Here is a 45,442-nt window from a genome sequence, read left to right as displayed (position 1 = left end):
GCCGCCGGCGCCGGGGTGCGGGCGTCGGCTTCCGCCTCGGCCGACGAAGGAGTCAGGGTTCCCGCACAGACGGCCGCCGACAGCGAGGCCGAGACCAGGCCCGTAGTGCGAATCCGCCGGCGCAGATAGGCCGCCACCGTGTCGAGGTCGCGCACGAGCCCGGAGGCGACCGCCTCCTCGACACCGCCGGAATGCACATGCCCGCCGATGGGCAGCCGCGAATCGGCGAGCGACATCACCATCGCGAGACTCATGGGCATCTCCTGCGGCCGGGCACGATCTCCGATCCTAGAACCGCGCGGTCAGCCGGCCGCCGCGAAGTCCGCGGCGGCGCTCACCGCGGCCCACTTCTCGGTTTCGTCGGCCCGGGCCTGCCCGGCCGCCCGCGCCGCGGCCAGCGCGTCACTGCCCAGCAGCAGCCGGCGAGGCGGCTCCTCGGAGTCGGCCACCTCGACGATGATGCGGGCGGCGCGCGCGGGGTCGCCCGGCTGGGATCCGTCGTTGTCGCGGCGGAAGCGGTGGACGGCGCCCACCGTCGCCTCGTAGTCGGCACCCACCGGATGGATGGTCATCGAGGCGCCCTGCCAGTCGGTGCGGAAGGCGCCCGGCTCGACGATCACGACCCGCACCCCGAACGGGGCGACCTCGCTCGCGAGCACTTCGGAGAATCCCTCGACCGCGAATTTCGCCGTCTGATAGGCACCCAGCCCGGGCGAACCACCGACTCGGCCGCCGATCGAGGAGATCTGGACGAAGGTACCCGACCGCTGAGTCCGCAGCACCGGTAGCGCCGCGCGGGTGACGTGCACGACGCCGAACAGGTTGGTCTCGACCTGCGCCCGGAAATCGTCGGCGGCCATCTCCTCGATCGGTGCGCTGCCGGCGTATCCGGCGTTGTTGACCACGACGTCGAGCGAACCGAAAGTCTCCACGGCCGCGCGTACGGCCGCCTCGGCCGCCTCCGGGTCGGTGACGTCCAGCGGCACCGGCAGGATGTGCGAACCGTAGCGCCGCACCACATCGTCGAGCTGTTCGGGGCGTCGCGCACCGGCGACGACCCGGTGCCCGGCGGCCAGCGCCGCCTCCGTCAGCTCCCGTCCCAGACCCCGCGACGCACCGGTGATCAGCCATGTTCCGGCCATAGTCGTTCCTCCGTCCCACGTCCGGTCGCACTCGAAGCGACCCGACTTCATCAAAGGCCACATCAATGTAGCACTTAATTCTGTTTCGGCTACTACATTGCAGCGATTATTCTGCTATCTGCTGCTCGAGTGGGTACATTGAACCGGTGAGAGCTGACGCCGCCCGCAATATCGAACTGGTGCTGACCACCGGAGCCCGGCTGCTCGCCGACGATCCGTCGGCGAGCCTGTCCGCCATCGCCGCTGCCGCCGGCGTCGACAGGCGCACCGTCTACCGCCGCTTCGCCTCCCGCGACGACCTCCTCGGGGCCGTGTATCAGGCCCGATACGACGCGGTCGAGGAAGCCATCGCGAGCGCACGGCTCCGGGAGGCGCCGGTCGCGGTCGCCCTGCACCGGTATGTCGAAGCGATCATCGGCGTCAACCGCCGCTGGCCGGTGGAGCCGGCGAGACTGGTGGCCGACGAGACCATCCGCGGTCGGCGCGAACCGCTGATCGCCGAGGTCGAGACTTTTCTGCGCCGAGCCACCGACGAAGGCCTGCTCCGGCCCGGCCTCCCCGCGGGCTGGGTGTCGACGCTGCTGGCACAGCTGATGGTCGACGCCGCCGAGAACCTCCCCCAGTTCGATCCCGCCCGCGCGGCCGACATCGTGGTCGACACCCTCCTGCACGGCGTCGGCTCCGGACCGGACAGTTCCGCGCGCACTTGACCTCAACAATGGTCGAGGTTGCAGGCTGGGCTCATGAAAGCGATACGCCTGCACGAATTCGGCCCGGCCGAGAACCTGCGCTACGAGACCGTCCCCGATCCGCGGCCGGCGGCCGGACAGGTTCGAATCGTCATGGCCGCGGCGGGAATTCACCTGGTCGACACGCATTTGCGCCGAGGCCTGCCGGGCCCCTATCCGCTGCCGACGTTGCCGACGATCCCCGGCCGGGAGGTCGCGGGCGTCGTCGACTCGGTGGGCTCAGGTGTCGACGCGGATCTGCTGGGCGCTCGGGTCGTCACCCACCTGGGCGCAGCGCCGGGCGGTTATGCCGAACTGGCGGTCGCGGATGCCCAACGGCTGCACCGGATTCCGGACGCACTGGATCCGGGCGCGGCGGTGGCGATGATCGGCACGGGGCGAACCACCCTGGGCATTCTGGGATTCGCCGAGCTCGAGCCGGGACAGCTCGCGGTGGTGCCGGCCGCGGCGGGCGGGATCGGCACGCTGCTCGTGCAATATCTGCGCGGCGCCGGGCTCACCGTCGTCGGACTGGCCGGTGGTCCGGCCAAGGTCGCCACAGTGGCGGCCAACGGCGCCGAGCTCGCCCTCGACTACACCGACCCGAGCTGGCCCGACGCGGTGCGCGCACGCTTCGGCGAACGGCCCGCGCACTGGGTCTTCGACGGAGTCGGCGGCGCAGCGGGCCGCGCGGCGGTCGAACTGCTCGCACCCGGCGGCGCCCGTCTCGTCTTCGGCTGGAGCGATAGCGCGCTGGAAATCGACCACGATGAACTCGCCGCCCGCGGCATCACCTCACGGTCGGTTCTGGGCCCGGACATGCTCGCACGCGGCGGCGGAATCGCGGCCCTGGAGACGCGCGCGCTGGCCGCGGCCGGATCCGGGCGGCTGCGCCCGGCGGTGCACCGTTTCGCCCTCGGCGACGCCGCGGCCGCACACCGGGCCCTCGAGGACCGCGCGACCGTCGGCAAGGTCGTCCTCGAGCCGTGAGCAGTCGATAGCTGATCAATTGCTGACGTAACCGATTCGTAGCCCCTCACCTCGGTCGCGGACCCTACGCTGGAGGTCGCGTCTCGTTCTCACGGCCCGCGACCGAGGCCGGCGGGCGCACGCGGAGGAGGTTCGTCCATGCCTGTGTGCACAACGCGTGACGAGGTCGACATCTACTACAAGGACTGGGGTTCGGGCCGCCCCGTGGTCTTCATCCACGGCTGGCCGCTCAACGCCGACGCCTGGGACGATCAGTTGAAACACGTGGCGGACAACGGCTTTCGCGGCATCGCACACGACCGCCGCGGTCACGGACGCTCGGCACAGCCGTGGGGCGGATACGACTTCGACACCTTCGCCGACGATCTGAACGATCTGCTCACCCGGCTCGACCTGCGCGATGTCACGCTGGTGGCACATTCCATGGGCGGTGGCGAACTGGCTCGCTACATCGGCCGCCACGGCACCGGGCGGGTGCGCTCGGCGGTGTTGCTGTCGGCTATCCCGCCGCTGATGGTGCGCACCGAGGGCAACCCGGAAGGCGTGCCCGACGAGGTGTTCGATCAGATCAAGAAGGGCATTCTGACCGAACGCTCGCAGTTCTGGCGCGACACCTCCGAGGGCTTCTTCGGCGCCAACCGGCCGGGCACCAAGGCCACCCAGGGCAATCGCGACGCGTTCTGGTTCATGGCGATGCACGAGTCGATCGAGGCCGGGGTGCGCTGTGTCGACGCCTTCGGATACACCGACTTCACCGCCGACCTGGAGAAATTCGACGTGCCGACACTCATCGTGCACGGCGACGACGATCAGATCGTGCCGATCGACGCGACGGCCCGCAAGGCGGCGAAGATCATCCCGAACGCCACGCTCACCGTCTACGCGGGCGGTTCGCACGGGATCGCGCTGGTCCCCGGCGACAAGGAACGTTTCAACGCCGATCTGCTGGCGTTCCTGCAGAGCTGACACAATCCCGAGTGCTCGCGCGAATCCGGTTGTCGCGCACGGCCGTCGGCCACTGTTCACGCACGCGGTTCAGGTGAATCGGATGCTGCGGGCCATCAGCCGCTGCATCGGGCCGCGGGTCAGATCCGTCCACGCCTGCAGGGGACCGCTCCACCACGGTGAGATCTCCACCGGTTTCGCGACGACGGCATGACACACCAGATCGGCGGCCTCCGCGGCGGTCAGCCCCGGCATGGAACCGAAATCGGTGGGCGCGCTCATACGGGTGTGCACCAGCGGCATGTAGATCGAGGTGGTGGTGACGCCGTCGGCCGCCACCTCGGTCGCCACCGTGCGCAACCACTGGTCGAACGCCGCCTTCGACGCACCGTAAGCGGCCCATCGCGGCGCCGGCGGCATGCGCAGCCCCCAGGTGGAGATGTTGACGATATGTCCGCGACCGCGCTCCCGCATCGCCGGGAGCAGGGCCAGCAGCAATCGCACGGGGCCGAGGTAGTTGATATCGATGGTCCGGGTGAAATCGTGAAAGCGATCGTAGGACTCGTCGATCGAGCGGCGAATCGATCGGCCCGCGTTGTTGATCACCACATCCACCCGCCCGTGCGTGGCGAGGATGTCGCGGGCCAATGCGTCCACCGCCTCCATATCGGTCAGGTCGGTGCTGTACGTGTGCGCGATGCCGCCGGCCGCGGTGATGTCGTCGGCCGCGGCGTCGAGTTCCACCGCCGAGCGTGCGACCATGATCACGACGGCTCCGGCGGCGGCGAATTTGGCGGCGGTGACCTTTCCGATGCCGTGCGAGGCGCCGGTCACGAGCACGACCCGGCCCGAGACGGCCTCGCGCAGCGCAGCGTCCTGGGGCCGCGACGTGGGATACAACAAACGCGTCGCGACCCGTTCGGCCAGCGGGCGGCCCGGTGAAGCGGTATCTGTCACAGCCGAAACTGTATTGGGCCGCCTCCACCGGCGGGCCGGAATCGTCACCGTCGACCGGGAACCGGTCAGCGCGTTCCCGCCGCCGCGGACGCGGCATCCACCGCGGTCACGCGCCGACGCCGGCGACCCGAGGTCGCCGCGGCCGCCACCGCCATCATGATCAGCAGTGCCGCACCGACCACCAGCGCGGTGTGCATGCCGGTGACGAACGAGCTCTGCGCGGCATGGACCACGGCCGCATCGCCGCGATGGAGCACGAGCGTCTCGCCGAGCGTGTCGGCGAAATCCCCACCGGACCGGAACACCAGCGCCGCCAGCGAACCCAGCAGCGACAACCCCAGTGCGTTACCCAGTTCGAAACTCGTCTCGGAGATCCCGACCGCTGATCCCGCCCGCTCGGCCGGAACCGAGGAGACCGCGACCTCCGACACCAGGGTGAACACGATGCCGTAGCCAAGGCCCGCGATGGTGGAACCCGCGATGTACCAGCCGATTCCGCCGTCGACGCCGATTCCGAGCAGCAGCAGATTGCCGACCGCGGCGGCGCTCAGCGCCAGCACGAACGATCCGCGGGTGCCGAGCCGGCGCGCCACCCGGGCACCACCCATCGAGCAGATGAACACCGCGATCGCCGCCGGAATACCCAGCAGCGCCGCGCCCAGGACGTCGCGCCCGGCCACCGACTGCAGATACATGCTGGTCAGATAGCTCATGCCGGCCAGCGACATCATGCCCACGGTGGACGACCCGATCGCCACCCGGAACAGGCCGCGCCGGAACAGACTCAGATCCAGCAGCGGTTCGGCCAGGGTGCGCTGGCGCCGCACGAATGCCACCAGCACCGCGACACCGGCGAGGCCGAGCACCACCGAGATCGCGTCGATGCCCTCGGCCGCGGCCCGTTTCACCGCGTACACCAGCGGCAGGATGCCGCCGATGGACATGATCACGCTCACCGGATCCAGCGGTCCGCGACCGGCGGAGCGGTGTTCGGGCAGCAGCAGCGGTCCCAGCGCCAGCAGCACCAGCAATACCGGCGTGTTGATCAGGAAGATCGAACCCCACCAGAACTTGTGCAGCAGCAAGCCGCCGATCACCGGCCCCACCGCGGAACCACCCGCGAAGAACGCCGTCCAGACGCCGATGGCGGTGCCGCGGGCCCGGGCGTCGGGGAACAGACTCGAGATCAGCGCCAGGCTCGACGGCAGCAGCGTCGCACCGCCGACACCCATCAGCGCGCGCGCCGCGATCAGTACGCCGGCGCTGGGCGCGAAGGCCGCCAGCAGCGAGGCGATGCCGAAAACCGTTGCGCCGGCGAGCAATATGTTGCGCCGGCCGATGCGGTCACCGAGATTGCCCATGGTGATCAGCAGTCCGGCGATCATGAATCCGTAGATGTCGAGAATCCACAGCTGCTGTTCGGCCGAGGGGTCCAGATGCTCGGTCAGCGTCGGCATCGCCAGATACAGCACCGACATATCCATCGACACCAGCAGCACCGGCAGGATCAACACCGCCAGACCCAGCCACGCCCGCCGGGGGGTTGCGCTCGGCGCGGTATGGGCCGCCGCCGAGGTCTCAATGCCGACCATCACCTATCCTTCATCTCGTGCGTACGTCGTACGCGACCGGGGTACAGCGTACGCATCCGGCCGCAGAAAGGAAAGCGAGTTTCGATGCCGACACCTTCCCACCCACCCTCACCTGCGACGTCAGGCTCTCCGAGCCGGTCGCAGCCCGAGCGGCTGACGCGAGCGGCGATCGTCGACACCGCCATCGCGCTGGCGGACGCGGACGGCATCGACGGATTGTCCATGCGCCGCATCGCCGAGCGGATGGGCGTGGGCGCGATGTCGCTGTATCGGCACGTACCGAACAAGGACGCACTGCTGGCCGATATGACCGACGAGGTCGCGCGGCGCTATCCGTATCCGGCGCCGGAGGCGGACTGGTCCTGGCGCGACCGGGTGCGCGCGGCCGCCGATATCGACTGGCAGCTCTACCGGCTGCATCCATGGGTGCTGTTCACCTTCGCGGTGCCGCGCTACAACTTCGGCCCGCACAGTCTGGCGTGCCTGGGCTGGCTGACCGAAGGTTTCCTCGAGCTGACCGATGATCGCCGCGAGGCCACCGCGATGGCGCTCGAGGTCTGGAGTTACATCGCCGGCATCGCCCTCCAGCAGGTCAGCGCCACCATCCTGGCCGCCCGCGAGGACGAGCACGACGAATCCTCCGGGCTGACAGCACTTCTGGAGGGCACCCCGCGCTGGCCGAGCCCGCCCGCGCTGGCGCCCCTCGAAGGCACCGGACTCGGCGATCTGCTCGATCCGGTGCGGCAATTGCATTCGGGCCTGTCGGCGCTGTGCGACGGTTTCGCCGCACGCCACGGCTGACCGGCAGTCAGTAGTACGAACGGCCCTGCGCGCCACCGGAGACCGACCACACCTCCACGATCAACCCCTCCTCGACGCGCAGGATATCGGTGCCGCTCACCGCGATCTCGCCGCCCGCCACCGGACGACGTGAACCGTAGGGCCGCGCCACGATCCCGGTACGGCGGTCGTCGATCTCGACGACCGCCTCGCCCTGGGTTTCGAATCGCTGCCCGGGCGCGGCCGCGCGGAAGGTCGCGATCTGCCGCGCGAACGTCTCGGGGTCGTGAATGCTGTCGTAGGCCTCGGCGCCCGGCTGGGCGTAGCGAAGTGTGAAGTGCGGAGCCATGATTCGGTTCGCGAGTTCCAGCTCCCCGTTCCACATCGCCGTCCATCGGTCGAACAGTTCGAGTCCGTATGCGCGCATGCCCACTCCAATAGTCTCATTGATACGGTATGACGGATATGAAGCTATAGTCTCAGTGAGACCGTGTCAAATGCCGTGCCGAATCGAGACGTGCCGAACCGAAAGCTGACGACCATGCCGGATCTGGGAGCGCAGGACCATATCGTGCTCGGGCTCATCGCCCGGCACGGCCCGCTCACCCCCTACGAACTCAAAGCGCGCATGGAGGAGAGCGTCGACTACTTCTGGCCGGTGCCGCATGCGCAGCTCTACCGCATTCCCGCCCGGCTGGCCGAGCGCGGCCTGCTGCACGAGGACGCCGAGGAGACGGGCCGCCGGCGCCGGGTATTCCAGCTCACCGACGCCGGACGCGAGGCCTTACGCGCGTGGCTGGCCGACCCGCGGTGCGCGCCGCCGGAGACGCGCGATCCGGCGCAGGTGAAATTGTTCTTCGCCGACCTCGGCGCACCCGAGGACGTGGTCGCCCTCGCGCGGCGCCAGGCAGCCGAGCACCGCCGCTGGCTCGACCGCTACCGCGCCATGCACGCCGAGATCGATCCGGCCGATACCGTGCGCGCCCAATCCCGTTCCCGCATTTTGGAACTCGGTATCGGCCACGAACAGGCGTACGTGGACTTCTGGACCGAACTCGCCGACCACCCCGACCGGATCGGGCACGGCGATTCGGCACCGGTCAACCGGTGACCACGGCGTAGGCGAATCCGTCCCAGCCTTTGCTGCCCACGGTCTGCAGCACGGTGGCCTCGAGCCGCGGCTCGTCGGCGAGCAGTCGCAGCGCTTCCCGGGCCCCGCGGACCGCGGGGTCGCCGGGGTCGCCGTCGGCCAGGGCGCCGCGGCGCACGACGTTGTCGACGATGATCACCGAACCGGGGTGGGTCAGCCGCAGCGCCCACTGCACATAGTTGGCGTTGTTGACCTTGTCGGCGTCGATGAAGACAAGGTCGAAGGGCTCACCGTGGTCCTCGGCCACTCCGGGCAGGATGTCCAGCGCCGCGCCGACCCGGATCTCCACCCGTTCCCCCACCCCTTTGCGATCGAGGTTGGCGCGGGCCACCTCGGCGTGGTGCGGATCGTATTCCAGCGTCACGACGCGCCCCTGAGAGCCCACCGCGCGCGCCAGCCACAGCGTGCTGAACCCGCCGAGCGTCCCGATCTCGAGCACCCGCCGCGCCCCGGCCGACAGCGCGAGCAGATACAAGAATTTGCCCTGCGCCGGCGAGACGTCGATGGGCGGCAGGCCCGCCTCGGAATTCGCCTGCGCCACATCGGAATCGGCGTCTCCGATCAACGTGTCCACGACGTAGCGGTCGACCTCGCCCCATGCGGCATTCGTCATATCGGCCAGTGTGCCACCGCGATCGCACCGGCGCGGCGCCGGCCACGGGCCCGGCGGCGGGGCGAGGTTCAGAACAGGAAGTAGCGCTGTGCCATCGGCAACTCGGTGGCGGGCTGCTGGTCCCAGACCTCGCCATCGATGCGCACGGTGAAGGTGTCGGGTTCCACCTCGATACGCGGCATCGCGTCGTTGAGCGGCAGATCGCTCTTGGTGCGGCGGCGTACATCGGCCACCGGCACCAGTTTCCGCCGCACTTGCAGCCGCTCGGCCAGTCCGTCCTCGACCGCCTGCGGGGAGACGAAATGCAGCGACGTGCCGGCCGCCACCACGGGTGCGGCGCCGAACATCGGCCGCGGCAGCACCGGCTGCGGTGTCGGAATCGAGGCGTTGGCATCGCCCATCGCCGCCCAGGCGATCGCGCCGCCCTTGAGCACCGCGTACGGGCGCACACCGAAGAAGGCCGGCTCCCACAGCACCAGATCGGCCAGTTTGCCGACTTCCACCGACCCGATCTCGTGGTCCAGGCCGTGCGTCACCGCCGGGCAGATCGTGTATTTCGCGATGTAGCGGCGCACCCGGTGGTTGTCGGCGGCCCCGTCACCGGGAAGCGCGCCGCGGCGGCGCTTCATCATGTGCGCGGTCTGCCAGGTCCGCATCACCACCTCCCCGATGCGGCCCATCGCCTGCGAATCCGAGCCGATCATGGAGATCGCGCCCAGATCGTGCAGCAGATCCTCGGCGGCGATCGTCGAGGGCCGGATCCGGCTCTCCGCGAAGGCGAGATCCTCGGGCACGGCCGGATTGAGGTGGTGGCACACCATCAACATGTCCACGTGCTCGTCGAGGGTGTTGACCGTATGCGGGCGAGTCGGATTGGTGGAGCTGGGCATCACATTCGGGTGCGAGGCGACGGTGATGATGTCCGGCGCGTGCCCGCCGCCGGCGCCCTCGGTGTGATACGAGTGGATGGCCCGCCCGGCGATCGCGGCGAGGGTGTCCTCGACGAATCCGGCCTCGTTGAGCGTATCCGAATGCAGCGCGACCTGAACCCCGGCGGCGTCGGCCACCCGCAGGCAGGCGTCGATCGCCGCCGGAGTGGTCCCCCAGTCCTCGTGCAGCTTGAATCCGCCCGCGCCACCGCGCAATTGCTCCCACATCGCCTCGGGACGCACGGTGTTGCCCTTGCCCAGCAGCAGGATGTTGACCGGCCAGCCGTCGGTGGCCTCGAGCATGCGGCCCAGATGCCAGGCGCCGGGAGTGACGGTGGTGGCCTTGGAGCCCTCGGCCGGTCCGGTTCCGCCGCCGATCAGGGTGGTGATACCGCCGCCGAGCGCCTCGTCGAGCAACTGCGGGCAGATGAAGTGCACGTGGCAGTCGATCGCGCCGGCGGTGAGGATGCGGCCGTTGCCGGCGATGATCTCCGTCGACGGGCCCACCACCAGATCCGGATGCACGCCGTCCATGGTCTCCGGATTGCCGGCCTTGCCGATCGCGCAGATGCGGCCGTCGCGAATGCCGATGTCGGCCTTGACGATTCCCCAGTAGTCGACGATCACGGCCCCGGTGATCACGGTGTCCGGGGTGCCCTCGGCACGGGTGGCGCGGGCCTGGCCCATCGACTCGCGCAGCACCTTGCCGCCACCGAAGACGGCCTCGTCACCGGCCAGACCGGGTCCGCCGCAGCGGTCTTCGGTGATCTCGATCAGAAGTTCGGTGTCGGCGAGGCGAATTCGATCGCCGACCGTGGGGCCGAACAGCGTGGCATAGCGGGCGCGGGACAGTTCCGCCATCAGTCGACCGGCCTTCCGTCTGTCTCGTCGGACCGGTTCGCCACCGGGCCGAGCGATCCCGGCGCATCCGGGCCGATCCCGTACACCTCGCGGCTACCGCCCAGCGGCACCAGCGAAACACGCTGCGCCAGGCCGGGTTCGAAGCGCACCGCGGTACCGGCGGGAATGTCGAGGCGGCGGCCGTGCGCCGCGCCCCGGTCGAAGTCGAGAGCCGTGTTGGCCTGCGGGAAGTGCACGTGACTGCCCACCTGCACCGGCCGGTCGCCGGTATTGACCACCTCGAGTTCGATCCGGTCGGCGCCGGCATTGATCTCGATCGGGCCGCCGGCGAGCAGATACTCGCCCGGCACCGGGCCGGAGCCGCTCTCGGCGGATATCGCGCTCATCGGTGCCCCTCAGCCGATCGGGTGATGCACGGTCACCAGCTTCGTGCCGTCGGGAAAGGTCGCCTCGACCTGCACGTCGGCGATCATCTCGGGAACACCCGCCATGACGTCGTCGCGGGTGAGCACGGTACGGCCCGAGGACATCAGCTCGGCGACGGTGCGGCCGTCCCGGGCGCCCTCCAGGACGTGGTCGGTGATGATCGCGACCGCCTCGGGATGGTTGAGTTTCAGCCCCCGCGCCTGCCGCCGGCGCGCCAGTTCGGCCGCGTAGCTGAGCATCAGCCGTTCCTGCTCGTGCGGTGACAGACGCACATCGACTCCTCGGCTGCTCGGGCGTACGGTGCTCGATATCTTGGCACGGCCGTACCGGGTGCGCTCGCCGGGACGGGCGCTCGCCTCGCCGGCGGTCAGGCCTTGGCCGCCCCGTCCGCGGTGAGGTTCTGCAGCCGTACCTGGCCGCGAGCGACCACCCGGTCCTGCTCGTCGGTGATCTGCACCTGCCACAGCTGCTGCGAGCGGCCCTGGTGAATCGGGGTGGCGACACCGCGCAGGCTGCCCTCGCGGACCGCGCGCAGGAAGTCGGTGTTGTTGTTGACGCCGACCACATGACCGCGGTCACCGAACCACACGCCGCCGCCGACACTGGCCAGGGTTTCGATGATCGTGCAGTACACCCCGCCGTTGACGATGCCCGCGGGCTGATGCAGCTGCGGCGAGACCACCCACTCCCCGACCACACGATCGGGCCCGACCTCGGTGTACTTCAGACCGATGAGGTCGGTGAAGGTCCCCTCGCTGTAGCGGGTCATCTGCTCGGGCGTGACATCCGCCAGGGAGCGAGCCTCGAATCGGTCGTGCTGTGTCATAGAAAAACACTTACACCACCTGAGTACCGGCCGGTACGGCGGTGCCGCGCGCTCGGCCGCGCAGGTGACGGGTAATCGAGCAGCACACCGGCGGCACAATGTGAAAATCGTTGTACCGCAGCGGCATACGCACTCACGGCGATCCGGCTACGGTTGCGATCACGGCGAGCGCAACCCTCGCTCCGGCCCCCGCGCGGCCCTACCGTGGCGGCCATGACAGCCGCATCGGACACTCCGCTCAACGACATCGTCGACGCCACCGCACAGGCCGTGGCCGGCGATCCGGCGAAGGCGCAGGTCCTGTTTTCCGCTGCCGGAGTCGCGGAGGGCGCCGTCGGCAGCGCCGTCACGGCCGGCACGTATACGGTCCGGGTGGACGAGCCGGCAGCGCTGGGCGGCGCGGGCACCGCGCCGAATCCGGTCGAGTTCTATCTGGCGGCGTTGATCTCGTGTCAGGTGGTGACCTACCGGTTCTGGGCGCAACGACTCGGCATCGTCGTCGACGATCTGCGCATCGAGGCCGAGGGCGACCTCGACGTGCGCGGCTTCTTCGGACTCGACGACAGCGTGCGCGCCGGGTTCCAGCAGGTGCGGGTGAATGTGCACATTCGTGGCCCGGAGCCGACGCAGCGCTACGCTGAACTGCAGGCCGCCGTGGACGCCCACTGCCCGGTTCTCGATATCTCCACCGGGCCGACGCCCGTGCTGACCACACTGATCACACCGGAGTTGGAAAACTCCGCAGTTCCCGCCTGATTCTTCACGAATCGGGCATTCTGGGGCGGCGCACCGCCGCCTCGTGCGCGACGATCCATCCCACCTACATATTTTGGAGCTGAAACCCATGACCGACTCCGTCGAGCCGAACGATCCGGCGCAGAACTGGAGCTTCGAGACCAAGCAGGTCCACGTCGGCCAGATTCCCGACGGCACCACCAACGCTCGCGCGCTGCCGATCTACCAGACCACCTCCTACACCTTCCGCGATACCGATCACGCGGCGGCGCTGTTCGGTCTGGCCGAGCCCGGCAACATCTACACCCGCATCATGAACCCCACCCAGGACGCGGTCGAGCAGCGCATCGCCGCCCTCGAGGGTGGTGTGGCGGCGCTGCTGCTCTCCTCGGGCCAGGCCGCCGAAACCTTCGCGATCCTCAACATCGCGGGCGCCGGTGACCACATCGTGTCGAGTCCGCGCCTCTACGGCGGCACCTACAACCTGTTCCACTACACGCTGCCGAAGCTGGGCATCGAGGTGTCGTTCGTCGAAGATCCCGACGATCTGGACCAGTGGCGCGCCGCGATCCGCCCGAACACCAAGGCGCTCTACGGCGAGACGGTGTCCAACCCGCAGAACCACATCCTGGACCTGCCGGGCCTGGCCGAGGTGGCCCACACCGCCGGTGTGCCGTTCATCGTGGACAACACGGTGCCGACCCCGTACCTGATCCAGCCGCTGAAGCACGGCGCCGACATCGTCGTGCACTCGGCGACGAAGTACCTCGGCGGCCACGGCGCCGCGATCGCCGGCGTGATCGTCGACGGCGGCACCTTCGACTGGACGGTGACCGACGAGCAGGGCAACTCGCGCTTCCCCGGCTTCACCACCCCGGATCCCAGCTACCACGGCGCGGTGTTCGCCGATCTGGGTGCGCCGGCCTACGCGCTGAAGGCACGAGTGCAGTTGCTGCGTGACCTCGGCTCCGCGGTGGCCCCGTTCAACGCGTTCCTGATCGCCCAAGGTCTCGAGACGCTGAGCCTGCGGGTGGAACGGCACGTCGCCAACGCGCAAGCGGTCGCGGAGTTCCTCACCGAGCGGCCCGAGGTGACCAGCGTCTTCTACGCGGGCCTGCCGTCGTCGCCGTGGTACGAGCGCGGCCGCGAATTGGCCCCGAAGGGCACCAGCGCGATCGTCGGCTTCGAGCTGGCGGGCGGCGTGGACGCGGGTAAGCGGTTCGTCGACGCGCTGACCCTGCACAGCCATGTCGCCAACATCGGCGATGTGCGTTCGCTGGTCATTCACCCGGCCTCGACCACGCATTCGCAGCTGACGCCCGAGGAGCAGCTGAACGCGGGTGTGACGCCGGGCCTGGTCCGGCTCGCGGTGGGCATCGAGGGGATCGAGGACATCCTCGCCGACCTGCGGACCGGCTTCGCCGCCACGCACTAGTTCTCGCCGATGCCCGGTTCGCCGCCACCCGGCGGTGGACCGGGCATCGTCGTGTCCGCGAAACACGCACCAGCACTTGGGGATTCGCGCACGGGAGCTCGAAAACGACGCGGCGGGCCCTTCGTGACGAAGGGCCCGCCGCGGGCAGTGGACCGGGGAGTCGACCGCAGCCCTCGGGACTCTCACTCGATCCGGACGCCGAGTCAAGTGTAGGTCAGGCTTACCTAACTAAGCAAGAGCGACGCACCGGCAACCCGCGATCGGCCAATGCCAGCAGCAACGCCTGCCCCCGCTCGGTCCCGGCATCCGCGCCGGTCCGCGCCAGTTCCGGAACATAGGTGGCCGCGCCCACGACGGTTTCGCCCACGAGATTCCAGAATCGCGCCCGGCTCAGCCCCGCGCAGCGCTGCAGGCTCTCGCACACCAAGGTCAGCGCCGCCTCGCAGCGATGCGCCAGCCACACCGACAGCGCCCGATCACACGGCACCGTCACCACACCCGGCCGCCCCGTCAGCGGATCACCCGCCACCACGCGAATCGTCGTGTCCGACAGGCCCGCCCAGTCCAGCCCGCCGTCGTTGTCGCTGTGCACCCACAGATTCTCGAGCCCCGGATCCCAGGCCCGGTTGTCGCAGACCATCAGCGCGACCACCCGGCCGACCACGGCATGGATCAGCGCGGTGGCGACCACCTCGGCGGCGATCTCGGCGCTGACCATCTCCGCCGCATGCCGGCGGTACATCAACTCGATGCGACCTTCACACACCCCGTCGGCCAGTCGCCACCACCGCCGGCGGCCCTGTTCGGCCATCGCCGCCATGGCGTAGACCCGCGGGTGCCCGGGCTGCAACGCGCGCAGCCGGACGCAGATCTGTTCGAACGCCGGCTCCGGACGGCGAGCCGGGAAAATCGTCACTGGTTCGGACATCGAACCCCCTCAACGTTCGGCATTACGGTCGGCAACGGAAGATAGGTTAGGCTTACCAGAGTCGTACGGCGACAGGTCGCTGCGCAAGTGTTCGATCGCCATGAAACGCGTCACCCAGGAGTCGTTCGCCGCCGTGTCCGCCGCAGTCACCACCCCCCGTCGCCGTGCGACCGGCCTGGCACTCCTGACCGGGGTGCTGCTGCTCGCCGTAGTCGCCGGACTCGCCGTCGGCGCGAAATCCCTGTCCCCAGCCGAGATCTGGCACGCCGTCTCCTGTCCGGACGGCGTGCCGTTCACCTGCCCCGCGGACGGGCAGGCCGACCGGATCGTGCGCGAATTGCGCCTGCCCCGAACGGTTCTCGCGCTGCTCACCGGCGCCGCACTCGGTGTCGCGGGCGCGCTGATCCAGGGCTACACGCGCAATCCGCTCGCCGATGCGGGATTGCTGGGACTCAACGCGGGTGCGGCTTTTTTGGCCGCACTCGGCATCCATCTGTTCGCGCTCACCCAGCCGAGCCAGTACATCTGGTTCGCCTTCGCCGGAGCACTGGCGGCCGGTGTGGTGGTGTTCGGCGCGTCGGCGAGCGGCGGCGGCCGATCCACCCCGTTGACGCTGGTCCTCGCCGGTGCGGCGGTCACCGCGCTGCTGCAGGCGCTGACCAACGCGGTGATCCTGCTCGATCCGGCCGCGCTGGACACCTACCGCTTCTGGGTGGTCGGCACTCCCGCCGGACACGAACCCGCGGTGGCGGCCCAGGTGGTGCCGTTCATCCTCGCGGGAACGGTGCTGGCGATCCTGGTCGCGCCCGGGCTCAACGCGATCGGGCTCGGCGAGGATGTCGCGCGCGGGCTCGGGGTGAACATCGCGCGCAACCGCGCCATCGGACTCACCGCGGTGGTGCTGCTGACCGGCGCCGCGACGGCCGCGGTCGGCCCGATCGCCTTTCTCGGATTGGTCGTTCCGCACCTGGGCCGCATGATCACCGGTCCGGATCACCGCTGGCTGATTCCGTATTCGGCACTGCTCGGGGCAATCGTGCTGCTGCTGGCCGATGTCGTCGGCCGGGTGATCGCCCCGCCCGGCGAGTTGCAGGCCGGTATCGTGCTGGCCGCGATCGGCGCACCCTGTTTCATCGCCCTGGTGCGCCGGCGGAAGGTGGCCGAACTGTGAACGCGCGCAGCGATATCCGCACTTCCGACGTCGGCACGGAATCGGGTACCGAACCAGGGAACGGAGACCGACGGGCCGGGGGCGCCGACAGCGAAGCGGCGGCCGGGTTGGTCGGCGATTCGACGAGCGCTCCCGGCGCGGACCGATCCGGCGTGGCGCCGGCACGAGTCCGGCCGGCCGTCCGGGTCGCCGGAATGTCTGCGGTCCTTCGTCTTTCGATGCTGCTGACGTTGCTGGCCCTCGCCGCCGCGATCGTGGTGCTGTTCGTCGTGGACATCTCCGTCGGCGACTATCACATCGCCCTCGCGCGGGTGCTGGACGTGCTGACCGGCGGCGGCACCCGCTCCCAACGCTACGTCGTCATGGAATCGCGTCTGCCACGCGCTGTGACCGCGCTGGTGGCCGGAGCGGCGCTCGGCATCGCGGGCGCGATCACGCAGTCGATCCTGCACAATCCGCTCGCGAGCCCCGACGTCCTCGGCATCACCTCCGGGGCGAGCTTCGCCGCGGTCGCCGTGCTGGCCGGTGCGGGCGGCACCGCCACCGGCATCGTCGCGTCGCTGGGTGTTCCGCTCGCGGCACTCGCGGGTGGACTGGCCACGGCCGCACTGATCGGCCTCCTGGCGCTGGGCCGCAACAGCGGCGGCGACACCGGGCTGAGCGGAATGCGGTTCATCCTCATCGGGATCGGGGTCAACGCGCTGTTGCTGGCCGGTATCAACTGGCTCGTCACGCGGGCGAGCCTCGACGACGCCGCCCGGGCGCAACTGTGGCTCACCGGCTCGCTCAACGGCGCGGACTGGAACCGGACGAGTGCGGCGGCGGCTGGACTCGTCGTCGTGGTTCTCATCGCGGCGGGTTCGGCGCGCACCCTGGCCGCACTGCGCTTCGGATCCGACACCACTCACGCGCTCGGTGTGCGCGTACGGACCCAGCAGTTGGTGCTGATCGGCGCCGCGGTGGCGGCGGCGGCACTGGCCACCGCGGCGGTCGGCCCGCTGGCCTTCGTCGGGCTGGCCGCGCCGCAGATCGCCCGCCGGCTGCTGCACACCCCCGGGGAGCCGGTCATCGGCTCGGCGCTGACCGGGGCGCTGATCGTGATCACCGCCGATGTCGCGGCCCGAACCGTCGTACCGGTCGACTTGCCGGTCGGCCTGGTCACCGCCGCGTTCGGCGGACCGTTCCTGCTGTTGCTGCTGATACGCGTGAACCGGAAGGCGACATTGTGAGCACCCGAACCCCGCACCGGAACACCGGCAACGACGACGCCCACCGCCTCGCCGCGGAGAACATCACCCTCGGCTACGGCGGCCGTGTCATCGTCGACGGCCTCAGCGTCGATATCGAACCCGGCCTCATCACCACGGTGATCGGGCCGAACGGCTGCGGCAAATCCACGCTGCTGCGCGGACTGGGCCGGCTACTGCGGCCGAACGCGGGCCGAGTTCTGTTGGACGGCAAGGCGATCGCCACCATGAAAACCCGCGACGTCGCCCGCATCGTCGGCATGCTGCCGCAGACACCGGTCGCGCCGGAGGGGCTGACGGTGGCCGATCTGGTCGCGCGCGGCCGCCACCCGCATCAGTCCTGGCTGCGCCAATGGTCGGCCGACGACGAAACAGAGGTCGCGCACGCCCTCGCCCAGACCGGCGTGTCGGAACTGGCCGACCGCACCCTCGACGAACTGTCGGGCGGGCAGCGCCAGCGGGCATGGATTTCCATGGCACTGGCCCAGGGCACCGACATTCTGCTGCTCGACGAGCCCACCACCTATCTCGATCTGGCCCACTCGCTGGAAGTGCTCGACCTCGTGGACCGGCTGCACGACGATCTGGGCCGGACCGTGGTCATGGTGTTGCACGATCTGAATCTGGCCATCCGCTACAGCGACCGGCTGATCGTCATGCGCGAGGGCCGCATCGTCGCCCAGGGCGCGCCGAGCGAGGTGATCGACACCGAACTGTTGCGGACGGTCTTCGGCCTGCGTGCCGAGGTGCACACCGATCCGGTGTCGGAGCGCCCGATGATCGTGCCCATCGGCGCGCGGCACGTCGTCGGCGCCGTCGGCGGACCGCGCCTGGACGATGCCGAAACGAGTTCCCCGACCGGGTTATGAAAAATCCCACACAGCTACCGACGGGTTACGACGAACTGTAGTACGCATTTGTGTCGTTGCCTCCGTAAGCTGGAGGGATGGCAGGTCTTGGTGAACTCGAGAAAGCGGTCATGGACCAGTTGTGGTCGGCCGATGAGCCGCAGACGGTACGGCAGGTCCATGAAGCCCTCGCCGCACGCCGCGAGCTCGCGTACACCACGGTGATGACGGTGCTACAGCGGCTGGCGAAGAAGAATCTGGTCGTGCAACAGCGCGACGACCGGGCACATCGGTACGCGCCCGTGCACACGCGCGACGAACTCGTGGCCAGTCTGATGGTCGACGCGCTGCAGCAGGCCGACGAAGTCGGGTCCCGGCGCGCCGCGCTCGTGCACTTCGTCGAACAGGTCGGAAAGGATGAGGCTGCCGCACTCCGCGATGCACTCGCTAAGCTCGAAGCAACCGAGACCGCGCGCAACCCGTCCGAGGACGAGAACACCGCATCCGACGACAACGGAGTCGCCCCGCCGCAGTAGCTGCGTGGTGCTCTCCGGCACCGCGATCTCGGGCCCCTGGCCCCACAACGCAGTGAGCTGAGTATGAACGCAACAGCGCCGGTCTTCGCCGGTCTCGCCTTGCTTCTCGCGGGACCGGTCCCGGCTCTGCTCAGCCGAGCCACCTGGCCGTACCGGACTCCCCGCGCGGCGCTGGTGTTGTGGCAGGCGGTCGCGCTGGCAGCGGTGTTGTCGGCGTTCGGATCCGGGCTGGCCATCGCCAGTCTGCTGCTGGTCCCGGGCCCCGACGGTCGCCCCACCACCTCCCCGACCAAGGAGATCGACGCGCTCGGCCTGGGCCTCTGGCTGATCTACGTCGTCGTCTTCGCGCTCACCCTGCTGGTCGGCGCGCGCCTGATCTACGCCGCGATCCGGGTCGGCGTGCACACCCGCCGCCGCCGGGCCCGGCACCGGATGCTGGTCGACCTGCTCGACCAGGGCGGCGACATCGGGCACGGCGATCTGATCGCGGCCTCGCCGCTGGCCGGGACCCGTGCCGCGGATATCCGCGTCCTCGCCGCCGCCGAGCCCATCGCCTATTGCCTGCCCGGTCTGCGCCAGCGCGTGGTGCTGAGCCAGGGAACGTTCGCGAACCTGTCGAAATCCGAGCTGACCGCGATCGTCAGCCATGAGCGTTCGCATCTGCGGGCGCGCCACGACCTGGTGCTGGAGGCGTTCACCGCCGCGCACGAGGCATTCCCCCGGGTGGTGCGCAGCAAATCCGCGCTGGATTCGGTGAAGCTGCTGATCGAACTGCTCGCCGACGATTCCGCCGTCAAGGTCACCGGCCCCACCCCGCTGGCCCGCGCCCTGGTGACCTGCTCGAATTCCACCGCCCCGCAGGGAGCCATGGCCGCCGGCGGGCCCACCACACTCATCCGCATCCAGCGCCTGGCCGGTCCGCTCGGCGATCTGCGCATCGCGACCGCGGCCTACGCGACGGCCGCTGCGATCCTGGTGGTGCCGACCCTCGCGGTGGCGATTCCGTGGCTGGTCGAATTGAACCGGTTGCTGAGTGCCTGAGCGACGGCGTTCCCCGGGAGCTCGCGGCCGGCACGCGAACGATCGCGGGGACAAGCCTTTCGGACGCGGCGGCCCCCGGGGCGCGCGATCCTCGGAAGGTTCCGGGCGGGCCGGGTCCGGCCGGCCGACGGGCGAGCGCACGGGACGATCGGACCGCACACCGGATGCCGGAGACCGGGCACCGAAGGACCGTCGCCGAGCCGGGCGCTCCGAACCCTCGACCTCATCGCCGGGCGGCGAAGCTTCTCGCGGTCCGGCCGCAGGGCCCGGATTCGCGACACTCGGCCTGCCGGTCGAACTGGTGCAGGCGTTGCGGCGGGAGCGCCTCGAGACCGCATTTCCCATTCAGGCGGCGGCGATTCCGGATGTGCTCGCCGGTCGCGATGTGCTGGGACGCGCGGCCACCGGTTCCGGCAAGACCCTGGCCTTCGGCCTGCCGATGCTGGTCCGGCTGCGGCGCGGCGCGTCCGCACCGCGCCGCCCCCGTGCGCTCGTCCTCGCCCCCACCCGCGAGTTGGCCCTGCAGATCGAGACGGCCCTCGACCAGGCGGCGCTGTCGCTGGGCCTGCGGGTGGCGACGGCCGTCGGCGGTGTGCCGATCAAACGGCAAGCCGATCGCCTGAACCGCGGCGTGGACCTGCTGGTAGCGACCCCCGGCCGGCTCACCGACCTCATCGACCAGGACAAAGTCGCCCTGGACGCGATCCGCGTGGTCGCGATCGACGAGGCCGACCACATGGCCGAACTGGGCTTCGTCGACCAGATCCGCACGATCCTCGACCGCTTGCCCGCCGGCACTCAGCACCTGCTTTTCTCCGCGACCTTGGATGCCGCCGTCGACACGCTGGTGCACACCTATCTGAACGACCCAGTCCATCACGACGTCACGACCACCGCGGGAACGCGGGCTCCTTCTTCCGGGCACGCCGCGGCCCGCCCGGGAGAAACCGAGTCGGCCGATGCTCCAGCTGCCATCGCAGCCGGGACGTCTCCCACCCGCAAAACCGCTGAAAGACAAGAGAATTCACCGCCCCCGGCTGCCGGGACCGGCCGAGAAGCCCGGCCGCAGGTGCCGAGCTCGCCGACGACGTCGACTGTCGAACCCACTCCCGCCGATGCGATCGGCAGGCCGCCCACCGGAAATGATTTCAGCGGGCTCCCCCCTTCCGGCACGGCGAAGGTCTCCCACTACCTCCTCCAGATGCGAGCGACCGACAAGCGCGCAGTGGTCGCGGAGATCGCCGCGCGCGACGGGCGCACCCTGCTGTTCGTGCGCACCCAGTACGGTGCGGACAAACTCGCCGGGCGGCTGCGGGAAGCGGGCATCGGCGCCGTCGCGCTGCACGGCGGGCTGAGCCAAGCGCAGCGCACGCGCACCTTGGCCGCGTTCTCCTCCGGCGTGGCACCGGTTCTCGTCGCCACCGACGTGGCCGCACGCGGGATCCACGTCGACGACGTCACGCTGGTGGTCCACGTCGATCCCGCCGCCGACGCCAAGGACTACCTGCACCGCTCCGGCCGCACGGGCCGCGCGGGCGCGAGCGGCACCGTCGTCACAATCGGCACCGATGCGAGCGCGGACACCGTACTCCGCGACGCCGCGGTGGTATTCGAGCACGTGCGCATCCGACCAGGCGACCCCCGGCTCGCCGTCTTGGCCGGGGCCCGCCCGCCGACCGGATGCCCGGTCCCGGATCCGGCCGCCGCCCCGCCTCGGACGGTCGACACGCAAGAAGCCGACACACCCGCAAGGCCCCGGCGAAACACCCGGCCGCCACACTCCCGCAACCGCCGCGCCAACTGAATCACCTACCGGGACAACCCAACCCCGTCGACGCGGCAGCGTGCCAACCACCGACGTCGGTCCCGGTTTCCGACTGCGAACCGATGATTCGGCCTACCGTGCCATCATCACCGACCACGCCCCTCGTCCCCCGCGCCCGCTTCCGCACCCGACGGAACCGGCGAGAAGGGCACGGTTCGCTCCTACCGCACCTCTCGGCATGGCGCACTTTCGACCGTGCAGCGCCGTTTCGCTGTCAGCGCTCCGGAATGCCTTCCACCACAGTGGTTTTCACCGCATCGGCGCCAGACCCGTCCTTCAGGTCTACGCCGGATCGTCCCAGTGCACGCGCACCTGCGACCAGACCCGCGACGACGGCGGCGGCCTGTCGATACCCCAAGCCCTCGGGCGGGTGAATATTCGACACGCAGTTGCGTTCGGCGTCGGTGCGGCCCGGTCGGGGGCGGTGGGTGAGGTAGATGCCGAGACTGTCGGCCACCGACAGGCCGGGGCGTTCGCCGATCAGCACCAGCACGGTGCGCACGCCGAGCGCGGCGCCGAGATGGTCACCGATCGCCACCCGCGCCTGCGTCGCGATCACCGGCGGGGCCAGCGTGTACTGCGGGGCGAGTTCGTCGACCAGGGCCGCGAGCAGATCGGGGCCATGTGTCGCGAGCGCACTCGGGGACAAACCGTCGGCCAGAACGAATCCCACATCGAAAGCACTGGGCGACAGAGGCTTTCGTAGCACCGAGGACTCCTCGGGTTCTCGTCCGAGATCGGGTCGGCGCAGATACTCCGCGCGGTCTCGGGCGCGGCTGCGTACCCGGATCGGCGTCCCGATGTCCAGCGCGGCGGCCCGTTCGCACAGCGCATCCACGTCCACGCAGGTGTGCACCGCGTCGCGCGCCGCCGCATGCGCGGCCCGGAACTCCAGTACGCGTGCCGTGGGCAGTGCGTCACCGGTCCGCCCGAGCCCGATCCGCGCCTGCGTCGTCCCGCGCAACTCCCGCCAGAACAACTCGCTGTCCGCACCCACCGCACTCCCATCATCGCGCCCAGCGCTCATCGCGGCCCCGCCAATTCCCGCAGCGGCGAGGTCAGCGGTTCGACCGCGGCGATACCGCCCCCGGCGTCGAGCATGCCCAGTCGCGCCAGCCACTGCTCGAACTCCGGCGCGGGCGCCAGGCCCAACAGCCGGCGCACGTACAGCGCGTCGTGGAAACTGAGGCTCTGGTAGCCGAGCATCACGTCGTCGGCCCCCGGCACCGCGATCACGAACGCGACACCGGCCGCGCCGAGCAGCGTCAGCAGGGTGTCCATATCGTCCTGATCAGCCTCGGCGTGGTTGGTGTAGCAGACGTCGACGCCCATCGGCAGGCCGAGCAGTTTGCCGCAGAAGTGATCCTCCAGCCCCGCCCGGACGATCTGTTTGCCGTCGTACAGATATTCCGGGCCGATGAAGCCGACGACCGTGTTGACCAGTAACGGCTCCAACTCACGCGCGACGGCGTACGCCCGCGCCTCGAGCGTCTGCTGATCGACGGGCCTGCCGCCGGTGCCTAGATGAGCGCCCGCCGACAGTGCCGAGCCCTGCCCGGTTTCCAGATACATCACGTTGTCGCCGACGGTTCCGCGCCCCAGCGACCGTCCGGCTTCGTTGGCCTCGCGCAGCAGCGACAGATTCACCCCGAAGCTCGCATTCGCCGCTTCCGTCCCGGCGACCGACTGAAAGACCAGATCCACCGGCGCCCCCGCCTCGATCAACCCCAGCGTGGTGGTCACATGGGCGAGCACACAGGACTGGACCGGAATGTCGAATCGGGTCCGCACCTCGTCGAGCAGCGTCAGCAGCTCGGCGGCGGCCCGCGGCGAGTCGGTGGCCGGATTCACGCCGATCACCGCATCCCCGCAGCCGAGCAGCAATCCGTCGAGTACCGCCGCCGCGATACCGCGCGGATCGTCGGTGGGGTGATTCGGCTGCAACCGGGTGGCCAGCCGGCCCGGCAGTCCGATGGTGGTGCGGAAACCGGAGCGCACCTCGGCGGCCCGCGCGACCGCGATCAGATCCTGATTGCGCATCAGTTTGCTCACCGCCGCGACCATCTCCGGCGTCAAACCCGATGCCACGGAACGCAATACCGCTGCCGGTGGATCCGCCTCCGCTCCCGCGGCCACCGCGAGCAGCCAGTCCCGCAGGCCACCGACGGACAACTGCGCGATCGGCGCGAACGCGGCGCGATCATGCGTGTCGAGAATCAGCCTCGTGACCTCGTCGGTCTCGTAGGGCACCACCGGATCGTTCAGGAAGTCGCGCAGCGGCACCTCCGCCAGCGCCCACTGCGCCGCGGCGCGCTCCGCGTCCGAACTCGCCGCGCACCCGGCGAGTTCGTCACCGCTGCGCAGCGGTGTCGCCTTGGCCAGCAGGTCGGCCAGCCCGTCGAAGGCGTAGGTCCGGCCGTGGAGGGTCTGCTGATACCGCGTCATCGGTCTCCTCCGGATCGGCGTCCTGTCCACCCTCACCGCCGGTGGTGGCTGCCAGCGTACCGCCGCGCACCCACACCCCTCGATGTCCGTTATGCCCCAACGCGTTACGATCGGGTAAGCACTCCGACACTGCGAGGAGGCGCACATGACCGAACGCAAACCGGCCGGCATGGGTTTCGAATCCTGGATCGACAAGCAGATCCGCGAGGCCACCGAACGCGGTGAATTCGACAATCTGGCCGGGACCGGCAAACCCCTGCCCGGCGTGGGCGAGCCCTACGACGAGAACTGGTGGCTGAACAACTACCTGCGCCGCGAAGGTGTGGGCGGCGAGGCGCTGCTGCCGACCTCGTTGGTGCTGCGCCGCGATCTGGAGCAGTTACCCGAGCGGGTCGCGGAGATGGATTCCGAGGCCGAGGTCCGCGCCTATGTGTCCGATCTCAACCTCCGCATCGTGGAATGGATCCGGATGCCGCACGGCCCCCACGTCCGCCTCGCACCCGCCCGAGCCGACGAGGTCGTCGCGCGCTGGCGCGCCGACCGGCGCACCCGGCAACGAACGGCCTCCGGCAGCGGAAAAGTCTCTCCCGCAACCACTTCCACGCGATACCGGGACGGCCGCCCGCCGTGGTGGCGCCGACTGCTCCGCCGCGACCGCCCCGGCGCCGCCTAGTCCTGAGACGGCGGGAATCCGCCGGTGGCGACCGGCCCCCACCGCTCGACCTCGATGCGGATCAGCGATTTGTTCTGCCGCGCCATCGCCGCGCGGTAGTCCTCCCAATCGGGATGCTCGCCCGCGATACAGCGGTAGTAGTCCACCAGTCCGTCCAGCGCTTCCGGCATGTCGAGTACCTCGGCACGCCCGTCGATCTGGACGTACGGACCGTCCCAGTCGTCGGACAGCACACAGATCGACACCTGCGGATCGCGGCGCGCGTTGCGGGTCTTGGCCCGTCCGGGGTAGGTGGAGATCACGATCCGGCCCGCCTCGTCGACGCCGCAGGTCACCGGCGACATCTGCGGGGCGCCGTCGGCGCGCGTGGTGACCAGGACACCGCGATGGCGCTGCCGGGCGAAGTCGAGCAGTTCGGTCCGGTCGACCTCCGTGGCGGTCGCGATCCGTGGCATGGGCGATCCTTTCTCGACGGTCCTCTCGCACCCACCCTGCCATGATCGATTCCCCTACAATGGCCGGAGTGCAGTTTCTCCCAGGACACACGCCGCCGTACGACCTCACCTACGACGATCTGTTCCTCGTACCCAATCGCACCGATGTGTCGTCGCGGTTCGATGTGGACCTGTCCACCAGCGACGGAACCGGCACCACCATCCCCATCGTGGTCGCGAATATGACCGCGGTCGCCGGACGCCGCATGGCCGAAACGGTCGCGCGCCGCGGCGGCATCGTGGTGCTGCCGCAGGATCTGCCGATCAGCGCGGCCTCCGACACCATCTCCTTCGTCAAGAGCCGTTCGCTCACCGCCGACACCCCGGTCACCCTCGGGCCGGATCATTCGGTGTCGGAAGCGCTGGCCCTGATCCACAAGCGCGCCCATCGCGCCGTGGTCATCGTCGAGAACGACAAGCCGGTCGGCGTCGTCACCGAATCCGCCTGTGCCGATGTGGATCGGTTCGCGCGGTTGCGCACGGTCGCCGACGCCGATTTCGTCAGCGCCGCCGCGACCACCTCCCCGCGCGAGATCTTCGGCCTGCTCGAGGCCGCGCACGCGACCCTCGCGGTGCTGGTCCACGACGACGGCACCCTGGCCGGTGTCATGACGCGCACCGGCGCGGTCCGCGACGGCATCTACACCCCGGCCGTGGACCGGAACGGCACGCTGCGCATCGCGGCCGCGGTCGGTGTGAACGGCGATATCCCGGGCAAGGCGAAGGCTCTGGTCGACGCCGGCGCAGACGTCCTGGTCATCGATACCGCCCACGGTCACCAGGAGAAGATGCTCGAGTCCCTGCGCGCGGTCGCGGACCTGAAACTGGGCGTGCCGCTGGTGGCGGGCAATGTGGTCTCCGCGGCCGGAACCCGCGATCTGGCCGAGGCCGGGGCCGACATCGTCAAGGTCGGCGTGGGCCCGGGCGCCATGTGCACCACCCGCATGATGACCGGCGTCGGCCGCCCGCAGTTCTCCGCCGTCGCCGAATGCGCCACGGCCGCAAAGGATCTCGGCGTGCACATCTGGGCCGACGGCGGAGTCCGCCATCCCCGCGACGTGGCGCTGGCACTGGCCGCCGGCGCGTCGAACGTGATGATCGGCTCCTGGTTCGCCGGTACCTACGAATCGCCCGGCGATCTGCGCGTCGACCGTGACGGCAACGCCTACAAGGAGAGCTTCGGCATGGCCTCCAAGCGCGCGGTGGCCGCCCGCACCGCCGCCGACAGCGGATTCGATCGCGCCCGCAAGGCGCTGTTCGAAGAGGGCATCTCCTCCTCCCGGATGCGACTGGATCCGGAACGTCCCGGCGTCGAGGACCTCATCGACCACATCTGCTCGGGTGTGCGCAGCGCGTGCACCTACGCCGGGGCCCGCACGCTCGCCGAACTGCACGAGAAGGCGGTGCTCGGCGTGCAGTCGACCGCCGGTTTCGCGGAAGGACGCCCGCTGCCCTCGGGGTGGTGAGGCTCACCACTCGGCGCGGCTCGCGGAGGGCGATCCGGCAGGATCCGGCACACACCGGGCGCCTCCGCGTTCGCCGCGAGCCCGATCCGCCGCACCGGAGGGGTCGCGGCGCGCCGTGCCGCTCGGTCGCCGCGCAGATCCCGGTAACATAGGCTGTGCCGACCGGCGGACCTCCGCCGACCGGCATTGCGTTTAGTTCGGCTCGTCCACTTGCGAAAGGAACCAGTTGTCACCCGCGTCCGAGGGCGCCACACAGGAGGGCTCCTCTATCGAGCCGGGTGACCAACCCGGCGTCTCCGTCTCCGCAGATCCTCCGTTACCCGGTGGGCGGTGCCGATCGTGTCCGTAGTGCTCACCATCGTCAGCCTGCTGGGATTCATCGCGCTCACCGCGGGCACGGCGATCTTCGTCGCTGCCGAATTCTCGCTCACCGCACTCGAGCGCAGCACCGTCGAAGCGCACGCCCGCGAGGGCGACCGTCGCGCGCGCCAGGTTCGCCACGCGCACCGCACCCTGTCGTTCCAGCTGTCGGGCTCCCAGCTCGGCATCACCATCACCACCCTGGTCACCGGCTATATCGCCGAACCGGTGCTGGCTCGGCTCATCGAGCCGATCTGCACCGCGCTCGGCGCGGGCCCCGGGACCGCGCAGGGCGTTTCCCTGTTCATCGCGCTCGTGCTGGCGACCTCGCTGTCGATGACCTACGGCGAGCTGGTCCCCAAGAACATCGCGATCGCCAAACCGCTGACCACCGCGCGCTGGACGGCCGGTCCGATGATCGTGTTCACCACGGTCTTCTCCTGGCTGATCAAACTGCTCAACGGCGCCGCGAACTGGGCGGTGCGCCGGCTGGGCATCGAACCGGCCGAGGAACTGCGGTCGGCGCGCTCGCCGCAGGAGCTGGGCTCGCTGGTGCGCACCTCCGCGATGCGGGGCTCGCTCGATCAGCGCACCGCCCTCGTGGTGGACCGCTCGCTGCTGTTCGGTGAGCGCAGCGCCGAGGATCTGATGACGCCGCGGGTGAAGATCGAAACGCTGGATCAGAACGACACCATCACCGACCTCATCGCCGCCGCCGGCCGCACCGGCCTGTCCCGTTTCCCGGTCATCGACGGCGATCTGGACAACACCCTCGGCATCGTGCACGTCAAACAGACATTCCTGTATCCGGTCGCGCAGCGCGGCACCATCGCGCTGTCCTCGATCGCGCGGCCGGTGCCGATCGTGCCCGCCAGCCTCGACGGCGACACCGTGCTGGAACGGGTGCGCGCCGACGGGATGCAGCTCGCGCTGGTCGTCGACGAATACGGCGGCACCGCGGGCCTGGTGACCATGGAGGACATCATCGAGGAGATCCTCGGCGACGTCCGCGACGAGCACGACGAGGAGGAACTCGACGTGCGCCGCACCGCCCTGGGCTGGAACTGTTCCGGGCTGCTGCGCATCGACGAGGTGTCCCGGGCCACCGGATACGACGCGCCCGAGGGCGAATACGACACCCTCGGCGGACTGGTCCTGACCACCCTGGGCCGGATTCCGCTGGCCGGCGACGAGGTGCTGCTGCCCACCCCGAGCGCGACCAACGGGCACGCGATGCAGCCGCACACCCACGGCGGCTGGCTGGCCCGGGTGGAACGCATGGACGGACGACGCATCGACCGGGTGCTGCTGCAGCCGGTGGACGCCGATGCGGTGACGACGTGGGAGCTCAGCCATGGGTGATCTGTTCGGACTGTTGCTGACCGTCGTCCTGCTCGCCGCCAACGCTTTCTTCGTCGGCGCGGAGTTCGCGCTCATCTCCGCCCGCCGTGACCGGCTGGAAACCCTTGCCGCCCAAGGTAAACGGGGAGCCGGCACGGTAATCGGCGCGGCCGAGCATCTGTCGATGATGCTGGCCGCCGCCCAGCTGGGCATCACCATCTGTTCGCTGCTGCTGGGCCGCATCGGCGAACCGGCGATCGCGCATCTGCTCGAGCGCCCGTTCGACCTGGTCGGCGTGCCGGATCAGCTGCTGCATCCGGTGGGATTCGCGCTGGCCCTGGGCCTCGTGGTGATCCTGCACATGCTGATGGGCGAGATGATTCCGAAGAACATCGCCCTGGCCGGGCCGGAGCGGGTGGCGTTGCTGCTGGTTCCGATCATGCTGTGGTGGTTGCGCCTGGCCCGTCCGCTGATCGGCCTGTACAACCTGGCGGCCAATCTCACCCTGCGCGCGCTGCGCATCGAGCCCAAGGACGAGCTCGACGCGACCGTGTCGTCGGTGGAGCTGGCGGAGATGATCGGCGAATCCCGCTCGGAAGGTCTCATCGACGAAGAAGAGCATCGCCGTCTCACCCAGGCGCTGGGCACCACCGACCGCATCGTCGCCGATGTGATGGTGCCGCTGGCCACGACGCGCTGCGTGCCGCTGCGCGGTGACGGCACCACCCTGGGCGATATCGAATCCGCGGTCGCCGAGACCGGCTTCTCCCGCTATCCGGTGCGCGCGGGCGACGGCTCCCTGGTGGGCTATCTGCACGTCAAGGACGTGCTGGACAAGGTGGCCGACGATTCGGCCGGGCCGTCGACACCGATCCCGCGCACCGATATCCGGCCGCTTCCGACGCTGAGCATGGGCACCACGCTCTACGAGGCGCTGGCCCGGTTGCGCCGCACCAACAGTCATCTGGGCCGGGTCATCGACACCCGCGGCAATACCGTCGGCATCGTCGCGCTCGAGGATCTGGTGGAAGAGTTCGTGGGCACCGTGCGCGATGCCACCCACCGGGTAGCGGAATGACCGTGGACGCGACACCGGCTGCGGCGCAGGACCTTCGGGTCCTGCCGCCGGCGCAGTGGCGGAACCGGGCGCAGGTGCACGGGGACCGGGTCGACGAGATGGTCGGCCCGTACCTGCGGCAACGCGCCGACGGCCGCAAACATCCGGTGATCGACTTCCTGTTCACCTATTACGGGCACAAACCGGCCCAGTTGCGCCGCTGGCATCCGGGTTTCGGCGTGGCTCTGGCCGATGCCGAAGAGTACGCGCAGCGCCGCGGCTATCACCGCGTCGAGACGGCCGGCGGCCCGGTCCATACCGCCGATCCGGCCTTTCTCGACCGCCGCCGCGACACCGTCGAATTCGTCGCGTCCCTGCTGGCGGCCACCGCAGCACGGCCGGCGCAACTGTCCTGCTTCGGATTACACGAATGGGCGATGGTCTACCGCAGCGACGACGTGCGCCACCGGCAGGTCCCGCTGCGGCTCGGCCGTGCCGGCACCGACGCCGTGGTCGATTCGATGTCGTTGCGCTGCACGCACTTCGACGCCTTCCGCTTCTTCACCCCCGAGGCGGCGCCGCGCAATATCGAACAACTCACCCGCGACGACCAGTTCCGCCGGGAACAGCCCGGCTGCCTGCACGCGGGGATGGATCTGTACAAGTGGGCGTTCAAGCTGGTCCCGCTGATCGATTCGGATCTGCTGCTGGACTGCTTCGCCCTGGCCTGCGCCGCCCGCGAAATCGATATGCGCGCCAGCCCGTACGACCTCACCGACTACGGCTACCGGCCGATCGCCATCGAAACCCCCGGCGGCCGTGCCGAATACGTTCGCGCCCAGTCCGAGCTGGCCCGGCGGGCGGAGCCGTTGCGCACCGAACTGCTCGGCCGTTGCCGGGCACTGCTCGGGCCGTCCTGACCGGACGGCGCCGAGCGGCTCAGTTCGCGCGGCGGATACTCAATTCCGCCGTGGCGTCGTAGATCCACGACATATCCGCCGCCGCGAAATCCGCCAGCCAGGTGGGCGGCGCTGCCGCGGTGAGGGTTTCGAAGTTCCAGTAGTCCTTCCACAGCGAGACGCGCCCGTCGCGGACCCGGTGCACGGAGACGAACGGCAGCTCGGCGCGCTCGCCCGTCGGCCACACCCAGGTTTCGGAGTGCTCGTAGATCACGTCCGGGCCGTCGGCGACCAGCAGCCCGTCGTGGTTGGTGTATTCGGACAGCCCGCCCAGTCCGATGCGCAGGCGTTTGACGGTATCGTCCGGCCCTTTCGCGGCCAGCGTGGGACCGGTCGGCACATCGAGGTAGATGCAGTCCTCGGTGAGCGATGCGGCCACCGCGTCCCAGTCGCGCCGGGCCAGCGCCGCCCACAGCCGCCGCACGACCGCGCGCGGATCATCGTTGTCGGACATACCTTTTCCTCGCTCTCCGGATTTCCGGTTGCTTTCCGGTCCCGCGCCGGGCGCGGTTACACCACCGGGTCGATGGTGGCGTTGATGGTGTGAATGGTGCCGTCGGGAATGACGAAGGTTTCGGTGATGTCGACGGTCATCAACCGCACCCCGGCGACGCCGGAGTCGAGCAGATAGCGCGCGGTCACCACATCCCCGCATTCGGTCATCCGCAGATCGCGAATGTCCTGAATCACCGAATACTGGACGCCGTGATTCAGTTCCTGTGTCAATTGCGGGCCGGAATAGCCCGTCTTCAACCCGGCTTCGACACGGGTGGCGTCCGGCGCGAACGGCACCGCGCTCGCATCGTGTGAGACCAGCGCATCGATATACGCGCGGGCGACGGCCTGCCGGGGCGTATCGGCCGGATTCGGTGCTGCCGCAGCCATTCCCACTCCGGCGTTCAACGCGGCAGCCACCGCACCCGACATGACTGCAACGTGTTTCATTCCCATTCGCAGAGTTTGTCTCACGTGTTGCTGTGGCGCAACAGCTCGGTGGCCCCGGACGGCTTTCCCCGAAAACAGACCCGATGAGAAGGTGGGTGGGTTACCGTTTCGATGCATTGCCCGCAACCGGCGGTACCGACTATCTCCGCGCGCGGGACGCGTAACCCGTTTCACTGTGGAAGGTGGGGGTCCCGCAATGGCGCGGAGGTCGAGCAGGCGCACGCCCAAACCACTCATCGCCGCGGCCGCGGCCCTACTCGCGGCCGCGATTCTGCCGGTCGGCGGCGCATCGGCGGATCTGCAATCCGATATCGCCACCCAGGTGCAGCAATTCCTCGATATCGGCAAGGTCGCGGTGCCCCCGGCCGACTGCGGCCCGGGCTCGCGGCCGGAAACCGGTATGCAGGGCGATGTTCCGGCCGCCGACCGCGCCTCCGGCCGCAGCACGCAGGGCTACAGCTGCAATATGTCGTTCGTCGGCGGATACGCCGGCCACGGCGCCGGCATCACCTCGACCACCTACGACCACTGCTCCTACACCGGCTCGTTCTTCCCCGGCGATCTGCTCGGTCCCGCCCAGGGTGTGCAGGTGATCGACGCCTCCGATCCAGCGCATCCGGTGTTGAGCACCACCCTCACCGAACCGGCGATGATGGCCGGAACCTGGGAGAGCCTGAAGGTCAACACCGCGCGAAAACTGCTGGTGGGCACCGGGGTTCCGTTCCTGGAGGGTACGGGCTACCTGTCGGTCTACGACATCTCCGACTGCGCGCATCCGCGGCTGCTCAATCCAGGGCCGGGCACCAACCTGGCCATGCCCCTGCCCATCACCACCCACGAGGGCGGCTTCTCCCCCGACGGCCGGACCTATTGGGCCTCGGGCATCGCACCCGGCTTCGTCAGCGCGGTCGACCTCACCGATCCGGCGAATCCGCACGTGATCTGGCAGGGGCTCACCGGCATCGAGGCGCACGGCTTCGGTATCAGTCCCGACGGCAACCGCATGTATCTGTCGGCCCTGGGCGGATTCACGGTGCTCGATATCAGCGCGGTTCAGCGGCGCGATCCGAATCCGCAGGTCAACCACATCGGCCGGGTGTTCTGGACCGACGGCTGGGCGACCCAGCACAGCGTGCCGGTGAGCTACGACGGCACACCGTATCTGTTCACCGTCGACGAGGCGGGAGCCGGCGGGGTGAAACTGGTCGACATCTCCGACGAGAACAACCCCAAGGTCGTCGAGAAGATCAAGTTGCGGATCGATCTGCCGGAGAATCAGGACAGCATGCTCGCCTCCTCGATGGGCGGTTCGGTGTTCTCCTACGACCCGCACTACTGCGCGGCCGACCGTCCCGAGAATCCGACGGCACTGGCATGCGGGTGGGAATCGTCCGGCATCCGGGTGTTCGATGTGCGCGATCCGTTCCAGGTGCACGAGATCGCCTACTTCAATCCGCCCGCCCGCACCGGGCAGAATCTGCAACTGTGGAACTCGCCGCACGCACTGGGTTCGCTGATCGGACCACCGGCGCTGGAAGGCTTTTCGGTGGCGCGCGCCATTCTGGACGGGAAATTCGATCCGGCCCAGGCCCTGTCACCGCGCACCGGGATGCTGGCCTTCGGTGACGTGTCCTCCGACTGGTGTTTCGCGCCTCCGGAATGGCACGGCAGCCAGCTGTGGACCTCCTGCAACGACAATGGATTCATGGTGTTGCAGCTGGACAACGACGTGTATTCACCACCGGCCGACCAGCATTCGATCGTGGGGTCCTGAATGTCGCGAATGCTGCGCTGGGGCTCCTATGCGGCGGCGGCGTTGATCCTGCTCGTGATCGGCGCCGCGCTGCGGCCGGTCGTCCTGCCCGAGAACCACACCGCCGCACCGGTTCTCGACGCCACCGAAATCGGATTCGCCCAGGATATGACCGCTCACCATCAGCAGGCGATCCAGATGGTGCAGCGTCTGGACCCCGGGGTCGATCCGCAGGTACTGCGGCTGGCACAGCAGATCGACCAGTCGCAGCGGGTGGAGATCGGCACGATGCTCGGATGGCTGCGCCTGGCGAACGCCGCCCCGATGTCGGATCACCCGATGGCGTGGATGACGGCGGATACGGTTTCCGCTCACCATCATGCGGCGAGCGGGCCCGCCACCACCGCGCCGGCGGCCGGCATGCCGGGAATGGCGAGCACGGCCGAACTGGACCGGCTCTCGGCCGCCCGGGGGCGTGACGCGGAAATCGTTTTCCTGCAACTGATGTACCGCCATCACGAGGGCGGCATCGCGATGGCTCGCGCCGCCGACCGGCAGATCGCCTCCGGCCCGGTGAAGGAGCAGGCCCGGGCCATGCTTGTCGCCCAGAGCCAGGAGACCGGGTTGATCGCGCTGATGCTGAACCAGCGCGGCGCGCAACCACTCCCCTAGGCCGATTCCGGCGGCCACGGTCGACCGCTGCCGTAGCCGCAGGTTCGGCGGCCGCGGCGAGAGGGCCGGTCCGGTGCGAATCGTCCGGCGGACCCGAGGATGTCGGTGGGTGCCGCTATGGTCCCTGGGTCGGCACACAATCGAGAGGTTCGGACGCGGATGACTGTCGGTACGGCGATCACCATTCCCACGCATATCCACGGTTATCCGGATCTGGCGTTCGGCGGCTACGTGGCGGGCATGCTCGCCGATCGCGTCGGCGGTGAGGTGCGCGTCGACTTCCGGCGCGGTGTTCCGGTGCGCACCCCGGTCCTGATCACCGACTCCGAATCCGGCAGTGCGCTCACCGATTCCGACGGCACAATCCTCGCCGAGGCGAGTCCGGGTTCGGTGGAATTGGCCGTCACCCCGCCACCCGCATGGGAAGAGGCACTGGTCGCGTCTCGCGACTCGTTCGCCGCGGGCCGGCCCATTCCCGACTGCTACGGCTGCGGCACCGCGAATTCACCGGGCCGGGGCCTGCGACTGTATCCCTGGCGGATGCGCGACCACGATCTCGTCGCGGCCGCCTGGGTTCCCGATGCCGAATTGGCCGGGCCCGGAGGGCATCTGACCACGGAGAACATCTGGTCGGCGGTCGACTGCCCCGGCGGCTGGGCAGCCATCGAACTGTCCGGAATGCGACCCGGAGGCGTCACGGCCGCCCTCACCACCCGTCGCATCGGACCGGTGCGCGCCGGGGAGAAGTACCTGGTGTGGTCCTGGCCGATCGCCGCCTCCGGGCGCAAACACACTGTCGGCGTGGCCATTTCGACACCGAAGGGCGATCTGCGCGTCCTGGCCGAAGCGCTGTGGGTCGAGCCCCGGCGGTAATCTCCCCTGCCGGTCAACCTGGCAACTCCTGGCTGCCCTACGGCAGTGGCCAGCTTCCCGCCTGACCCGAAACCTCTGCGGCACAACATCTCACGATGGCATACCGCGAGCTCCCGGCACCGTGCCGATGAATCCCGCGATCGGTTCGCCTACTCTCCGGCGCCCGCCAGACTGCGATAGGCGGCAGCGTAGGAATCCGGGCGTACGTCGCCCATCAACAGGTACTGCTGCAAAAATCCCATCATCGCGCCGAGCATGACCTGGGCGAGCGCGTCGACATCGGCTGCGGCGGAGAGCAATCCGGCCTCGCGAGCGCGCAGGAGCAATTCCCGCCAGGCGTTCCGGACTTGCGCCAGGCGTTCACGGACGATCCCGGCCACCACCTCGTCCCGCCCGGCCTCCGCCCACGCCTGCACCGCGACGCGCGGGATATCACCGTCGCGAGCCAGATCCGCGATCTGCCCGAGCACCGACTCCAGCGCATCGATCGGTGCCACCGGCGTCGCCCCCTCGGTGAGCTGAGCCAGATTCGCCGTCATCCGGCCGAGCACGGAGTCGGCGATCGCGCGGATGATGTCGTTCTTGGATGCGAAGTAGCCGTACACCGCCCCGGCCGACATCCCCGATTCGGCGATCACCGCCGACATCGTCGTCTTGTGGAAGCCCTCCCGGGCCACGCACCGCACAGCGGCGGCGATGAGCTGGTCCCGCCGGGCGGTACGACGTTCCTCGGTCAGTCGCGGCATGTCCGCATCATAAAAAGAACGTTCGTTCTTGACAATCTTCTCCCCGCGGGCGCATGCTCGAGATATAAAAAGAACGTTCCTTCTCTTTGGAGTTGCGATGCGACCGTCGCCCGCCACCGTTCTCGGACCGGTTCTGGCCCTGTCCGCTCTGATCACCGTGCTGGTCACGGCCTTCGCCTGGCCGACCACCAATCTGGCCCCACGTCACCTCCCGGTCGGGCTGGCCGGCCCGGCCCCCGCCGTCGAACAGGTGCGCCAGGGCCTCGGCGCGCTCGGCGAATCGGCGATCGACACGACGACGTATCCCGACCGCACGACGGCCGTTCAGGCCATCGAGGATCGCGATATCTACGGCGCCATCGTGATCGGCGCGAACGGACCGGAGGTGTTGACCGCCTCCGCAGCCGGTCCGGCCGTCGCCCAAGCCCTGACCGAAGCCGCCCGGAGCATGAGCCGATCCGCTGCGCCGCAGACGAGTTCCGGGCAGTCGCCACAGCCCGGTAGTCCTGTCGCGGGCCAACCCGCACCCAGCACCCCGATGCCGCAACAGCTTTCGCCGACGCCGGTGGTCACCGATATCGTCGCCACGCCTGCCGCCGACCCGCACGGTGCGGTATTCGGCCTCACCCTGGTTCCCATGGTCATCGGCGGCCTGTTGACCGGCGCCGCCCTGTCGCTGCTGACGCTGGGCCGCACCGCGCGGATCGGCGCGGCCGTGGCCGTCGCACTCATCGCCGGATTCGCCGTCACCGCCGTACTGCACACCTGGCTCGACGTGCTGACCGGAAATTACCTCGCCAACGCGGGAGTGGTCGCCCTGGCCATCGGCGCGATCGCACTCGCACTCCTCGGCCTGCGCGCCGTGCTCGGCCTCGCCGGACTCGGTGTGGGCGCGGCAACTTTTGTCGCACTGGGCATTCCACTCTCCGGCGCCATGTCCGCACCGGAACTGCTGCCGGCCGGCTGGGGCACCCTGGGAACACTGCTCCCGCCCGGCGCGGCCGCCACCGCGCTGCGCTCGACCGCGTATTTCGGCGGTGCGGGCTCGGCAGCGGCACTGGCGGTGCTGAGCTGCTGGGCCGTGGGCGGCTTGTTGCTGGCGACTGTTCCCCGGCGCAACCGCCATCTTCCCGAGCCGGCGCACGACACCGAACCCGCACAGCTCGCCCGGACGGCGTGATCGCCCCGAGACGACCCGGGGCAGCCGACCCCAGTTGTGGCCCACGATACAATCGGGCCTGCTCAATCGATGCCGACCGCGACCACGCAACTACCCATGGGTAACATGACAGGCGTACTTTTTCCATCCGGCTTTCTCGAAATGAGGCAGTAGATGACAGAGCGGATTCAGGTCGGCGGGCTCCAGGTGGCCAAGGTTCTTCACGACTTCGTGGAGAACGAGGCGCTCCCCGGCTCCGGCGTAGATTCCGCCGCGTTCTGGACCGGTGCGGAGAGCGTCATCAACGACCTCGCTCCCCGCAACCGCGCCCTGCTGGCCGAACGCGACGAGATCCAGGGCAAACTCGACGCCTGGCACGCCGAGAACCCGGGTAAGGGCTACGACAAGGCCGCCTACAAGAAGTTCCTCGCCGAGATCGGCTACCTGCGCGAGGAGCCCGCCGATTTCGCCATCGGCACCCAGAACGTCGACGACGAGATCGCGACCACCGCCGGCCCGCAGCTGGTCGTGCCGGTGAGCAACGCGCGCTTCGCCATCAACGCCGCCAACGCGCGCTGGGGCTCGCTCTACGACGCGCTCTACGGCACCGACGCCATCTCCGAGGCCAACGGCGCGGAGAAGGGCACCAGCTACAACAAGGTCCGCGGCGACAAGGTCATCGAGTGGGCGCGCAACTTCCTCGACGACGCGGTGCCGCTGATCACCGGCTCGCACGTCGGCTCCAAGGCCTACAAGATCGTCGACGGTGAACTCGAGGTCACCCTCGAGGACGGCACCGACATCGGGCTGGCCGATTCCTCGGCCCTGGTCGGCTACCTGGGCGATCCGTCCGCGCCGAGCTCGATCCTGCTGCGCCACAACGGTTTGCACATCGACATCCAGATCGACCCGCAATCGCCGATCGGCAAGACCGACGACGCGGGCGTCAAGGACGTCGTGCTCGAGTCCGCGGTCACCACGATCATGGACTTCGAGGACTCGGTCGCCGCGGTCGACGCCGAGGACAAGGTGCTCTGCTACCACAACTGGCTGGGCCTGATGAAGGGCGATCTGGCCGAAGAGGTCAGCAAGGGCGGCAAGACCTTCACCCGCACCATGAACCCGGACCGGGTATACACCGGCCTCGACGGCAATGACGTGGTCCTGCACGGCCGCTCGCTGCTGTTCGTCCGCAACGTGGGCCACCTGATGACCTCCGACGCGATCCTCGACGCGCAGGGCAACGAGGTGCCCGAGGGCATCCTCGACGGCCTGATCACCTCGCTGATCGCGGTGCACTCGCTCAACGGCAACGCCAAGGTCAGCAACTCGCGCACCGGTTCGGTGTACATCGTGAAGCCGAAGATGCACGGCCCCGACGAGGTCGCCTTCGCCAACGAGCTGTTCGGCCGGGTCGAGGATGTGCTGGGCCTGCCCCGCAACACCCTCAAGGTCGGCATCATGGACGAGGAGCGCCGCACCACCGTCAATCTCAAGGCCTGCATCGCGGCCGCGAAGGACCGCGTGGTGTTCATCAACACCGGCTTCCTGGACCGCACCGGCGACGAGATCCACACCTCCATGGAGGCCGGCGCGATGATCCGCAAGGCCGAGATGAAGAAGCAGCAGTGGATCCTGGCCTACGAGGACTGGAACGTCGACAAGGGCCTGGCCACCGGCCTGCAGCACAAGGCGCAGATCGGTAAGGGCATGTGGGCCATGCCGGATCTGATGCACGACATGCTCGAGCAGAAGATCGGCCACCCGCGCGCCGGCGCGACCACCGCCTGGGTGCCCTCCCCGACCGCCGCCACCCTGCACGCCACCCACTACCACCTGGTGGACGTGTTCAAGCGGCAGGCCGAGATCGCCAAGGGCGGCCCGCGCGCCACCGTCGACCAGATCCTGGAGATCCCGCTGGCCGCCGACACCAACTGGTCGGCCGAGGAGATCCGCAACGAGCTGGACAACAACTCGCAGTCCATCCTGGGCTACGTGGTCCGCTGGATCGATCAGGGCGTCGGCTGCTCCAAGGTGCCCGACATCAACGATGTCGCGCTCATGGAAGACCGTGCGACCCTGCGCATTTCGAGCCAGCTGATGGCGAACTGGCTGCGCCACGGCATCGTTACCGAGGAGCAGATCGTCGAGAGCCTGGAGCGCATGGCGCCCGTCGTGGACCGGCAGAACGCCGGCGACGCCGCCTACAAGCCGATGGCCCCCGACTTCGCCGGCAGCGTCGCCTTCCAGGCCGCCAAGGAACTGATCCTCGAAGGTGCCTGCCAGCCCAACGGCTACACCGAGCCCATTCTGCACCGCCGCCGCCGTGAGGCGAAGGCGCTCGCCGCGAAGGGCTGATCCGACACCCGCCGTGACCTGTCGCGGCGAACGGCTGACGAAGCAGCCCCGGTCGTATCGAACGACCGGGGCTGCTTCGCGTTCGGAACTCTTCGCCACCGCAGCTTCACCGCGCAAGCCTGGCGTTTCGGCCCCCGGCCCTGCGACACATCCGGGCGCTCGGGCGCGGGAATGCGCGGCGGTATCGAACCGTTGTCGCCGCATATGCGAATTCTGATCGTGTATGCGCATCCCGAACCCGATTCGCTCACCGGAGCCCTCAAAGATGTTGCGGTGGAACACCTTCGCGGTGCCGGACATGAGGTCGTGGTCAGCGATCTGTATGCGATGGGCTGGAAGGCGCAGGCCGATGCCGCCGATTTCGGCGAGTCCGGTGCGGGCACCTTCATGCAGGCCTCCGGCGAGGCGTACAGCAACGGCACGCTGGCCGCCGATATCACGGCCGAACAGGACAAACTGCGGTGGGCCGACGCGGTGCTGCTGCACTTTCCGCTGTGGTGGTATTCGATGCCCGCCATCCTCGAGGGCTGGGTGGACCGGGTGTTCACCAACGGCTTCGCCTACGGATCCGGCAGCACGGCGCTGCCCCGATACGGTGCGGGCGCGCTGAGCGGGCGGCGAGCCATGCTGGTGGTCTCCATCGGCGGACGGGAGCCGGCCTACTCCGAGCGCGGCATCAACGGTCACATCGACGACCTGCTCTTTCCCATCCACCACGGCATCCTCTACTACCCCGGCATGGATGTGCTGCCCCCGTTTCTCGTCCACGGCACCATCCGGGTCGACTCCGAACGTTTCTCCGGCATCGCCGACGACCTGCGGGCGCGATTGTCGCGGATCGACGCGATCGAGCCGATCCCGTACCGCACCCAGGCCGGCGGCGATTACGACCGCAGCCTGCGACTCCGGGACGGCTTGGGCCGCGAAGCGACCGGATTCGGACTGCACCGCGCAGGCTGAGCTGCGCACCAGGCTGAAGACCGAGCTCACAGATCCGATCCCCCCTACGCCGGTCGCGGCGTGGCCGAACACACACACGACTCCGCGAGGTCAGGGAATAGTTCGAACACCCCCAGCGCTGTAACTGCGGCAACGGGGGTTCGCGTCGCGCGCCGGATCGGTTGCGGCGACGAAAAAATGACCCGACAACGGCGGTAACGCTGTGTCACCATGACAACGATGATCAACCGGTCCCGCCGCACAGCGGGGCAACTCGACGAGTAACGGGAAGGAGGAGGTGGCCGATGTATCCGAAGAGTATGCGCGACGAGGTGAACGATCTTGCCGGGCAGCGACATTCGATCGGCGTCGAGCAGTCGCAGAGCATTCTGCGGCAAGCCGAGCGGGAATCCGGTCGCCTCTTCCGGCAGGCCTGATCGGCTCCCCCTCTCCTTCTCGTTCCACTTTTCACGAAACATGGTGACCCCCATGCTGTCTCGTCACGCCGAAAGACCCCTCGCTCCCGACAACTGGATACACGCCCAGGTACTGGTCCTCAACGCCTCCTACGAGGCGCTGACCGATATCGGCGCAGATCGCGCGGTCGTGCTGGTGATCAGCGGGACCGCCGAGACCGTGGCCGAGCGGCAACCGCACTTCCCGATTCGCTCCAAGCATCTGGAAATCGCTCTGCCGCAGACGATCCGGTTGCTGCGCTACGTCTATCTCGAGCACAGCGTGCTCGTGCACGACGAGAGCCGGGCCACCCTCGCGGGTGTGCTGCGGCGGGACCGTCACCGGTGCGGATACTGCGCCGGTTGGGCCCGCACCGTCGACCACATCCGCCCGCGCAGCCGGGGCGGACCCAATACCTGGAACAACCTGGTCGCCGCCTGCGGACCGTGCAACACCCGCAAGGCCGACCGCACCCCGGACGAGGCCGGGATGCGACTGCTCTGGGAGCCCAAGGCGCCCACCGACATGCAGCGGCGGCAACGGCGGATCTGGAAGGACCTCGTCGCCACCGGCGCACAGTGAACAGCCACCGGCGCACAGTGAACACCCGTCCGTACACAGTGAACACCCGCACATCCCGAGGAAGGAGGGATCCGATATGACAACTACGACTCCGGCACTCACCCTGGTGGATCTGCTCCCGGTCTCGGATACACAGAGCTGGGACCAGGCCGCCTGCAAGGGTGACCCGAACCACGATGCCTGGTTCCCGTACCCGTCGCAGGACTTCGACTACGCGCGCGGAATCTGCGCCGGCTGCCCCATTCGCCGGCAGTGCGCGGAGTTCGCGGCCGGCACCGGCCAGTCCGGTGTGTGGGGCGGTCACGAATTCGACCGCGGCAAGCTGATCCGCGACTGAGAACGACACGTGCGAGTGGTCCGCGCCACTCGCACGATCCGAGCCCGGCGCTCGACCGATCCTGGTCGAGCGCCGGTTTTCGCGTGACCATACACTGGAAAATCGTGGGCACACATCGCAGCGCGGACGGATCACGGGGCGTCAGCAAAGGTTTGGTTATCACCGTGGTGGCGGTCCTGCTGCTGATCGCGGCGGTCGCCGGTTGGTTCTGGCTCAGCAATCGTTCGGCATCGGAGAACCGCAGCGCCGCCGGCCAGTGCATCGAGGGCCCGGTGACCCTCGCGGTCACCGTCGATCCCGATATCGCCGCTCCCGTGCGCGCCGCCGCCGACCGCTACAACGCCACCCACCCCCAGGTCCGCGATCACTGCGCGAAGGTCTCCGTCACCGAACGGACCACCGCCGCGATGGTGACCGGGCTCACCGCACCGAACTGGGACGCCAAGCTCGGCCCGCAACCCGGTCTCTGGATTCCGAGGTCTTCGCGCGCGGTCGAGCAGATGCGGGTGCCGGGACTGGTCCAGGGCACGCCCGCCTCGATCGCCGTCAGCCCGATCGCGGTGGCCGCGCCCGGCCCCCTGGCGCAAGCGATGGAGAAGGCCAACCTCAGCTGGTCGGATCTGGCGCGGCTGCAGCGCGGGTCGCTCGGCGATATCGGCCTCGGCAGCTGGGGTCCGCTGCGGATGGCGATGCCACCGGGTGACGATTCGCTGGCCGCCGCGGTCGCGGTCGGGTCGGCCGTCTCCGGCTCCGATCCGCTGACCGATGAGTCCGCCGCGTCCGGTCAGGTCATCGCCGCCATCTCCGGATTGGCCGCCGACGCACCGGAATCCGGGGACACCGCCTCCGCGCTGGCGGCGGTCGCCGATTCCGCGCAGGGCCCCAACTCCCCGATCCACGCGGTAGCAGTTACCGAGCAGCAAGCCAAGGCGCGGCCGAGCGTCGCGCTGTTCCATCCGACCGGTGCCGCGCCGGTCGCCGATCACCCCGCCGCGATGCTCACCGGAAGCTGGGTCGACAAGACCCAGAACCTGGCGGCCGGCATGTTCGCCGACTTCCTGCGCGCTCCCGAACAACAGAAGCTGTTCACCGACAACGGATTCGGCGCCGCGGCCGCCACACCCACCGCGGTGCCGGCGAAGTCGGTCCTCGATCGGGTGCAGTCGGTGCTCGCCCATCCGGTGCTGGGCGTGCAGGCCACGATTCTCATCGACACCTCGGCGTCGATGGCCCCCAGCGACGGTTCGATGTCGCGGTTGAACAACGCTCTCGCCGCGGTCCAGTCGACCCTCGACACCATGCCGCCGGATTTCGGTGCCGGCGCCTGGATCTACGCCAATCAATTGACCGACGGCAATCCGTATCGGATGGTCGCGCCCACCCAGGCGCTCACACCGCAACACCGCTCCGAATTGTCCACGGCCCTGGGCAATGTCACGCTGGCCGGTTCGAGCACCGACCGCACCTACCCGTCGCTCGAGGCCGCCTACCGCAGCGCGGTGAAGAACTATTCCCCGGGTAAGACGAATTCGGTGCTGCTCATCACCGGCGGCCCCAACGACAATTCCTCGGTGACCGGGGATCAGCTGATCACCGAGATCACCGGCGTCGCCGATGCCGCGCATCCGGTGCGGGTGGATGTGATCGTCGTGGGCGGCCAGGGCGCGCAGACCCTGCAGAATCTGGCTCAGAAGACCGGCGGCACCTACACCAAGGTCAGCACCTCCGACGACATGACCTTCGGCACCGCCGTCAACCACGCGCTGACCACGCCGTAGGGCTGTTCGCCGCCGGCTTACCAGCCCACGGATCTCGGGCACCGTCACAGCCGCTAGTGCTAGTAAGATGCAAGCAGTTGGCGAAGGAGGTGTGGTGTCCGAGGAACAGCGTTCGGAACAGCGGTCGGGCTGTCCGATCAACGCCGCCGTCGAGGTGGTCGGAGATCGGTGGACGATGCTGGTGCTGCGCGACATCATGTTCGGCGACCGCCGTCACTTCCGGCAACTGCAGTCCCGGTCGGAGGAGGGCATCGCCTCCAATATCCTCGCCGACCGGCTCAAAACCCTCGTCGACGCCGGACTGCTGACCCGCGACGAGGTCCGCCGTGGACAGCGCGCCACCTACAGCCTCACCGAACCCGCGATCCAGCTGGTTCCGGTGCTGGCCGCCCTCGCCTCCTGGGGCCTGCGACACCGTCCGACAACCCCCGAATTGCGCGTCCGCGCGGAACTGCTCGAGGCCGGCGGCCCGCAACTGTGGGCGGAATTCATGGACGAGCTGCGCGAACGCCACCTCGGCATCGCGCGCCCGGATACCGGCAAGCCGACCGCCACCGAACGTCTCGCCGAGGCCTACGCGCAGGCGGTCGCCGCCGAAGCGTGACCGCCTGCGCTCGGCCGATAACTCAGTCGGTGTATGCCTCGAGCGGCGGGCACGAGCACACCAGATTGCGGTCGCCGAAGGCTCCGTCGATGCGCCGGACCGCGGGCCACACCTTGGCCCGGCCGGAGTGCACACCGAGCGGGTAGACGGCGGTCTCCCGGCTGTAGGGATAGTTCCAGTCGCCGACGAGCGAAGCGGCGGTATGCGGTGCGCCGCGCAGCGGGCTCTGCTCGACCGGCCAGGTGCCGGCGGCAACCTCGTCGATCTCGCCCTTGATCGCGATCATCGCGTCGGCGAACGCGTCGAGCTCTTCGAGGTTCTCACTTTCGGTGGGCTCGACCATCAGCGTTCCGGCGACCGGGAAACTCATGGTCGGGGCGTGGAATCCGTAGTCGGCCAGGCGTTTCGCCACATCGTCGACGGTCACGCCGGTGCGCTTGGTGATCTCGCGCAGATCCAGGATGCACTCGTGGGCGACCATGCCGTTCTCCCCGGTGTAGAGCACCGGAAAATGCGAATCCAGCCGCCGCGCAAGGTAATTGGCCGAGGCGATCGCGGTCAGGGTGGCCCGGCGCAGGCCGTCGGCGCCCATCATCCGGATATAGGCCCAGGTGATCGGCAGGATCGAGGCCGACCCGTACCGCGCCGCGGACACCGCGTGCGAATCCGGCTGCAGCGGATCGCCCGGCAGGTAGGGCGCCAGATGTTCGCGCACCGCGACCGGGCCCACGCCGGGACCGCCGCCGCCGTGCGGAATGCAGAAGGTCTTGTGCAGGTTCAGGTGCGAGACGTCGCCGCCGAAGCGACCCGGACGAGCAAGTCCCACAAGGGCATTCAGATTCGCGCCGTCGACGTACACCTGTCCGCCCGCATCGTGGACGAGCGCGCACAACTCGGCCACCTCGTGTTCGTACACGCCGTGGGTGGACGGATAGGTGATCATGATGCAGGCCAGCCGGTCGGCGTGATCGGCGATCTTGGCGCGCAGATCGTCCAGATCGACGTCGCCGTTGTCCCGGCATCTCACGACCTCCACCCGCAGCCCGGCCATCGCCGCCGACGCGGCGTTGGTGCCGTGCGCACTGGAGGGAATCAGGCAGGTGTCGCGGTGGGTGTCACCGCGGTCGAGGTGATAGCGGCGGATCGCGAGCAATCCCGCGTACTCGCCCTGACTACCGGCATTGGGCTGCAGACTCACCCGGTCGTACCCGGTGACCGCGGCCAGCCAGTGCTCGAGATCCTCGATCACCCGCAGCATGCCGGGCGCGTCCTCCAGCGGCGCGTACGGGTGCAGGCGTGCGAAACCGGGCCAGGTGATGGGCTCCATCTCGGCGGTGGCGTTGAGCTTCATGGTGCACGAACCGAGCGGAATCATGCTGCGGTCCAAGGCGATATCCTTGTCCGACAGCTGCCGCAGATACCGCAGCATCGCGGTTTCGGTGTGATAACGCGTGAACGCCGGATGCGTCAGATAGGCCGAGGTCCTGGTTTCGATCGAGGGCAGCGTGGCCGTCTCCGGCACCCCGTCGGCGCCGAAGCATTCCAGCACGATCGCCACTTGGGCCGCGGTGGTCGCCTCGTCACAGGCCACCGCCACGTGGTCGGCGTCGACGAGACGCAGGTTGATACCGCGCCCCTTCGCCTTGGCGACCACGGCCTCGGCGCCACCGGGCACCGACACCAGGACGGTGTCGAAGAAGCGTTCGTGCACGACCGCGTCGCCGAGCCCGGTGGCGAGCC

The 45,442-nt window shown here is 69.1% G+C and carries 47 protein-coding genes; 29 read left to right on the top strand and 18 right to left on the bottom strand.

The genetic code is table 11. The features are described from left to right. On the bottom strand, positions 1 to 254 hold a 254-nt coding region (locus NE2_RS30620; RefSeq protein ID WP_507756824.1), incomplete at its 3' end, for an urease accessory UreF family protein. Positions 255 to 302: 48 nt separating this feature from the next. Then, complete coding sequence (locus NE2_RS30615) at positions 303 to 1,142, bottom strand: oxidoreductase (RefSeq protein ID WP_063031713.1); 840 nt, start codon at positions 1,140 to 1,142, stop codon at positions 303 to 305. Between the two features lie 146 nt (positions 1,143 to 1,288). Between NE2_RS30615 and NE2_RS30610 the strand changes: the two genes are divergently transcribed. The 3 genes from NE2_RS30610 to NE2_RS30600 all read left to right on the top strand — a co-directional run bounded on the left by NE2_RS30610 (position 1,289) and on the right by NE2_RS30600 (position 3,826). Beyond that, positions 1,289 to 1,852, top strand: coding sequence for a TetR/AcrR family transcriptional regulator (locus NE2_RS30610; RefSeq protein WP_174554001.1), 564 nt, complete (start codon positions 1,289 to 1,291; stop codon positions 1,850 to 1,852). A 33-nt stretch (positions 1,853 to 1,885) separates the two neighbouring features. Continuing rightward, positions 1,886 to 2,860, top strand: coding sequence for a zinc-binding dehydrogenase (locus NE2_RS30605; protein WP_063031711.1), 975 nt, complete (start codon positions 1,886 to 1,888; stop codon positions 2,858 to 2,860). Positions 2,861 to 2,998: 138 nt separating this feature from the next. Continuing rightward, the gene (locus NE2_RS30600) at positions 2,999 to 3,826 is read left to right on the top strand and encodes an alpha/beta fold hydrolase (RefSeq protein ID WP_063031709.1); all 828 of its coding nucleotides are present in this window, start codon (positions 2,999 to 3,001) and stop codon (positions 3,824 to 3,826) included. A 69-nt stretch (positions 3,827 to 3,895) separates the two neighbouring features. Here NE2_RS30600 and NE2_RS30595 read toward each other — a convergent pair whose 3' ends face one another. Together NE2_RS30595 and NE2_RS30590 are read right to left on the bottom strand one after the other, a co-directional pair. After that, positions 3,896 to 4,762: an SDR family NAD(P)-dependent oxidoreductase gene (locus NE2_RS30595; RefSeq protein ID WP_233429927.1), complete on the bottom strand. Its 867-nt coding sequence runs from the start codon at positions 4,760 to 4,762 to the stop codon at positions 3,896 to 3,898. A 65-nt stretch (positions 4,763 to 4,827) separates the two neighbouring features. Then, positions 4,828 to 6,354 carry an MFS transporter gene (locus NE2_RS30590; RefSeq protein ID WP_063031707.1) on the bottom strand — a complete coding sequence of 509 codons (1,527 nt, stop codon included), beginning with the start codon at positions 6,352 to 6,354 and terminating at the stop codon, positions 4,828 to 4,830. An 84-nt stretch (positions 6,355 to 6,438) separates the two neighbouring features. Between NE2_RS30590 and NE2_RS30585 the strand changes: the two genes are divergently transcribed. Continuing rightward, positions 6,439 to 7,155, top strand: a complete 717-nt coding sequence (locus NE2_RS30585; protein ID WP_084494441.1) for a TetR/AcrR family transcriptional regulator — start codon at positions 6,439 to 6,441, stop codon at positions 7,153 to 7,155. 7 nt (positions 7,156 to 7,162) lie between these two features. Here the strand turns inward: NE2_RS30585 and NE2_RS30580 are convergent, their stop codons facing one another. Next, the gene (locus tag NE2_RS30580; protein ID WP_106958586.1) at positions 7,163 to 7,561 is read right to left on the bottom strand and encodes a nuclear transport factor 2 family protein; all 399 of its coding nucleotides are present in this window, start codon (positions 7,559 to 7,561) and stop codon (positions 7,163 to 7,165) included. Positions 7,562 to 7,651: 90 nt separating this feature from the next. Here NE2_RS30580 and NE2_RS30575 point away from each other — a divergent pair, with 90 nt between their 5' ends. Next, on the top strand, positions 7,652 to 8,245 hold the full coding sequence (locus NE2_RS30575; RefSeq protein ID WP_146165278.1) for a PadR family transcriptional regulator: 594 nt from the start codon (positions 7,652 to 7,654) through the stop codon (positions 8,243 to 8,245). Here NE2_RS30575 and NE2_RS30570 read toward each other — a convergent pair. From NE2_RS30570 to NE2_RS30550, 5 genes are all read right to left on the bottom strand, one after another. Continuing rightward, complete coding sequence (locus tag NE2_RS30570) at positions 8,235 to 8,897, bottom strand: O-methyltransferase (RefSeq protein WP_063031700.1); 663 nt, start codon at positions 8,895 to 8,897, stop codon at positions 8,235 to 8,237. The two genes, NE2_RS30575 and NE2_RS30570, sit on opposite strands and share 11 nt — an antisense overlap. Positions 8,898 to 8,965: 68 nt before the next feature. Continuing rightward, positions 8,966 to 10,687, bottom strand: a complete 1,722-nt coding sequence (locus NE2_RS30565) for an urease subunit alpha (RefSeq protein ID WP_063031698.1) — start codon at positions 10,685 to 10,687, stop codon at positions 8,966 to 8,968. Next, positions 10,687 to 11,073, bottom strand: coding sequence for an urease subunit beta (locus NE2_RS30560; RefSeq protein ID WP_063031696.1), 387 nt, complete (start codon positions 11,071 to 11,073; stop codon positions 10,687 to 10,689). The genes NE2_RS30565 and NE2_RS30560 overlap by 1 nt, the downstream gene beginning before the upstream one ends. Before the next feature lie 9 nt (positions 11,074 to 11,082). After that, entirely contained in the window at positions 11,083 to 11,385 is a 303-nt protein-coding gene (locus NE2_RS30555; protein WP_030517690.1) for an urease subunit gamma, read from the bottom strand. Between the two features lie 95 nt (positions 11,386 to 11,480). After that, positions 11,481 to 11,939, bottom strand: a complete 459-nt coding sequence (locus NE2_RS30550; protein ID WP_197039928.1) for a PaaI family thioesterase — start codon at positions 11,937 to 11,939, stop codon at positions 11,481 to 11,483. A 213-nt stretch (positions 11,940 to 12,152) separates the two neighbouring features. Between NE2_RS30550 and NE2_RS30545 the strand changes: the two genes are divergently transcribed. Next, positions 12,153 to 12,695 (top strand): OsmC family protein, encoded by a 543-nt coding sequence (locus NE2_RS30545; RefSeq protein ID WP_063031694.1) that lies wholly within the window; start codon positions 12,153 to 12,155, stop codon positions 12,693 to 12,695. Positions 12,696 to 12,783: 88 nt separating this feature from the next. After that, a complete protein-coding gene (locus NE2_RS30540; RefSeq protein ID WP_063031692.1) occupies positions 12,784 to 14,109 on the top strand; it encodes a bifunctional o-acetylhomoserine/o-acetylserine sulfhydrylase in 1,326 nt (441 codons plus the stop codon). Between the two features lie 220 nt (positions 14,110 to 14,329). On the opposite strand, the gene NE2_RS30535 is transcribed toward NE2_RS30540, so the two are convergent. Continuing rightward, positions 14,330 to 15,037 carry a hypothetical protein gene (locus NE2_RS30535; RefSeq protein ID WP_063031690.1) on the bottom strand — a complete coding sequence of 236 codons (708 nt, stop codon included), beginning with the start codon at positions 15,035 to 15,037 and terminating at the stop codon, positions 14,330 to 14,332. Positions 15,038 to 15,137: 100 nt separating this feature from the next. Here NE2_RS30535 and NE2_RS30530 point away from each other — a divergent pair, with 100 nt between their 5' ends. From NE2_RS30530 to NE2_RS35295, 6 genes are all read left to right on the top strand, one after another. Next, positions 15,138 to 16,208, top strand: a complete 1,071-nt coding sequence (locus NE2_RS30530) for a FecCD family ABC transporter permease (RefSeq protein ID WP_063031688.1) — start codon at positions 15,138 to 15,140, stop codon at positions 16,206 to 16,208. A 218-nt stretch (positions 16,209 to 16,426) separates the two neighbouring features. Further along, a complete protein-coding gene (locus NE2_RS30525; protein WP_233429926.1) occupies positions 16,427 to 17,437 on the top strand; it encodes a FecCD family ABC transporter permease in 1,011 nt (336 codons plus the stop codon). Continuing rightward, on the top strand, positions 17,434 to 18,324 hold the full coding sequence (locus tag NE2_RS30520; RefSeq protein ID WP_063031686.1) for an ABC transporter ATP-binding protein: 891 nt from the start codon (positions 17,434 to 17,436) through the stop codon (positions 18,322 to 18,324). The genes NE2_RS30525 and NE2_RS30520 overlap by 4 nt, the downstream gene beginning before the upstream one ends. A 77-nt stretch (positions 18,325 to 18,401) precedes the next feature. Further along, a complete protein-coding gene (locus NE2_RS30515) occupies positions 18,402 to 18,839 on the top strand; it encodes a BlaI/MecI/CopY family transcriptional regulator (protein ID WP_051024559.1) in 438 nt (145 codons plus the stop codon). Positions 18,840 to 18,902: 63 nt separating this feature from the next. Then, a complete protein-coding gene (locus NE2_RS30510) occupies positions 18,903 to 19,880 on the top strand; it encodes a M56 family metallopeptidase (protein WP_063031684.1) in 978 nt (325 codons plus the stop codon). Between the two features lie 301 nt (positions 19,881 to 20,181). After that, on the top strand, positions 20,182 to 21,684 hold the full coding sequence (locus NE2_RS35295) for a DEAD/DEAH box helicase (protein WP_084494440.1): 1,503 nt from the start codon (positions 20,182 to 20,184) through the stop codon (positions 21,682 to 21,684). Between the two features lie 235 nt (positions 21,685 to 21,919). Here the strand turns inward: NE2_RS35295 and eutC are convergent, their stop codons facing one another. Both eutC and NE2_RS30495 read right to left on the bottom strand, forming a co-directional pair. Beyond that, the gene (gene eutC, locus NE2_RS30500; protein WP_063031683.1) at positions 21,920 to 22,732 is read right to left on the bottom strand and encodes an ethanolamine ammonia-lyase subunit EutC; all 813 of its coding nucleotides are present in this window, start codon (positions 22,730 to 22,732) and stop codon (positions 21,920 to 21,922) included. Beyond that, positions 22,729 to 24,150, bottom strand: a complete 1,422-nt coding sequence (locus NE2_RS30495; RefSeq protein WP_063031681.1) for an ethanolamine ammonia-lyase subunit EutB — start codon at positions 24,148 to 24,150, stop codon at positions 22,729 to 22,731. Before NE2_RS30495 ends, eutC begins: the two co-directional genes overlap by 4 nt. Before the next feature lie 145 nt (positions 24,151 to 24,295). On the opposite strand from NE2_RS30495, the gene NE2_RS30490 reads away from it, so the two are divergent. Beyond that, positions 24,296 to 24,823, top strand: coding sequence for a DnaJ family domain-containing protein (locus NE2_RS30490; protein WP_063031679.1), 528 nt, complete (start codon positions 24,296 to 24,298; stop codon positions 24,821 to 24,823). Here NE2_RS30490 and NE2_RS30485 read toward each other — a convergent pair. After that, a complete protein-coding gene (locus NE2_RS30485; RefSeq protein WP_030517704.1) occupies positions 24,820 to 25,278 on the bottom strand; it encodes a PPOX class F420-dependent oxidoreductase in 459 nt (152 codons plus the stop codon). The genes NE2_RS30490 and NE2_RS30485 overlap by 4 nt on opposite strands. Before the next feature lie 68 nt (positions 25,279 to 25,346). Here NE2_RS30485 and NE2_RS30480 point away from each other — a divergent pair, with 68 nt between their 5' ends. The 4 genes from NE2_RS30480 (at position 25,347) to NE2_RS30465 (ending at position 30,461) form a co-directional block, all read left to right on the top strand. Next, entirely contained in the window at positions 25,347 to 26,783 is a 1,437-nt protein-coding gene (locus tag NE2_RS30480; RefSeq protein WP_063031723.1) for a GuaB1 family IMP dehydrogenase-related protein, read from the top strand. A gap of 339 nt (positions 26,784 to 27,122) precedes the next feature. Further along, positions 27,123 to 28,505 carry a hemolysin family protein gene (locus NE2_RS30475; protein ID WP_063031721.1) on the top strand — a complete coding sequence of 461 codons (1,383 nt, stop codon included), beginning with the start codon at positions 27,123 to 27,125 and terminating at the stop codon, positions 28,503 to 28,505. Further along, positions 28,498 to 29,562 (top strand): hemolysin family protein, encoded by a 1,065-nt coding sequence (locus NE2_RS30470; protein WP_063031678.1) that lies wholly within the window; start codon positions 28,498 to 28,500, stop codon positions 29,560 to 29,562. The genes NE2_RS30475 and NE2_RS30470 overlap by 8 nt, the downstream gene beginning before the upstream one ends. Next, complete coding sequence (locus NE2_RS30465) at positions 29,559 to 30,461, top strand: hypothetical protein (protein ID WP_063031675.1); 903 nt, start codon at positions 29,559 to 29,561, stop codon at positions 30,459 to 30,461. Before NE2_RS30470 ends, NE2_RS30465 begins: the two co-directional genes overlap by 4 nt. 19 nt (positions 30,462 to 30,480) lie before the next feature. On the opposite strand, the gene NE2_RS30460 is transcribed toward NE2_RS30465, so the two are convergent. Beyond that, a complete protein-coding gene (locus NE2_RS30460; protein ID WP_063031673.1) occupies positions 30,481 to 30,954 on the bottom strand; it encodes a nuclear transport factor 2 family protein in 474 nt (157 codons plus the stop codon). A 56-nt stretch (positions 30,955 to 31,010) separates the two neighbouring features. Next, positions 31,011 to 31,445 (bottom strand): DUF8021 domain-containing protein, encoded by a 435-nt coding sequence (locus NE2_RS30455; RefSeq protein ID WP_373862292.1) that lies wholly within the window; start codon positions 31,443 to 31,445, stop codon positions 31,011 to 31,013. A gap of 196 nt (positions 31,446 to 31,641) precedes the next feature. On the opposite strand from NE2_RS30455, the gene NE2_RS30450 reads away from it, so the two are divergent. The 3 genes from NE2_RS30450 (at position 31,642) to NE2_RS30440 (ending at position 34,743) form a co-directional block, all read left to right on the top strand. Continuing rightward, positions 31,642 to 33,219 carry an LVIVD repeat-containing protein gene (locus NE2_RS30450; protein WP_030517711.1) on the top strand — a complete coding sequence of 526 codons (1,578 nt, stop codon included), beginning with the start codon at positions 31,642 to 31,644 and terminating at the stop codon, positions 33,217 to 33,219. Continuing rightward, complete coding sequence (locus NE2_RS30445) at positions 33,220 to 33,870, top strand: DUF305 domain-containing protein (protein ID WP_063031669.1); 651 nt, start codon at positions 33,220 to 33,222, stop codon at positions 33,868 to 33,870. Positions 33,871 to 34,029: 159 nt separating this feature from the next. Continuing rightward, complete coding sequence (locus NE2_RS30440; protein WP_063031667.1) at positions 34,030 to 34,743, top strand: hotdog fold domain-containing protein; 714 nt, start codon at positions 34,030 to 34,032, stop codon at positions 34,741 to 34,743. A gap of 149 nt (positions 34,744 to 34,892) precedes the next feature. On the opposite strand, the gene NE2_RS30435 is transcribed toward NE2_RS30440, so the two are convergent. After that, the gene (locus NE2_RS30435) at positions 34,893 to 35,489 is read right to left on the bottom strand and encodes a TetR/AcrR family transcriptional regulator (protein ID WP_063031665.1); all 597 of its coding nucleotides are present in this window, start codon (positions 35,487 to 35,489) and stop codon (positions 34,893 to 34,895) included. A 97-nt stretch (positions 35,490 to 35,586) separates the two neighbouring features. On the opposite strand from NE2_RS30435, the gene NE2_RS30430 reads away from it, so the two are divergent. The 8 genes from NE2_RS30430 to NE2_RS30400 all read left to right on the top strand — a co-directional run bounded on the left by NE2_RS30430 (position 35,587) and on the right by NE2_RS30400 (position 43,702). Then, positions 35,587 to 36,669 carry a hypothetical protein gene (locus NE2_RS30430; protein WP_063031663.1) on the top strand — a complete coding sequence of 361 codons (1,083 nt, stop codon included), beginning with the start codon at positions 35,587 to 35,589 and terminating at the stop codon, positions 36,667 to 36,669. A 153-nt stretch (positions 36,670 to 36,822) separates the two neighbouring features. After that, the gene (locus NE2_RS30425) at positions 36,823 to 39,006 is read left to right on the top strand and encodes a malate synthase G (RefSeq protein WP_063031661.1); all 2,184 of its coding nucleotides are present in this window, start codon (positions 36,823 to 36,825) and stop codon (positions 39,004 to 39,006) included. A gap of 204 nt (positions 39,007 to 39,210) precedes the next feature. Continuing rightward, positions 39,211 to 39,966, top strand: a complete 756-nt coding sequence (locus NE2_RS30420; RefSeq protein WP_063031719.1) for an NAD(P)H-dependent oxidoreductase — start codon at positions 39,211 to 39,213, stop codon at positions 39,964 to 39,966. A gap of 284 nt (positions 39,967 to 40,250) precedes the next feature. Continuing rightward, positions 40,251 to 40,382 carry a hypothetical protein gene (locus NE2_RS37475; protein ID WP_267468827.1) on the top strand — a complete coding sequence of 44 codons (132 nt, stop codon included), beginning with the start codon at positions 40,251 to 40,253 and terminating at the stop codon, positions 40,380 to 40,382. 52 nt (positions 40,383 to 40,434) lie between these two features. Beyond that, the gene (locus NE2_RS30415) at positions 40,435 to 40,983 is read left to right on the top strand and encodes an HNH endonuclease (protein ID WP_063031717.1); all 549 of its coding nucleotides are present in this window, start codon (positions 40,435 to 40,437) and stop codon (positions 40,981 to 40,983) included. 76 nt (positions 40,984 to 41,059) lie between these two features. Then, on the top strand, positions 41,060 to 41,320 hold the full coding sequence (locus tag NE2_RS30410) for a WhiB family transcriptional regulator (RefSeq protein ID WP_030517719.1): 261 nt from the start codon (positions 41,060 to 41,062) through the stop codon (positions 41,318 to 41,320). 104 nt (positions 41,321 to 41,424) lie between these two features. Next, a complete protein-coding gene (locus NE2_RS30405; protein WP_181320981.1) occupies positions 41,425 to 43,098 on the top strand; it encodes a substrate-binding domain-containing protein in 1,674 nt (557 codons plus the stop codon). A 94-nt stretch (positions 43,099 to 43,192) separates the two neighbouring features. Then, positions 43,193 to 43,702 carry a winged helix-turn-helix transcriptional regulator gene (locus NE2_RS30400; protein WP_030517721.1) on the top strand — a complete coding sequence of 170 codons (510 nt, stop codon included), beginning with the start codon at positions 43,193 to 43,195 and terminating at the stop codon, positions 43,700 to 43,702. A gap of 22 nt (positions 43,703 to 43,724) precedes the next feature. On the opposite strand, the gene gcvPB is transcribed toward NE2_RS30400, so the two are convergent. Further along, positions 43,725 to 45,442 (bottom strand): aminomethyl-transferring glycine dehydrogenase subunit GcvPB (gene gcvPB, locus NE2_RS30395; RefSeq protein ID WP_157110978.1); only part of this gene is annotated, 1,718 nt, incomplete at its 5' end.

Origin of the sequence: Nocardia elegans NBRC 108235 (assembly GCF_001612845.1) — a bacterium.
GTDB classification, from domain to species: Bacteria; Actinomycetota; Actinomycetes; order Mycobacteriales; family Mycobacteriaceae; genus Nocardia; species Nocardia nova.
The sequence above is the reverse complement of the archived record's forward strand: the minus strand, read 5'-3'. Positions and strand labels throughout refer to the sequence as shown.

Coding starts and splice junctions, on each gene's coding strand:
- NE2_RS30615 (WP_063031713.1), bottom strand. CDS start 1,142: ATGGCCGGAACATGGCTGATCACCGGTGCGTCGCGGGGTCTGGGACGG.
- NE2_RS30605 (WP_063031711.1), top strand. CDS start 1,886: ATGAAAGCGATACGCCTGCACGAATTCGGCCCGGCCGAGAACCTGCGC.
- NE2_RS30600 (WP_063031709.1), top strand. CDS start 2,999: ATGCCTGTGTGCACAACGCGTGACGAGGTCGACATCTACTACAAGGAC.
- NE2_RS30590 (WP_063031707.1), bottom strand. CDS start 6,354: ATGGTCGGCATTGAGACCTCGGCGGCGGCCCATACCGCGCCGAGCGCA.
- NE2_RS30585 (WP_084494441.1), top strand. CDS start 6,439: ATGCCGACACCTTCCCACCCACCCTCACCTGCGACGTCAGGCTCTCCG.
- NE2_RS30580 (WP_106958586.1), bottom strand. CDS start 7,561: ATGCGCGCATACGGACTCGAACTGTTCGACCGATGGACGGCGATGTGG.
- NE2_RS30570 (WP_063031700.1), bottom strand. CDS start 8,897: ATGACGAATGCCGCATGGGGCGAGGTCGACCGCTACGTCGTGGACACG.
- NE2_RS30565 (WP_063031698.1), bottom strand. CDS start 10,687: ATGGCGGAACTGTCCCGCGCCCGCTATGCCACGCTGTTCGGCCCCACG.
- NE2_RS30560 (WP_063031696.1), bottom strand. CDS start 11,073: ATGAGCGCGATATCCGCCGAGAGCGGCTCCGGCCCGGTGCCGGGCGAG.
- NE2_RS30550 (WP_197039928.1), bottom strand. CDS start 11,939: ATGACACAGCACGACCGATTCGAGGCTCGCTCCCTGGCGGATGTCACG.
- NE2_RS30545 (WP_063031694.1), top strand. CDS start 12,153: ATGACAGCCGCATCGGACACTCCGCTCAACGACATCGTCGACGCCACC.
- NE2_RS30540 (WP_063031692.1), top strand. CDS start 12,784: ATGACCGACTCCGTCGAGCCGAACGATCCGGCGCAGAACTGGAGCTTC.
- NE2_RS30535 (WP_063031690.1), bottom strand. CDS start 15,037: ATGTCCGAACCAGTGACGATTTTCCCGGCTCGCCGTCCGGAGCCGGCG.
- NE2_RS30530 (WP_063031688.1), top strand. CDS start 15,138: ATGAAACGCGTCACCCAGGAGTCGTTCGCCGCCGTGTCCGCCGCAGTC.
- NE2_RS30525 (WP_233429926.1), top strand. CDS start 16,427: ATGCTGCTGACGTTGCTGGCCCTCGCCGCCGCGATCGTGGTGCTGTTC.
- NE2_RS30515 (WP_051024559.1), top strand. CDS start 18,402: ATGGCAGGTCTTGGTGAACTCGAGAAAGCGGTCATGGACCAGTTGTGG.
- NE2_RS30510 (WP_063031684.1), top strand. CDS start 18,903: ATGAACGCAACAGCGCCGGTCTTCGCCGGTCTCGCCTTGCTTCTCGCG.
- eutC (WP_063031683.1), bottom strand. CDS start 22,732: ATGAGCGCTGGGCGCGATGATGGGAGTGCGGTGGGTGCGGACAGCGAG.
- NE2_RS30495 (WP_063031681.1), bottom strand. CDS start 24,150: ATGACGCGGTATCAGCAGACCCTCCACGGCCGGACCTACGCCTTCGAC.
- NE2_RS30490 (WP_063031679.1), top strand. CDS start 24,296: ATGACCGAACGCAAACCGGCCGGCATGGGTTTCGAATCCTGGATCGAC.
- NE2_RS30485 (WP_030517704.1), bottom strand. CDS start 25,278: ATGCCACGGATCGCGACCGCCACGGAGGTCGACCGGACCGAACTGCTC.
- NE2_RS30470 (WP_063031678.1), top strand. CDS start 28,498: ATGGGTGATCTGTTCGGACTGTTGCTGACCGTCGTCCTGCTCGCCGCC.
- NE2_RS30465 (WP_063031675.1), top strand. CDS start 29,559: ATGACCGTGGACGCGACACCGGCTGCGGCGCAGGACCTTCGGGTCCTG.
- NE2_RS30460 (WP_063031673.1), bottom strand. CDS start 30,954: ATGTCCGACAACGATGATCCGCGCGCGGTCGTGCGGCGGCTGTGGGCG.
- NE2_RS30455 (WP_373862292.1), bottom strand. CDS start 31,445: ATGAAACACGTTGCAGTCATGTCGGGTGCGGTGGCTGCCGCGTTGAAC.
- NE2_RS30450 (WP_030517711.1), top strand. CDS start 31,642: ATGGCGCGGAGGTCGAGCAGGCGCACGCCCAAACCACTCATCGCCGCG.
- NE2_RS30445 (WP_063031669.1), top strand. CDS start 33,220: ATGTCGCGAATGCTGCGCTGGGGCTCCTATGCGGCGGCGGCGTTGATC.
- NE2_RS30440 (WP_063031667.1), top strand. CDS start 34,030: ATGACTGTCGGTACGGCGATCACCATTCCCACGCATATCCACGGTTAT.
- NE2_RS30435 (WP_063031665.1), bottom strand. CDS start 35,489: ATGCCGCGACTGACCGAGGAACGTCGTACCGCCCGGCGGGACCAGCTC.
- NE2_RS30430 (WP_063031663.1), top strand. CDS start 35,587: ATGCGACCGTCGCCCGCCACCGTTCTCGGACCGGTTCTGGCCCTGTCC.
- NE2_RS30425 (WP_063031661.1), top strand. CDS start 36,823: ATGACAGAGCGGATTCAGGTCGGCGGGCTCCAGGTGGCCAAGGTTCTT.
- NE2_RS30420 (WP_063031719.1), top strand. CDS start 39,211: ATGCGAATTCTGATCGTGTATGCGCATCCCGAACCCGATTCGCTCACC.
- NE2_RS37475 (WP_267468827.1), top strand. CDS start 40,251: ATGTATCCGAAGAGTATGCGCGACGAGGTGAACGATCTTGCCGGGCAG.
- NE2_RS30415 (WP_063031717.1), top strand. CDS start 40,435: ATGCTGTCTCGTCACGCCGAAAGACCCCTCGCTCCCGACAACTGGATA.
- NE2_RS30410 (WP_030517719.1), top strand. CDS start 41,060: ATGACAACTACGACTCCGGCACTCACCCTGGTGGATCTGCTCCCGGTC.